Origin of the sequence: Helicobacter sp. MIT 03-1616 (assembly GCF_000765685.2) — a bacterium.
GTDB lineage: Bacteria > Campylobacterota > Campylobacteria > Campylobacterales > Helicobacteraceae > Helicobacter_C > Helicobacter_C typhlonius.
In genome coordinates this window covers 57,672-115,342 of sequence record NZ_JROY02000004.1, presented here as the reverse complement: position 1 = coordinate 115,342, position 57,671 = coordinate 57,672, and the positions used below count along the sequence as shown (strand labels likewise).

The following is a 57,671-nucleotide window of genomic DNA, read 5'->3' as shown; positions in this document are numbered from 1 at the left end:
GGGCATTTTGACTTGGGGCTTGACTTTTACGCGCCGCGCTATGTCGTGTTTAACTCCGCTCTTGCAGAATATGGACGCACAATCCTTATACGTGATGATGTACACATTAATAACACCACCCTTGATAGAATCCTCATCTCCACAGACTATACGCACAGGATTTGGTATGTTCCCACATTTGCCGGGGGCTTTGAAATAGGTCCATTTGTGAAGGCAAACTATCAAAGTGGATTCCAAAATAGACGACAAATTGTGAGGTTTAATACAGGAATGAAGCTCTTTGATGGCGTGTATTTGAAAGATTTACATATCAATGCTTTTAGCGAGAGAGACTTTGCTATAAGCACTGCGAGTGAGAATTACGGCTGGGAGGGTGGTATAACATTAGAGTATAAATTCAATACAAATTCAAAGTTTTACTACTTTACAAACCTGCGACATTATCTTTATAGCTCCGCGCCGGAGACCTACAATCCGCTCTATCAGCTCGAGGTAGAAATACGCCTTGATACCAATCTCTACAAAAAGCTATCAATCGCTCCATATGTGAAATACTACGCGCTACAGGGGCGACATATCAGGGAAAAAGGGAGTAATCTTTTTATAGGATTCTCACTCGCTTTTGGATATGTATTTTTAGACGCGACAAAAAAACAAAATTCTTATTCTAACTAATGAAACAGCACTTTAAACCCACCCTAAAGCCACTTTGATTGCGGACAAGTTGTGAATTTGTGATTTGGAATCTGCACAGATAGAATCCACACGATTTGTTAATCCAAACTCACCATATTCACAAGGCTCAATTCTATATTTTTGTCAATTATTCATAAACTTTGTGCGAGTTTGGATTGTTATGATAAGCGCATATTACTTTTAACCATGCTGTTTGCTCAAATATTTTAAACGATAACCTTTGATTTTTTCTCTTGCAAAATTTTGCATATCTGCCGCTGCATCAAATTCATCGATAATCTCCTCGCCCAAAAGCGTTTCAATCACATCTTCAAGTGTTACCACACCTACGAGTTGCCCATAAGTATCTTGCACGACAAAAAAACGTTCATTCTTGCGTCTAAAGAGATTAAGCAGATATAAAACCGATATATCAAATGGAATCGTATGCACCGGACGCATCAATTCAGAGATTTTTTTATCTTTTTCTTTTCTTATCCCTTCTTCTAAAATATCTGTCGCAGAGACAATACCGATAATATTATCGAGACTCTCCCCATAAATGGGAATAGTCGAGTGATGGTAGATCCCATCAAGCTCCAACGCATCGCCCACCTCAATATCGTTTTGCAAGGCAAAAACAACACTGCGAGGCGTGAGTATATCAAAGGCTTGATATTTTTTAAGCTCAAAGAGATTTTCAATAATCTTTTGCTCTTGCATACTGATTGAACCGCCCTTATAGCCTATCTGACTAGCGGCTAGAATCTCCTCGCGACTTATAGGATTGCTATTTTTCTTTGGCTTGACAAAGCGCGTAATAAACTTCGACACCCACACAAAAGGATAGGTGATTTTAAGTAGATAGTGAATACCTAGGGTAACAGTAGGTGCGAAGCTTTTCCAATAAGTCGCACCGAGCGTCTTGGGGAAAATCTCGCACGCATAAATCAGCACAATCGTAAGTAGCATTGCCCCATAGGTTTGCCACTCTAAACCAAAAATGCGTGCCACCTCAATACCTACACCAGTAGAAGTCGCAGTAACACCAAAAGTATTCAGCACCAAAATTGCACCCTCCGCGTCATCGATATTATTTTTCAAATATCTTAAATAACCGCCAATTTTTGGGTTTTTCTTTTCGTAGCTTTTCACAAATGATGGTGTGATAGATAAAAAAACAGATTCCATAATCGAGCAGACAAAACACACGACAATGGCGATTGTGCAGTATAAAATAAGCAATCCCATTGCTAATCCTTTTGTGCGAGGCTAAATTTTATATCTTTAGAATCTAGCTCTCTTTCTGTATTTTCCATTGCGCCTATATCATTAGTTTCTGTGTAATCCGCATCTTTAGTCATTATCTCAAAATTTTCAATGCTCGTTTCTACATTTTTAGAATCTAGCGGCACATTTTCTGCAACACCTTGTGTTTCACTTTGCTGCTCTGGCACATACACCACACCAAGGGTTGCACTTATCACATCATCGAGACTTACGATACCCACTAGATTCTTCTTCTTATCAATAACTACAAACAAATGTTCTTTTTTATTAATAAACAGCTTGAGTAAGTCAAACAGGGTAAGATTCATATCCACAAATGCAACCTCACTCGCAAAATGCTTAAGGGGTTTTTTCTTTTTTTTATCAAGCATTGCCTGTAAAATCTTTTTGCGATATATGAGGGAGCAGATATTGCCCTCTGCACCTCTATACAATGGAATCCTCGAGTATTTATGATCCCTTATAGCTTTATTTGCCTCTTTGATACTCATCTCCTCATTAAGCGCAAAAATGCGCTCTTTTGGCGTCATAATATCTTGCACACTGAGGGATTTTTGCTCAATGAGACTTTCTAGTATATCACCTTCAAGCTCATTTATCGAGCCACTCTTTTCCCCAAGCTCCATTACTGCTAAGACTTCATCGCGACTCATTTGATTTGTGGCGTTATTTCTAAAAAGGTGAGTGATAATGCGCGAGACATACACCAGTGGAAGGGTAATCATATACAGCACCATAATCGCATAAGATGCGGGAAGGATAAGACTTTTCCAATAAGTTGCACCAATCGTCTTAGGCACGATCTCGGAAATATACAGAATGCTAATAGTCATTACAAATGCAACCACGCCCTGCCAAGTCTCGCCAAAGATTTTTACTGCCTGTGCACCCACACCAGCCGCACCCACCGTGTTTGCAAAAAGATTTACAATAAGGATTGCGCCAATAGCGTTGTCTATATTTGCCTTGAGATAGCGCAGAATCCTGCCACCTTTTGGGTGAATCTTAGGATAACTCTCCATAAATGGCGGCGTAACTGAAAAAAGCACCGCCTCTAACACCGAACACACAAAAGAAATGCAAATAGCAAATAAAAAATAAGTGATAAGTAAACCCATAAAGTTTCTATATCCTGTTGTTAGAGTTGTAGAAAGCAAAATAAGTCGTGTATTATAGCATAATGTATAAAATATTTGCGGTTTTTCTTTGGTTTGTGTCGTGAATATGAGAAAAAATAATGCGTAAGTTTAAATTTTATTAAGAGGATAAAGACACTCTAAAAGAGTTTTTAATATTTTAAAGTATGTGTAGCGGGTGTTTAAAATATTTGAAATCAAAGTAAAATCTCTCACTTTAATTTCAAATGCGAAATGACTTTGATTTTATGCAAGGGGTTACCTTTGCACACTTTAAAAAATATCTTTTATCTATATTATCTGTGCGACCTCAAAACATTTCGTCTTTTTCAGCAAAAATCGTATTTGGTGTAATTTGAAAAACAATTATTGACAATTCAAACACTCTATATCTCTATTCATTACTTCTTCTGTCTCTGGACTTTGGGAACGTAAATAGTATGTGCTTTTTAGCCCGAGCTTCCACGCAAGCATATATACCTCGTGCAACATCTTACCACTTGCCTTATCAATGCGCACAAAGATATTTGTGCTTTGCCCCTGATCTATCCACTTTTGCCTTACCGCCGCAGCCTTGATGATAAGACTTTGGTCTAAATCATATGCTGATACATAATATTCCCAAGTGTTAAGATTCAAATGTGGCACAATAACCGGAATCTGCCCACTTAAGTTGTCTTCATACCATTTTTTACGATAAATAGGCTCGATAGTTTGTGTCGTGCCTACCAAAATACTAATCGAGCTTGTCGGAGCAATCGCCATCAAATAACCATTACGGATACCTTGTGTTTTTACCTTTGTCCGCAATGCCTCCCAATCGCACTGATCCTGTGTAAAGAGACTTTTATTAACAAGCTTAAGAGCTTCTTTGTTTGCAAGGTCAATAGGGAAAATCCCCTTACTCCAATTACTACCGCTAAAATAAGGATATACGCCCTTTTCTTTAGCAAGATTCGCACTTGCACTAATTGCATTAAAACTAATAAGCTCCATAATCTCATCGATTTTAGCCAAATGCTTCCCACTTCCCCACTCTATGCCCGCACGCGCTAGCATTTCTGCCTCACCCATCACACCAAGTCCTATGGCACGATTTTTTTGATTGGTAACTTTGACTTTGCGGTTAGGATAGAAATTCAAATCAATAACATTATCAAGCATTCTTATCGCTATGGGTAACACACGCTCAATATCCTCTTTTGTATTAATTTTGCTAAGATTCACACTTGCAAGATTACATACTGCTGTTTCGCCACTTTGAGCCACACGTGCGCTCATAAAGACTTTTTTACCATTTATAGAATCTACACTTGTAATCTTGTTTGCCTTTTTTCTCACGCCACTATCTATTGTAATCTCTTCATTTTCTTCAAATGTATTCTTTGAGCCATCTTCAAACTCCACCTCTATCACATAATGATTTGGGCTTGTGTTTTGGAAAATCTCCGTGCAGAGATTAGAGCTTCTAATAATCCCTGAATGTGCGTTTGGATTAGCACGATTTGCATTATCTTTAAAGCATAAAAATGGCAATCCAGATTCAAAATAATTCGTTAGAATCTTCTTCCATAACTCCTTCGCTAAAACGCGCGATTTCAGCAAGGATTCTGTATTTTCGTATTCAATATATTTTTTCTCAAATGCCTCGCCATACAACTCTGTGAGATCTGCACATTGATATGGGTCAAAAAGCGTCCAGTATTCATTCGCCTCTACACGCTTCATAAATAAATCACAAATCCACAAAGCAGGGAATAAATCGTGGGCACGTCTGCGCTCCTCTCCGCTATTTTTGCGTAGGTTGATAAAATCGTGTACATCATTATGCCAAATCTCTAGATACGTAGCTATCGCACCCTTTCTTGTGCCTAATTGATCCACAGCAATGGCAACATCATTGGCAATTTTAAGAAAAGGCACAACGCCACCAGCAGCATTTTTATGTCCATCGATAAAGCTTCCAAGCCCTCTTACACGACTAAAATCCCAGCCAATACCACCACCATATTTACTCAAAAGTGCCATTTCCTTATATGCGTCGAAAATACCCTCGATATTATCAGGTGTGCTACCTACAAAACAAGAACTTAGTTGATGTCGCGTAGTGCGAGCATTTGCGAGCGTAGGAGTAGCACAAATTACCTCAAATGAGGAAATCATATCATAAAACTTCACTGCCCATTCATCACGATTGTTTTCGTTCTGTGCCAAAAACATAGCAATAGCCATAAACATATGCTGGGGTAATTCAATAGGTTGATTATTGACATCTTTGAGTAAATATCTATCATAAAGTGTCTTTATACCCAAATAATTAAACTGCAAATCGCGCTCTGCCTTAATGTGAGAATCTAAAAAATCCAAATCATACTTTTCTTTTAACCCACGCACGAGCTTTCCCTCTTTCTCACCTAATGCAAAATACTCTTCGAGTTTCTTATACCCAGTCCAACCTGTTACCTTATGATAGAGATCATACAAAAACAAGCGCGCTGCTACAAAAGTCCAATTTGGCTTATCCACATCAATTTTATCCACAGCAGTCTTTATTAAAGCTTGCTGTATCTCTTCTGTTGTAATCCCATCTCTAAAATGAAGTTTCGCATCAAGCTCCAATTCACTTTGGCTTACACCCTCTAAGCCCTCTACTGCTGCAAATGTATGCTTTTGAATCTTTGTAATATCAAGTGGTTCAATGCGCCCATTTCTTTTAGTAACTTTAATTGTATCTAGCATATAAACTCTCCCTTATTTGTATTCCACCAACTCATCAAGCGAGATTCTAAAACGTGGCTGCTGCTCCTTGCCACGATAGCCAAAACACACGATGAGCGCGACTTGTTCTTTAAAAGGATCTAGCCCATAGAGTTCCTCTACCTTGCACTTTTCAAAGCCCTCAATATAGCAAGTATCAATCTTTAAATAACTCGCATAAGCCACCATATATGTCGCCATAATATAGGCTTGAAGCGCGCTCCAATGGGCGATTTTATCATCTACAAACCCACGCGCTTGCAAATGTCCGCCCAAACGATTGCAAAATACATCATAACCACTCAAATCCATTTTGCGCCGCAAAGTATTTTGCTTAGCATATTCGCTTGGTGGCACTAAATCGCTTTGCAAAGTCTTAAAAACTACCACTTCACTCGCACTTGTGATTTGCACCTGATTCCAGCACAATGGACGCAAAGCCGCCTTTGCCTCATCACTACGCAATACCAAAAGTCGTGTAGGCTCCATACCAAAGGAGCTTGGAGCAAGTCGCCCTACTTCTAAAATTTCCTCAAAAGTCTCTTTTGGAATCTTTTTGGTTTCATCAAAAAGCTTACAAGCGTGGCGAAAATGCACAGATTCTAAAAACTTATTCATAACTCCTCCTTATGATTAATGAAATAAAAAGGCTTTAGCCCTACTTACTCACCGCCTGTGGCTGCTACTTCGCCTTTGCCCTTTTTCTTTGGTTTGGCTCTAAAATCTTCTTTCTGATTCTAATATTTTGGGGCGTAACCTCCAAAATCTCATCATCTTCAAGCCACTCTAATGCGCGCTCTAGCGTTAATTCTCTTGGTGGCACAAGCTTAATCGCCTCATCAGCCCCGCTACTACGCATATTTGTCAAATGCTTTGCCTTAATAGGATTCACATCTAAATCATTATCCCTACTATGTTCGCCTATCACCATTCCCACATATACCTTTGTTTGTGGTGCGATAAACAACACGCCACGTTCTTGGATATTAAAGAGTGAAAATCCTGTCGCCTCGCCATTTTCCATAGAGATAAGTGCCCCATTTTTGCGCGATTCTACATTGCCGCTAAATGGGCGAAACTCCAAAAAGCTATGATTCATCACACCCTCGCCCTTTGTGTCAGTCAAAAACTCGCTACGATACCCAATAAGCCCACGAGCTGGAATCTCAAATTCTAATCTCGTGTAGCCATCGCTCATAGGATTCATCGCTTTCATTTCTGCCTTGCGTTTGCCTAGCTTCTCAATAATGCTTCCGCTAAAATCCTGCGGTGTATCAATGACTAAATGTTCAAATGGCTCACATTTCACGCCATCAATCTCTTTTACAATCACTTCGGGGCGAGAAATACTAAACTCAAAGCCCTCACGCCTTAGATTCTCTGCCAAAATAGTGATTTGCAGCTCCCCGCGTCCGCTTACTTTAAACTTACCCTCACCCATTTCCTCACAGCGCATTGCGATGTTGGTTTGCATTTCTTTTAAAAGCCTATCTTTAATTTTATTTGCCGTTACGTGTTTGCCCTCTAACCCCGCCAATGGGCTATCATTCACCGCAAAATACACGCTCATTGTCGGCTCTTCTAAGTGCATAGGATCAAGGGGCATAGGATTATTAGGACATACGATAGAATCCCCAACATCTACGGCATTAAAACCTGCAATCGCCACAATATCCCCCGCTTCAGCAGATTCTATCTCTGTGCGTGCTAGTCCCATAAAACCGATGAGTTTGCTAATGCGCCCTGTTTCCTTTTCGCCATCGCTTTTAGCAAGCATTACATTTTCGCCCTTTTTCACGCGTCCATTAAACACACGTGCGATACCAATTTTTCCCACATAATTATCATAATCGAGTGTGAAAACCTGCATTTGCAGCGGATTCTCACTTGAGCCACTTGGCAATGGCACATATTCTAAAATCGCCTCAAAAAGCGGTTCAAGGCTCTTTTTCTCATCATTTAAATCTTTTATCGCATAGCCATCACGAGCTGCTGCATAAATCACAGGAAAATCAAGCTGTTCATCACTCGCTTCCATTGATACAAACAAATCAAACACTTCATCTACCACCCTATCAGGCTCGGCAGCGGGTTTATCGATTTTATTCACCACCACAATGGGGCGGATTCCAAAGCCTAGAGCTTTTTTGACAACAAATTTTGTCTGCGGCATAACGCCCTCTTGCGCATCAACAAGCAATAACACGCCATCAACCATTTTAAGCACCCGCTCAACTTCCCCGCCAAAATCAGCGTGTCCGGGCGTGTCAATAATATTAATTTTCGTGCCTTTGTAGGTAATGGCAGTATTTTTTGAAAGGATTGTGATGCCTCTTTCTCGCTCCAAATCGTTACTATCCATTACGCGTTCATCAATTTGCTCTCTCTCGCCAAAAGTGCCAGATTGTGTCAAAAGTCCATCAACTAAAGTTGTTTTGCCGTGATCTACGTGGGCAATCACAGCAATGTTTCTAATATTTTGCATTGAATCTCTCTGCTTTCATAAAAGGATTTGTGGAATAAAAGCGCGAATAATATCTATTTTTTTTAAATCAATGTTTTAAAAGAATCTTACGCGAAACTTAATTTACATTTTGTGCAACACTAATGGCGCAAGATTTGCACACACTCCTTAATCGCGCCCACAAGATATTCTATATCAGCCACACTATGCGTATAGTGGAGACTTACGCGAAGCCACATCGGCTTCTTGCTCAAAGAGCCTTCAGGTATAAGATAATGCCCATAAGGACCAGCACAGCTACAACCCGCACGTGTTTGGATTCCATATTTTTTACTCAAAAGTGCACATAAATCAAGTGGAGAAATCGAGCCTACATTAAAGCTTACTATGCCTAATCGCTCGAGTGATAAATCCCCATAAATGCTTACCGCAGGTATTTTGGCTAGTTCATACAAAAACACTTCTTTAAGAATCCTCTCTCGCCTTTTAATGAAACTAAGCCCCGCTTCATTGCGTAATTGATATGCTAATGCCGCATAGAGTAGCCCGAGTATATGTGGCGTGCCTACCTCCTCACGCATCGCCACATCATCGATAAAAGAATGGGTAAAGTCGTTTGCATACTCAATCACACCCCCACCACAAAAGCTCGGTGGCAAGGTGCTATCAAGCAGACTTTTGCGTATAGCGAGTATTCCACAAGACCCCACACCGCCCAAAAGTTTATGAGGCGCGAGAAATACTACATCAAAGAGATGTGAATCTACATTCATATATGCTGATGAACTTGCCATATCAAGCGCGATAATCGCCCCATACTCACGCAGGAGTTTCACACAAGATTCTAAAGGTGTGAGAATCCCTGTAACATTGGAGGCAACACTCAAACTCGCAATAATCCTTTTACCCTTAAGATTCTGTAATATCCGCGCTAAATCACTCACATCAGGTAACCCTTGTTTATTAAAGGCGATTTTATGAATATGGCACAGCCCCTCTTTGTAGCTAATCTCATTAGAATGATGTTCAAATCCACTCATAATGATATGCGGGAGATTGATCGCATTCGTGCGTAAGTCATACTCTTTGAGCTCTGTGAGGAGCGGGAGTGCAGAGAATGTACGAGATTCTGTAACTTTTTTAGAATCTTGTCTATTTATAGATTCACAATCTCGCACATTAGAATCTACCTTATTTACCTTACTACGAGAGTTTTTAGCATTTTTAGAATCTATATTTTCACTCATAAGCAAAGGGTGCAGGCTTAAAAGGCTTTGAGGTGGCACATAAATCCCCATAATCTCTTGAAATTTTTTAATGCCAAAACTCGCCCCACTCCCTCCGCTAATAAGCACAAAATCATTCTCTAATGCCAAACTAGAGGCAATACGTTTCTTTGCCTCCTTACAGAGTGCGCTCATAAATGCCGCGTGAGAGGAGATATAAGAATGCGTATTTGCATAATAGGGTAAAATAGATTCTATACGCTTTTGAATCGCCTTATACGCAAGACCCGAAGCCGTAAAGTCAAAATAATATTGCTTTGGTGCGAGGATTGTATGTGCTCGGAGTGCGCTAAAGGCGTCATCGCTATGAAGCAATGGTGCAAAAAAACGTGCAATTTTTTTTTCATTGTTTGTTAGATTTTTAAGTGGGAGCATTCTTTTCCTCCTTGAAAATGTTGTTACTTTATGTATCGCTATGGCTTTATGCAAGCACAAAAAACACTGATTGGGCGCATTTTACGCATTTAATGCAAGAACTTCTGCTATCAAGCAAGATTCTAAAATCACATAAACACGCATTTTGTAAAGCTTCGTTGTAGTATTTTGGATAACTTTCACTTTACTTTCTTTGTTGTTTAGTATTTTTGTTATACAATTTAGTCAAACCATTATATAGGATTTTGGTTTCTATAACAAAATAAACGCAACTCATAAGGAGAGGACAATGAGCAAATACGAGCAATTCATCAAAGAATATGAAGCGCACAAGAGTGAGCGAGCCGCACAGGGCGTTCCACCATTAGCACTTGATGTAGCACAAACACAATGTGTAATTGATATGTGTAAAGATTCTAGCGTAAGTGCCAAAGACAAGGAATTTGCGAAAGAATTATTGGTGCATAGAGTGAATCCGGGCGTTGATGCGTCAGCTCAACTCAAGGCGGCATTTTTAGGAGAGATTCTCCTTAATAATAAACAGGATTGGGGATTTAGCCCAACTGAAGCGGTAAAGTATCTTGGCACAATGCTTGGCGGATACAATGTATCTCCGCTCATTCAAGGACTTTCCCTTAGTGATAGCGCACTCGCAAAAGAATGTGCGAATGCCCTTAAACACACACTTTTAATCTATGACAACTTTGAAAAAATTGCCGCGCTCAATACGCCACTTTCAAAAGAGATTATAGAATCTTGGGCAAATGCGGAGTGGTTTAAAAACAAAGAGGACTTAAGCGAAGTAATAAAGGTCTGCGTATTTAAGATTGATGGTGAAACAAATACCGATGATTTAAGCCCCGCAGGAGATGCTTTCACACGTAGTGATATTCCTCTTCACGCTAAAGCAATGCTAAAAAGCAGAATTGAAAATTTTGAATCTCGTATTGAATCTGCTAAGAAAAAAGCTGCAGAAAACAATGCTGTTGTGGCGTATGTAGGAGATGTTGTTGGAACAGGAAGTAGCCGAAAGTCTGCTTGTAACTCTATTTTGTGGCATTTTGGTAAGGAGATTCCATTTATCCCTAATAAGAAAAGTGGCGGTATTGTCATTGGTAGCGTGATTGCACCTATTTTCTTTAATACTTGTGAGGATAGCGGTGCGTTACCTATCGTAGCTGATGTGAGCGAACTCAAAGACGGCGATATTATCGAGGTCAATACAAGCAAAGGTGAGATTAGCAAGGGTGGCAAAGTCGTTGCTACATTTAATCTCAATCCCATCACACTCGCCGATGAAATTCGTGCAGGTGGTAGAATCCCACTCATTATTGGTAGAGGACTCACTGCAAAAGCACGAGAATACCTCAAACTCGGCAAGAGTGATGTATTTAAAGAGCCAAAACAACCGGCAAGTAGCCAAAAAGGTTATACCTTAGCGCAAAAAATGGTAGGAAAGGCTTGTGGCGTAGAGGGTGTGCGCCCGGGCAGCTATTGTGAGCCAAAAACTACAACCGTGGGTAGCCAAGATACCACAGGTGCGATGACAAGAGATGAGATTAAGGAACTTGCAGCATTGAGCTTTGGGGCGGATTTTGTTTTACAAAGCTTCTGCCATACAGCAGCATATCCAAAACCTGCTGATGTGAGCCTACACGCGACTTTGCCAAACTTCATATCTGATCGTGGCGGCGTGGCTTTGCGTCCAAAAGATGGTGTTATTCACTCGTGGCTTAATCGTATGTGTCTGCCTGACACGGTGGGGACAGGTGGAGATTCACATACGCGTTTCCCTATTGGTATTAGCTTCCCAGCAGGAAGTGGGCTTATCGCTTTTGCCGCTGTTACAGGCTCTATGCCGCTTGATATGCCAGAATCTGTGCTTGTGCGCTTTAAAGGCAAACTCAATCCGGGCATTACACTACGCGATTTAGTGAATGCAATTCCCTACTATGCGATTAAACAAGGGCTTCTCACCGTTGAAAAGAAGGGTAAAAAGAATATCTTTAGCGGTAGGATTTTAGAAATTGAGGGCTTAGGAGACTTAAAAGTAGAACAAGCCTTTGAACTTAGCGATGCGAGTGCAGAGCGAAGCGCAGCGGCGTGTAGTGTGCGTCTCAATAAAGAGCCAATTATTGAATACTTAAGCTCAAATATCAAGCTTATAGAATCTATGATTAAAAATGGCTACCAAAATGCTGCTACATTGCAAAGACGCGCAGACAAAATGAAAGAATGGATTAAGAATCCTGTGCTTTTAGAGCCAGATAGCGATGCGGAATATGCGGCTGTGATTGAAATTGACTTAGCAGAGATTAAAGAGCCAATCCTTGCTTGTCCAAACGACCCTGATGATGTAGCGACTTTGAGCGAGATTCACGCTAATGCCAAGCGTCCAAAAAATATCGATGAAGTCTTTATCGGTAGCTGTATGACAAACATCGGGCATTTTAGGGCATTTGGTGAAATCGTCAAAAACGAGGGACAAAGCAAAACACAAATTTGGATAGCTCCGCCTACTAAAATGGACGAAAAACAGCTTACAAAAGAGGGATATTTCTCACTCTTTGGTGCAGCAGGTGCGAGAATGGAAGCTCCGGGTTGCAGTCTCTGTATGGGAAATCAAGCACGGGTAAGAGATAATGCGGTGGTATTCTCTACCTCTACGAGAAACTTTGATAATCGTATGGGCAAAGGTGCGCAGGTATATCTAGGAAGTGCGGAGCTTGGCGGTGTATGTGCAATGCTAGGCAGAATCCCAACCGCAGAAGAATATCTTAAAATCGCTCCTCAAAAGATTGAATCCAAAAAGGATAATATCTACACTTATCTTAACTTTAATCTTATGGAAAATTTCACGCTTTAATCAAACAAAGCGTAGTGCTTAATTTAAACTCATCTAAGGCTTTACCTCAAAGCCTTAGATTCTTAAAATCCACTCTTGTAACTCCAAATAGAATCTACAAAGCTAAAAGCTTTTTGCAAGATTAAGAATCTTTTGAGCAAAAATCTGCAAGCGTGAATTTGTGGCTTTGCTACTGCACACAAACTACTTATCCTAATTTTTTATATCATTTTATGAGAATATCCTTTACCCCTTGCGATATTTTCGAAGCTTGCATATTTCACACTTCATTTATTTGTGTAAGGAAAAATGTATCTTTACTTAACAATATCTACATCTTTCAATTTTCCATAATAACAACATCTCCTCTTGCCCTCAAAAAAAAAGGGGGGGGGGGTAAGAGAATAGTAATACATCTATGAATAAAAAATAAACCTCTTTGTTTTTGCGAAATAAAAAAGTCAAAATGGTTTTACAAAAGAGGATTCTAAAAAATGATATAAAATCTTTCTTATAAACTTTAGAAGCATTGATTTAAAAAGTCTTGAATCTAGCAGTTTCCTCCCGTCTCATTACATCTTGGCTTAAAGGAGTTTTTAATCCACAAGAGTGTATTATCATAGGCTTTATAAGGATTTGTATAATCCCCTCATTTTGGAATGTTTTCTAAAAATACGTTTTGTGATTAAAGGAACACAATGGATAATACAATACAAATTGATGTGCGCGATTTGCCCTGCCCTGAACCTGTTGTAAAAGCAAAACAAGCCTTACTAGGTGTAAATGAATACGCCCTCAAACTCCACACTTATGAAATTATCGGCAACACCCCCTCTTCTAAGGAAAATCTCTCACGTTTTCTCAAAGCTGAAGGTTTCGAGTTTGATATAGGCTTTGGGCGAGATGGGCAGTTTATGATTGTCCTCAAAGGCAAGGCAGAAAAAGAGGCAAAGCAAGGCAAAGATAAAATCATTCCCAAAATGATGCTGTTTAAAAGCGACAAGGTGGGTGAGGGCGAATTAGGCGGTATGTTAGCAAATGGCTTTCTCAAATCTCTCCTCCACGCTGATGTGTTGCCACAAAAGATTCTATTTATCAATCGTGGCGTGCTCCTTACCACGGATAACAAAGAAGTCAATAATGATGAAATTGTCGAGGTGCTTAAAGAGCTTGAAAAACAAGGTGTGGAGATTTATTCTTGCGGTTCGTGCTTAAGCTATTTTGCCCTCACAGAGCGTCTCAAAGTCGGCGTGATAGGCAATGCGCTAGAGAGTATCCAAAATATGCTTACAAGCGATAGTCTCATTTCGCTTTAAGTTGAATGCTATAAGGCAAGATTCCAAATAGGATAACTAATGGCAGATTATGATTTGACGCAACATATTCAATGCGCTGGTTGAGCCGCTAAAGTGGGTCTGGCAGACTTATCACAAATCTCTAGCGGACTTAGCCAAAGCCCAAATCCTCTCTTACTCGCAGGATTTGATAGCAATGAAGACTGCGGGGCTATGCTCCTTTCCCCCACCGATGAGTATGCCCTACTCTCAAGCGTGGATTTTATCACGCCTGTGGTAGATGACCCCTACATATATGGACAAATTGCCGCTACAAATGCACTTAGTGATATTTTTGCTATGGGTGGTAGGGCGACAAGTGCGCTCAATCTGCTTATGTGGGATAGCACACATTTTGATAGCAAAATCGCAAATGAGATTCTAAAAGGTGGGCTCAACAAAATTACCGAATCTGGAGCATTGCTCCTTGGCGGACACACGATTAAGGATAATGAGCAAAAGTATGGCTTATCGGTTAATGGCATAGCACACAAAAATCATTTATGGCGCAATAATGCGGGGAAGATTGGCGATAAGCTTGTGCTGACAAAACCCATAGGTAGCGGAATACTCACCACCGCCATAAAGGCGCGTATGCTCCACAACCCACAGCAAGTTATAGAATCTATGCTAGCCCTCAATCTCTATGCGGCAAATATCGCTCAAAACTATGAGATTCACGCCTGCACCGATATTACAGGCTTTGGACTTATTGGACACGGGCTTGAAATGTGTGCGGAGACTACGATACAAAATGCACAGCCTGATAATCTAAACACAAATCCACAAAGCCCAAAAAGTCTTTTGTTCTACACGCAGCAGATTCCATTATTTACTGAATCTAAAGAACTCGCACAAATTGGCATCGTGCCGGGTGGCTCATATGAAAATAAAAAAGCCTTGCAGGATAAAGTCGCCTTGCATTGTGCGCTAGAAGATGATATTTTCTATTATGATGCGCAAACTTCTGGCGGTTTGCTCTTTGCCCTCCCTGCAAGAGATGCAGATCAATTTGTAGATGAACTGCGTAGAAATGGTATAGAATCTGCAATTATCATTGGCGAGATTATCCCAAGGAGCACAAAGGCTATTATACTAGGATAGTTTCAAGACTCTTTAAGAAAACTACTTTTGGCAAAAGACAATGAGATATAGCATAAGCCTAAGCCAACTTACCCTCCCCAAAGGAGGAATAAGCGAGAAAACACACGATGAGTAAAGCAAAAAATGAGGGTTGCCCTAGATAACTTGCATTAAGAGATTCTAAATCTTACCAAACAAAACAAAGGAGAGGCAAAGCCTCTCACATATACAATCGTGCATTAAGATTTCTTAAAGATGCAAAATACAAATTTTACGCGGTATGCAACTCAAACATTTCACAAATAAATTTAAAAAATATAACTTTTTGCCGATTTAGAAGCGAGATTTTTTTATTTAAAGGAGGCTTTTATGCAGTTTAATATGATTAACACCTTGGTGCGTAGATTCTATATTCTCAAGGAAGAGGGTTTTGTGCTTAATGAAAATTACAATGATGACTTGCAAAATATCCTTTCAAAAGAGGAACTTGCCATATTCTTAGCAATGTTTGAAAACGACAATGTGGACAAGGCAGTCGATAGTATCAAACGCTCCTACACCAGCGGTGCGGCAAACAAGCAATATGTGATTAATATCCTCTCCGAGCCAAAAATCACGCAAATCGCTATTACGCTCCTTAAAGATGCTAAGCCAGAAATGCTAGAAAAAGCAATTCGTGTGCGCAAGGATATAGATGCAGCCAGCGTGCAGTTTTTGGATATTATGAAAGGGCTTGAAGAAAAAATAATCACTTTCATCAACTCACGCGTGAGTAAGCTTCCAGCAAACACATCACCCGATGACTATCTCAAAACCCTAGCCACAAAAGAAATCAACATTAGCAATCTCGCACGATACTTTGGGGGAGATTTTGAAAAGGCATACCTTGATGACAGCGGTGCAGGTAAATCATATTATGAACTCCTCGCTTGCAGGGTGCTTGTGAAAAATAAATTGATGCGTGTCGAGGACGCGCAGTCGCTACTCCTAACCTTTATTTGGAATGCCATTCCAGCCTTTAGAACCAAAACACGCGTTACATCAGTTGGTAGCGTGAGATAAGTAGCCTTAGCAAAAATATAGAATCTACATTCATACAATCTCACAAAAATACCCACCCCAAACCTCGCCAAAAGCGAGGAGTTTAAGTGGTATTTAGACTTTACATCAAGACAATCTCGTGAGAAACTTCCACATATCTACAAAATCCCCACCTACCCAAAATGCTACATACAAAGTGCCTTATCACAAAAAAAATAGAATTCTATTAGTTTTGGAATATATATTGCTTACTCATCTGTGATAAATTGTAGATTTTACACGAAAGGATTCAATATGTTAAGGTCTTTGTGGTCAGGTGTTAGCGGTATGCAAGCACATCAAATTGCGCTTGATGTGGAGAGTAACAACATTGCCAATGTCAATACGGTGGGATTTAAATACTCGAGAGCTTCTTTTGTGGATATGCTTTCACAAATCAAACTCATCGCAACTTCTCCCTACAAAAATGGACTAGGAGGGCAAAATGACTTTTCAGTCGGTCTAGGTGTTGGGATTGATGCCACAACAAAAGTCTTTTCACAAGGTAATACACAAAATACCGATGTAAAAACAGATATCGCCATTGAAGGAGATGGTTTCTTTATTATCTCCCCAGATAGAGGGACTACGCACAACTACACGCGTAATGGTGAATTCCTCTTTGACGCAAATGGTAACCTCGTAACTACCGGTGGTTATGTTGTGCAAGGTTGGGTGCGCCCACCATTAGAGGCAGCAGAATCTGGATCAATGAGTGACTTTGATTTCTTTAGAGTGGATAACACAGGACCTGTGCGAAATATCCAAATCGACCCTGGTATGGTTATGCCTGCTCGTGCAACAAAAACTATTACCTTGCGCGCCAATCTCAACGCCGGACGCCATATCGACCAAATGCAAGATGTTGCTGCACTAGATTCTACTGCGCGCACTGCAGCTGATGGTGTAGCTCCTGTGTATGATTCTCGCGGTGTGCTTACGCAAGTAGGTGAGGATTTGGGTGTGCTATTCAACGATGACGGGGACGCATTCGCTCTCAATGAAAATCAAGGCATTTGGATGAGTTATAAAACCGCTATGATTCGCCACGAAACAGTTAATACAGATGAAGTAAGCACAATTGGTATTAATGGTGAAATTGTTAGTTTTGCAAATAACTCCGCAATTACCGGTGTTAGCTCAATTACTGCCGCACAAAATGCGATCAACTCTTTACGCGATAAAACAGGAGTAGGTGCATATGTCGATGCAGGACAACTAAGAATCGAAAACCGCAACCAAAAAGATGGTGGTGAAAAAGTGAAAAATGTCCGCGTTACCGCAGATGGCACAGGTGTATTTCAAAACTTCGTCAAAGGCGAAGAAGACATTACCGCCTTTAGATACCGCTATACAAAATCCGAAGATGCAGATTCTACCACAGGACAATTTAGGACTACCGAGGATTTGCGCGCACTGATTCAATATGACGCAAATATGATTAAGAATCCTGAAAAAACCTACTATGAAAGCACCGCGTCAGTAGCCGTAACACTCAATAAATGGGGTATGTTTGAAATCACAAATGGTGATGATTCGGACGATGAGCAACGCAACCTTAGCCTTTTTGTTACAAGCCACTTTAGCGACAGCGTAACAAACAATGTGCTATTCAAAGAAACGATGAAAGCCTTAAATACTGCCTCGCTCATTGAGGGCGGCTCTGGGGTAACCACAGGCAAGATTGTGAAAGCCACTCACGCCACAAGCGTGGATATCGTTGATAGCTTAGGTAGTAAGCACAATATTCGCTTTGAATTTTGGAAAACAGGCGATGCAGTATGGAGTTTTAGAGCGATCGTGCCTGAACCGGCGCAGTTTGTAGGTGGTGCAGCAACGAAACCAAATGTATTTGAAGGCGGAAGGGCGACTTTTAATAGTGATGGCTCCCTTTCAGGTATGAATCCACCAGTATTGCAATTTGACCCAAAAAATGGGAGCAAAGGTCCTCAAAGACTTGAACTCAAATTTGGTGCAAACGAAACATTTGGCGGATTAACAAGTGTGGATAAGATTTCAGAAACTTATTCAATCAACCAAAATGGCTATCAAGCCGGAGACTTAATGGATATTCGCTTTGACTCCAATGGCTCACTCCTTGGCGCATTTAGTAATGGACGCTCTATTGCTCTAGCACAAGTGGCTCTTGCAAATTTTGCGAACAACACAGGTCTTCAAGCCGAGGGCGGAAATGTCTATTCTCAAACCGGTAACTCCGGTGAGCCGATGATTGGTGCGGCAAATACAGGGCGAAGAGGCGGAGTATCGGGCAGTAAGCTAGAGATGAGTAATGTGGATTTAAGTCGCAGCTTAACGCAGCTTATTGTTGTGCAAAGAGGCTTTCAAGCCAACTCCAAAGCTGTAACGACATCAGACCAGATTCTTAACACTCTCCTAAATCTTAAACAATAATTGACTTTCTTTTGAGTAGGCTATTCCCAAGCTTACTCACTCTTTTTTGTAATTTTTAAGTCATTTTTATTATTTTAACTCCAAATCTTACTCTTTATTGATACTTGCGTTTTTTTTTTTTTTGATAACATTGCGACTTTAAATTTTAACTTATATCAATTTGGGAGAAATAGTGTGTATAAAAAATTATTGTTTTTAGGAATCTTACTTAACCCTTATGCTATATTTGCAGATGAGCAAAAGCTAAAGGGTTTGGTTATACTTGGTGGAGGAGTAAGAATCATAGAAAGTCATCTTTTTCCACAACCAAAAGATTATTTAGGAAGCCGCCAAGATAAACCAAATGTGTATTATCAGCCTATTCCTTTAATCGGGCTAGATGTAACTTACAATAGTGTTACCAAAGCAAAAGATAGTATTTTCCTAAAAGGCTTTAGCGGGAGAAATTTAGGAGGACTTAAACTCGGCTATGCCATAACTTATGGGAATCATAAAAGCGAGTTTGCCATTATTAGCTCCATATATGAGAGAGCGTATGCTAATCCCTATATTGAGGGCAATCGTAAAGAGAAGGCGTTAAATAAATATGGCTTTAATTTCACTCAAACCTATATGTTTTCACCTCTTCATAATTTTTTTATTAATTATATCTTTCAACATCACGATTATAAGGGTGAGAGCATACCTTACCCATCTCTTAGGCGCAATAAATCTATCCACGAGGGAGAAATTGGCTATCAATTTATGTTTCTTAAGATTGTGGGACATTATGATTATGGCGAGGCAAAGGGAGAAGCAGAAAGCTATCGTGCTTATGGCGGTAAAGCGAGCATTACAATACCTTTAATGAATACAAAGCTTATATTGAAACCGAGTGTTGGCTATTTTAAATACACTACCCAAGCAATAAATCCAATCTTTAATAAAATAAGAAGCGGAGTGGTTACACAATATAGTTTTTCTATGTATAAAACCCACTTCCTACACCCACACGTTTTGATTTTTGCAAGCTATAAAAAAGAAAAGCGTGGCAGCAATATCGCATTTTATAAAGAAGATTATCAATATATTATGAGTGGATTAGGCTATAGTTTTTAATTACAAATCTTACAAGCCCCCATCAATATCTATGATTGTTATAGAATCTTAAAAAACTTTCAGTCAAAGTATTAAGCAAGAGAGTTAGCAAAAATTTGTCATAATACTAAAAATCTTAAAGGAGTGGTGTTATGACTTCTCATTTTGAACGCATTATTGCTCAAAATAAGCTTAAAACTTATGCGGTTTTGGCTATATATATCATCATTTTTATACTTATTGGTTTGCTTGCAGATATTATCCGCATTGACGCCCCAAATCTTCAAGAGGGATTTGCTATGCTCCTTAGCCTATATGAATTTCCTCTTATTACTTTTGGTATGACACTCGTAGCCCTTTGTATAATTTTCTTTAGCATAGGACAATTTTCACGCATTATGCTAAGTGGCAATGAATATAAACGCATTAATCCTAATAATGTCCTCTCACGCAAAGAATCTCGTCTCTATGGAATCTTGCAAGATTTGCTTAAAAGCGCAAATTGTTCTTTTGAGCCTGCACTTTATATTATGGAAGCCCCTTATATGAATGCTTTTGCGAGTGGGTGGAATGAAAAAAATTCTATGATTGCTGTTACTTCAGCGTTGTTAGAGCGATTAGATGAGAGTGAGCTAAAAGCGGTAGTAGCGCACGAGTTAAGCCATATTCGGCACGGAGATGTGCGATTAACAATGTGCGTAGGGATTTTAAGCAACATTATGCTTTTAGGTGTGAATATTTTTGCCTTTTATTTTAGCTCTGCTCAATCTCAAGGAGCAAGGGCAGCACGAAGTATTTTGCTCATTTTACAATTTGTCCTCCCACTTCTTACACTTGTGCTAAGCCTTTTTATCTCTCGTAATCGTGAATATATGGCGGATTCTGGAGCAGCATATTTAATGAAAGAAAGTGAGCCAATGGTTCGGGCATTACAAAAAATTAGCCAAGATTATGCGCAAAATAATTATCAAGAGCCAAATCCCACACGAGCAAATGCCTATCTTTTCGGCATAGGTGAGATTCTAAGCACACATCCAAGCATACAAAATCGTATAAAAGCATTACTTGGGCAACATTTCTAGGACACACTATGACAAAGCACACAAAAAACCAATCCCTACCCTTACAATCTCCCCTTTTAAAGCAAAATACACAGCTTTTTTTTGAAACACTCTGCCAAAATGTTGGGGAGAATCCTAACCGAGATGGATTGCTCCGCACTCCCGAGCGTATAGCTCAAAGCTTCTCTACTATGCTAAATGGTTATAGTCAAAGTCCCAAAGAAGCACTCGGGAGTATTTTTGAAGAGAATGTATGTGATGAAATGATTGTGCTAAAAAAATTACATTTTTACTCTATGTGCGAGCATCATTTATTACCATTTTTCGGGCATATTTCTATTGGATATATCCCTGATAAAAAGCTTGTGGGTATTAGTGGCTTAGCGCGATTAGTGGAGGTTTTTGCGCATAGGCTACAGATTCAAGAAAATCTTACGACACAAATTGCTAATGCGCTTGATGAAGAGCTAAAACCCAAAGGAGCAATGATAGTCTGTGAGGCACGACATCTCTGCCTTGAGATGAGGAATAAGCAACCCCAATCGCCTGTTATTACCTCTACATTACGCGGACTTTTCAAAAAGGATTCACGCACACGCGCAGAATTTATGCAGCTCATACAACACTAGAGGCAAAATTTTTCGCTATTATGCTTCAAAATAGCCAATCTGCGCGTGTTTAACCCATAAAACCCCTTTACCATATTGACAAAAGCGCATTTTTTTGGCAATATGCCCCCGAGTCCCTACAAGCTCTGCTTTTAGTGGATAAAATTATGGAGGTCTTAAATGAAAAAAATTCTTGTAAGCTCTGCGCTTAGCGCACTTTTGGTTTTACCGGCGGCGGCTCTTCAGGTGTATGAAAATGATGGCACTTCACTTGATGTATATGGTTCTATCCGTGGTTATGTAGGTATGGGTGAAAATGCAGGCTACGCAGACAATCGTGGAAACTTCCTCTTTGGTGTGCAAGGAAACTCACACATTGGTTTCAATGTATCAGCGGATAAATTCAAAGCAAAAGTTGAGTTTGGTGCAAATGAGCCAGATGCTAGTGTGCCGACTCTTACTCCTCTCCGCTTCTTCTGGGGATCTTATAATACAGGTCTAGGAACTATCCTCGTGGGTAAGGCAAACACTCCTACAACTGATATTTTCTCAACAGGTGTGCTTAATACCGATACTGCGCTTAATGGCTTTGGTGGTCTAGGCACAAGCACAAGAAGATTGCAGCTTCAATACAATATCGCTGGACTAAGCCTAGCATTAATCTCTGACTATTTGGGAGAATCTATCGGTCTTAGTAATGGAAAAGATGATGGAACTGGTGCAAATACAACAATGCCTCGTATCGCATTGTCTTATACTCTCTATGGAGATGGTGGTAGCCCACTCTTTCAAGTAGCTGGAACATATAAGAGATTTAATTCAGGTGCTACTACTGGTTATAATACTAATGGAGGAGGAGGAGCAACAACACTACCCCTTGGAACTGAAAAAGATGCGTGGCATATCTCTGTTGGCACAAAGCCTACATTTGGTAATAACTTCGTTTCACTCTTTGCCCACTATGGTAAAAACCAACATTTCTATGGCGAAACAGGCACATTCTACAATGGTGGTAACTTCAACCATACAGGATTTTCAGTAACTTCTAATGGAGATATTAAACGTTCAGGTGTGAAAGCCGAGCTTGGTATAGGTCTCTCTAAAGATGCGACATTCACACTTGGAGCTGGGTATCAACAAACATTTGGCGATATCCAAGGATATTACAACTCTATTGGTGTCTTCGCACAAGTGCCTTATAAAGTAAGTGCAAACTTTGTATTAACTCCTGTAGTTGGCTGGTTCCAAACAGCAGGTAAAGATGGCGCAAAATTCGCGAATGTTATAGATAAAGTAACAAGTGCAGTAGGTGCTGTGCGCGTTATGTGGAATTTCTAATCCCACTCTTTAAGCATTTAGCCTAAAAATAGAATCCTCTTTTTATAAAGAGGATTCTAGCCCCCACATTTTTCAAACCTCTTTTTTAAACTTTACAACAAAATCCATTTAAAACTTTCCATTATAAGCAGGAATGCCAAAACTTCGATTATGATTTTATGCACTTTTGTGCTAGAATCCGCCTTTTAGCTTAACACTTTAAGGTATCCTATGCAAATGCAAATGCTGTATTCAAAGATTCACCGCGCTTGTGTAACAGACGCAAATCTTAACTATGTCGGCTCAATCACAATTGACAAGACTTTAGCAAAAAGCGCAAATCTCCTTGCGGGAATGAAGGTAGAGATTCTTAATATCAATAATGGCGAGAGATTTAGCACCTATGTGATTTATGGTGATAAAGAAGGCGAAATATGCCTCAATGGCGCGGCAGCGCGCAAGGTGCAAATAAATGATATAATCATCATTATAGCCTATGCCTCATATGACACACAGGAATTAGAAAATTATAAGCCTACAATCGTGCAAGTGGGGCAAAATAACGAGATTCTATCTATAACAAACGAGGTGTAAGATGTTTGACCAAAGCAAACTCGGGGAAATGCTCGGCTCTATGCAAAATACCCTAAAGGATCTAGAGGAGCAAAATAAGCAAACCACCCTCACTACAAAAAGTGGCGGTGGGCTGGTGCAAATCACTGCTAATGGCGCAGGGGAAATCATAGATATAAACATCGATGATAGTTTGTTAGAAGATAAAGAATCTTTGCAGATTCTGCTAATGAGTGCATTTAATGATTTATGCAAGAGCATAGAAAGCAATCGCCAATCAAGTGCCTTAAATATTCTTAATGGGCTAGGCGGAGGATTTAATATCTTTGGCGGGAAACCAAATGGCTAATAATATGCTACATTTTTACACAAATTTAAGGCTATGGATTCATAAAAAAGCCTTTTTTTTGCAATATAACAATGCCTTTATAATGTGGATTTACAGGATTGTATACATTCAATGCCCCAACACAAAGCAGATTCACAAAAAAAGACAGAATCTAGCACCTTTGTCTTTTCTCGCACTTATTATGCTTTTTATCACGCTTTGTGCCACAAGCTCGTTTAGCTATGATTATTCACATTGCAAGAGATATTTTAAAGCCGCTAGCACACCTGTGAATCAAAGCTATGCTATTAGCCTAAAAAACCCTAGAGGAGGGCAATATCATCTTATGTATGCGCCGAGTGCGCCAAGCGGAGTGAAGATTCTAAAAGCCGACCCATTCATCGGGCTTTACCTCATCTCCGCACCCAACACAAAGCAAAGCTATGAGCTACTCCCGCTTGATTCACGCACATTAAACGATAAAAATCTCGCCTTTATAAGCGCAGATAAAGCAAATGTAGGACATATCACAAAGCGACAAAATGGCTTTTTGGACTATGCAAGATTCTCATCTGCCACGCAAAGAAATGGAGTTTTAGGCAATATCTGCTATCAAATCTATGGCATAGGTGTAGGCAATGGGCAGTTTATAGAAAAAAAATATATCGATAGATTCTTATCGCAAAAAACGTCCTACTATGGTGATATAGGCATTCGCTTTAGCTCAAGCAAAGCCATTGTGGGCGCGATTGACCCATTTTCACAAAATGCTTTCTCTCCAAATGATGAGATTATCTCCATAAATGGAAGCAAGATTGCTAATGCAAACGAGGCGGAGTGGATTATAAGCAATCTCAAAAAAGATTCATTTGCAAAGGTGCTTATTAAACGCAATGGCAAAACTATGCAAATCAACGCTAAAGTGGGGCAAAGATATGGCGGTTTCTTGCTTGGGGAGACATTTTTAGAACGATTTGGCATACATATTGATGAAAATATGCTTATAAAATCCATTAATCCAAATCGAGCCGGGCGATTTGCACCATTACGCGTAGGGGATACAATCCTGTGGATTAATAAGCACCCAATCATCACAGAAAGCACAAATACTGCTCGTAAAAAATTTGATAGATTTAGGGATTTGCTCTCACAAACGCGTTTTGATGAGCGATTTGATGGAGAAATACAGCTTTTAATTATGCGTAATAATCTTGAGATTTTTATCAAGCTCTAAAACAAGGATAGCAAATGGCACAACATATCGCAGAGATTCTAAAAGATTTTGAATCTTTTCTTACCGCACAAGCCCCGCAAGTCCCGAGCTTTCATACGCATTATGAAAGCGCACTTTGGGAGATGATGAAAAATGGCGGTAAGAGATTCCGCCCTGCCCTGCTCTTTTGTATTGTCAATGCCCTTGCGCCACAGCTGATAAAAAATGCCTTTCTCCCCGCGCTTAGCATAGAGTGTATTCATACCTATTCGCTCATACACGATGACTTGCCTTGTATGGATAATGCTCCCTTGCGGCGCGGACACGTGACTTTGCATACAAAATATGATGAGACTTTAGCCCTGCTTATTGGAGATGGATTAAACACCTATGCGTTTTCGCTCCTCGCTCAAGCGCGACTTGATTCTAATGTAAAACTCGCGCTTATAGAATCTATCGCCACAAATGCCGGTATCGGTGGTATGGTGCTAGGGCAGGTGCTTGATTGTGAGTTTGAAAACACAAAGCTTTCGCTTGAACAATTAAAAATTATTCATCTTAACAAAACTGCAAAACTCATCGCCGCTTCCTTGCAATGCGGAGGCATTATCGCTTGTGCGAGTAGTGAGCTATGCGAGAAGCTTTATGTCTTTGGCTTGGAACTTGGCGTGTATTTTCAACTCCGTGATGATATTATCGATATGTGCTTAGACACGCAAGAGGCGGGAAAAACAACGCAAAATGATACGCATAAAAATAGCTATGTGAATCTGCTCGGTTTAGAGGGTGCAAAGGCGGAGTTTATGAGACAAAGAGCGCAACTCAAGGAGCAAATCGCGCTCTTTGGTGAATCTATTGCATATAACCTCACATCGCTTTTAGAGGATTATTTTAAGGAGATAGGATAAATGCAAAATCTTTTAGAGATGTATTTAGATTCTAAACACAACGCAAAAATTAAGGCAAAAGCGCAAAGGTTTAAAATATAAACACAAGGAGAGGTGATGAAAAGCATTCTATTAACCAATGATGACGGATTTGATTCAAGCGGACTACTCGCGCTTAAACACGCTTTGCGTAATATCGCGCAGATTATGGTAGTCGCTCCCTCACGCGAAAAATCCGCCTGCGGACACGGGATAACCCTCACGCGTCCGCTTAGTTTTGTGCGACTCGATGATGATTTTTATAAGCTTGAAGACGGCACACCAAGTGATTGCGTGTATCTCGCGCTTAATACATTATACGCAGAGGGCTTTAAGCCGGATTTGGTGATTTCTGGGATTAATTTAGGCTCGAATATGGGCGAGGATATTACCTATTCTGGCACGATTGCTGGAGCTATGGAGGCGTGTATCCAAGGCATTCCCTCTATTGCGATTTCACAGCTTATGACAGATGTCAATCGCACGAAGCATTTTGATTTTTCACTTGCAAAACATTGCATTGTGGATATAGTGAATATGATTTTTAACAAGGGCTTTCCTTTGGGAGAGCGCAAACTCCTTAATATCAATGTCCCACCTGTTTCAATCGATGAATGCAAGGGTTATAAAATTACACAAATGGGATATAGAATCTACGCAAATGATGCGCATTTGCACCGCAACCCGTGGGGCAGAGAATACTATTGGCTTGGGCTTCACCCACTGCAGTGGGAGGAGCGGAGCGATACGACTTATCCAAATGGCTCGGACTTCAAAGCTGTGAATGAAAAATACATCTCCATAACACCCATAAAGCTTGATATGACAAGCTATGAGGACAACGCGCGATTAGATGAATGGATAAAAAAATGAAATGCTATTTTTTGAATCTTGCGGATTTTGTGCGCTGCATTGCAAAGATTCATTATATGAGGATTTACCATACACAAATGTGCAACGCAAGGATTTGTAATGACTGAAATATGCGATAGATACACGCGCTCACGCATTATTTTTGGCAGTAAATTTGAAAAGATTCAAAACACAAAGGTTGTGGTTTTTGGCGTGGGCGGTGTGGGTGGCTTCGTGGTGGATTGCCTCTATCGTAGCGGAATAAAACATATTACGATTGTTGATAAAGATACTTTTGATATAACAAATCAAAACCGACAAATCGGCGCAGAGCATATCAATGAATCAAAAGTCGAGGTATTAGGCAAAATCTATGAGGGCATTACGCCTATACGAGCGAGTGTCAATGCGGATTTTTTAGATTCATTTGATGTAATGAGTTTTGATTATATTGTTGATGCCATTGATGACATTAATGCAAAGGTGGAGATTGCTAAAATCGCCCAGCATAAGCCTTTGGGGCATTATATCGTCTCCACAGGTAGCGCGAAAAAATTAAACCCTCTTAATATTCAAGTGGCAAATATTTGGAAAACTTATGGCGATAAATTTGCGCGTAAATTTAGAGAAAATCTCAAAAAGGCTCATATTAAAAAGCCTTTTAAGGCAGTATTTAGCCCAGAAGTGCCACAATGTAAAGATTTAGGGAGTTTTAGTGGCGTAACTGCGGCTTTTGGACTGACAATTGCAAGCGAAATTATACAAAATATACTCAAAGGAGAGAGCAATGCGAGATGATTACGAGGATTTTGAGGACGATTACACCCAAGATGATGATATGGATATAGACTACTTTGAAGATGAGGGTGATGATAGCTCGTATAGCAACTATGACGATGATGACTATCAAAGCCCAGATAGCGAATATGACGGAGACTATGATGAATGATAGAATCCTCAAAGTCGCGCTAGTGCAGCAATCCTACACAGGCGATAGGGAAAGTATGGTAGCAAAAACCGCCACAATGATAGCACAGGCAAAGCAGAGTGGCGCACAACTCGTGTGTTTGCAGGAGCTCCACACACGAGAATACTTTTGTCAAAGTGAGAATCCTACCTTTTTTGACTATGCGAGTGATTTTGAAAAAGATATTGATTTTTTTAGCGCGTTGGCAAAAAAGCATAATGTTGTGCTGCTTACCTCACTCTTTGAGCGGCGCACCGCAGGGCTATATCACAATACTGCGGTAGTTTTTGAAAAAAATGGCGAAATAGCCGGAAAATATCGCAAAATGCACATTCCTGACGACCCGCAATTTTATGAAAAATTCTACTTCACTCCCGGCGATTTGGGCTTTGACCCAATACAAACGAGTGTGGGGAAGCTCGGGGTTTTAGTCTGTTGGGACCAATGGTATCCCGAAGCTGCACGCATTATGGCTCTTAAAGGTGCGGATATGTTGATTTATCCCACAGCGATTGGGTGGTTTGATGAAGATTCACAAGAAGAGAGGGCGCGACAAAGGGAAGCGTGGATAGCGGTGCAGCGAGGACACAGCGTTGCTAATGGACTGCCGACAATGGCGATTAACCGCGTGGGCTTTGAAAAAGATAGCAGCGGTGTGGAGAGTGGCATACGCTTTTGGGGAAGCAGCTTTGCCTTTGGTGCGCAAGGTGAGCTTTTGGCAATGGCAGATAGTGAGTGTGAGGAGCTACTGCTTGTGGATATTGACTTAAGTAGAAGCGAGGAAGTGCGGCGAATGTGGCCCTTCTTGCGCGATAGGCGTATAGAATCTTACAAGTCCATTTTAAAAAGATTCTGTTTGTAGGATTAAGCTATAAATCTTACACAACAAATACTCTCGTGGTTCGAGAGTATTTCGCATTTGCTTACTTATCTTAAGTGCTTTTTGCATTTTTAAGTATTTTTAAGATTTTTGTATCTAGCTTTAGATATTACAACATCATCAAAATTTTGCTCTCTTGGCTTACTACTTGCAAATCTTTTCTGTTTTCAAACACACTTGATTGATTATTTTTAGGTAAAATGACGCGTTTCTTAAAGAAACGAATTTTTCTACAAAGGACAGACGATGAAAAAAGTTCTCGTTAGCTTGGCTCTTAGCGCAGGTCTAGCCACAGGTGCATTTGCCGCAGCAAATAGCAATACAGGTTGCGGTCTTGGTTCTCTCCTTATTGACAAACAAGGTCTTATTTGGAATTTATTTCAAATAACAACAAATAACTCAACAGGAACTCAAACTTTTGGTATTACTTCTGGAACATCAGGCTGTAAATCTGGCAAAATCGTAATGGATAGCCGCACACAAGAATTTGTAGCTGCAAATATGGATGCTCTTTCTCAAGAGATTGCTCAAGGCAGAGGTGAACACCTTGACACACTTGTAGAACTCCTTGATGTAAGCGACAAAGAAAGCTTTAAGGTAGCACTCCAAGAAAATTATCACAAACTCTACACAAGCAAAGACGCGCAAAGCGCAGATGTGCTTGATGGCGTAGCGAGTTTATAATCCCACGCGCAAAGCTCTTAGGAGCTTTGCCCCCTTTCTTTTATGTCTTTTAGCTCGACTTATTCCAAACTCTTTTTTATTATTGTTATGTGTGCATACCCTACTCTAGCACAAGAAATACAAACACTACAAGATTCACACATACCCCAAGTAAGCACAGATTCAGAATCTAAAAACGCACAAAATACCCAATTTACCGCAGATTCGCAAGAGAAACACACACAATTAGCCCAAGATACACATTCTCAAAGCTTACAAGCTCAAACTTCCCTAATCATTGATAGCCTTATCGCCAAAACCAAAGCTTTAAATATCGCAGATTCTAAAGAGTGGCGAGACTTGCTACATATTGATGGCAATAAAAGCGAAATTGTCTCGCCCTATTTTTTCCTCACACCACAATTTGGCGAATCTAAAAATATCGCACAAGATGAATTAGAATCTACTATCCGCGCATTCTATCAGCCAATCTCATCTATTGTCGTCCCCGAAGCAATTAGGCAAAAGCGTCTCAAACAAATCATCGAGTATGAGGAGAATGATATTAAGCTCCCCACACGCTCCATTGACGCGGAGGACTACCACGCGCTATGTCGCTTCCCCGCGCGATTTGCCTTTTTAGCCTCTAAGCTTGATTTTGCAGATTTACCCAAAGTGAATTGCGTGGATTATGAGGTTACGCGCAAATATATCGCGCCCTCAAAGGCAAGTATCGTATTCCCCTCCGCACATATCAACTCACCTGCTTCAATGTTTGGACATACATTTTTACTCCTCGATTCAAGTTTTAATTCGCGCCTACTCGCCTTTGCGATAAACTACCAAGCAGACGCCGACCAAAATAAAGAAAATCCCATTAAATTCGCTTTTAGTGGGCTCTTTGGATTTTATACTGGGAGTTACTCTATCCTACCCTACTATGATAAAATCAAAGAATACGCCAATGTAGAATCCCGTGATATGTGGGAATATGAGCTTAACCTAAGTAGTGAAGAAATCACACGGCTTTACAATCATATTTGGGAGTTAAGCGATGCATTTAGCTGGTATTATTTTTTCGACAAAAATTGCTCTTACAATATCCTATGGCTACTCGAAGTCGCACGCCCTAGCCTGCATTTGCGTGATACTTTTGTCTATCAAGTCAATCCGCCAGAAACTCTTTTTGCCCTTAAAAATGCAAATCTCATTACTAAGGCAGCCTATCGTCCAAGCAAACGCGCCAAACTCCTCGCCTATGAAAAAGTGATGAATCACTCACAAGTGAGTCTAAGCAAAGCCCTTGCAAAGGGCAAAAAAGTCCCAGAGGATATAACCCAAGATTCTCATCTTTCACTTAAGCAAAAGCAATACATTTTAGAATCCGCGCTTGAATTTAGCGAGTATAGATTCCTAAAGGGTAGGTTGGAAAAAGAATCTTACACGCAAATCGCGCATAATATTGCCTCCACGCGCTCCACACTTGGCGCAAATACACCGCCCTTTATCCCCCCCCCCTCAAATCCGCTTGAGGGCAATCAAAGCCTAAGAATCACGCCTATGGTTCTTACAAATGCGCAGGGAGCGCACCCCGCACTTGATTTTAGGATAACTTTTCACGATTTGACTGATAATGACAAGGGTTATCTTAAGGGAGCACAAATCGAGTTTATGCGTGTCTTAGGCTATTATGATACAAGCAAAACCGCCTCTAGCGCACCAACCCTCTATCAATTTAATATCCTCTCAATCGCCTCAATCGCACAAATGAGTAAGTTTTTTAAGCCCTTTTCTTATCGAATTGAAACAGGATTCAATCGCACATTTAATGATGATGCTTTGCACTACTTTGCGGCATTTGGCGGTGGCGCATCTGTCAATCTATGGAATCTCGGCTATGGATATTACCTCCTTGAACCAACATTTTTTGTCAATACCTCTAAACAAGCCGACTTTGCACTAAGTCAAGTCGTGGGACTCGTGTTGAGCGATAATAACCGCCTCAAAGCCACGCTTGAATATAAGTTTAAGGCATATGACACGCGACATTTTAGCCACCAGCTCGATAGTAGTATAAGTGTGAATCTCGTGCAAAATCTCGCGCTTCTAGCAAGTGTAAGGACACTAAAAAATGATACCGCGCAATATTTTAGACCTGCGTATATGTTTGGATTAAGAATGTATTTTTAGCTTTTGTTGTAAATAAAGTTTCTATATTTCATTTTTTTATTGGCATATTTGAGAGTTTTTGCAAATTTTTAGAATCCTTGTTTTTTATTTAGGAGGGAGGGGAGAAAAAATACACAAAATGTGTTTGTGGTTTGCCACCCCACACACAAAACTCCTATTGAAAGATTCTCAACAAGTTGTTAAATACAATACAAAGCATCTAAAAAGCCAAAATTCTAAGAATATTCTAAATCCTATCTCTTGCTATTATACATCTCGCAACCGGGTTGATAGCCCATATAACACGCCTGTACGTAAAATTCAAGTGCCACTTCTTTATTCCTTGCCACACCCTTGCCTTTTTCATACATCTCTCCTAGATTCATACACCCGGCGACACTTCCGCCCATACACGCGCGATGATACAAAGTGAGAGCATCTGTGTAGTTTTTACTCACAAATATTCCCTCCTCGCTTAACACCCCGAGATTATTACAGCCATCAGCCTCCGCACGCGAACAAGCCAAGCGGTAGAGTTGTACACTCACATCATAGCTTTGCTTCACGCCAAGTCCATTTTGATATAAAATCCCAAGATTGCTACACGCTTTAAGCACACCGCCATCACACGCCATTTTGTAGTAAATAGCCGCCTTAGAATACCACTGCACACCATTTTCACCTTTCATATACTCGTGCGCAGCCATATAGCAATCCCCGGGTATGCCCTCATAGCAACTAGAAAGATATGGCGCAAGTCTTTGACGCATTTCCATACTTTCATACTCATTCATATTTTCATCGGCTAAATATGCGCCAAAACCCATACTTAAGGCTACACAAAGTATTGCTAAGATTCTCATTTGCCACCCCCCTTAAGTTTGATATGCTTATACGCCTCGCAGCCCTCTTGCATACCAAAATCACAAGCCAAACCATAAAATTCCATTGCCCTGTGTATATTTTTTTTCATACCCTTGCCCTCATATAGCAAATCAGCGAGATTGAAACACGCTCTATCGTCCCTTGCTAAACACGCGTCTGCATAATACACCCCCGCCTGTTTATAGTCTGTTTTGACACCCAAGCCCTCTTCAAACATCACACCCAAGTTGTTACACGCCCTACCATAGCCGCTTTGACACGCATTTGTGTAGAGCTCAAGTGCTAAGGCATAATCCTGCCTCACACCCAAGCCAAAATGATGCAAGATTCCAAGTGAGCTACACGACATCATAAATCCCCCCTCACACGCCTTATTGTAGTAGCTCGCACTCATAGAGTAGTTTTGTGCGACACCGCTCCCTTGAAAATACAAAGTCCCAATAGCGTGGCACGCACCCATATTGCCATCATAACAAGCATTTTCATAAAGCCTTATGGCTTTGCTAAACTCACCATTTTGCCACGCGTTATATGCCTTCTCTAGTTCCTCTTGCGTATTTTGTGCGACATATGCATTTTGAAGTGTTTTCTGCATATTTTGCAATTCTTCTTGCGTATTTTGAGAGACTTCTACCATAGATTCTAAAGGATAAGAATCTGCCCTGCTCCCTTTCGCATTATTCGCACAACCCTGTGCTAAGCCAAATAACACAATCAATACAAGACTATGAATCTTCCTCATTGTCTAGCCTTTTTACAATATTTTATTAGATTTTGTATGCTAAAAGCATTCCTTTTTTACAATTTTTATCAATTTTCGCACAAGCTTTGCACTAAAAAAGCACAAAACTACACATTCTTGACAATATAATTTTATAAAATCCTTATATAATGTAATAAGGATTTTATAAAATTAAAAATATTTGTATGAATGTTTGCAAAAGTGCGAGATAAGCAAAATTTGCTTTTGTGATTAATTCATTAATATTATGCAAAAATGGCACGATTTTTTCTTACATTATTTTATATCAAAGAATGAGGAATATATATGCTAAAACATTTCACACTTCCACTAGGGTATGTGGTCTTATTTGTGAGCTACAGCTTTAGCTTAGAATTTGGCTCAATGGGGCAAGTATCTGCTGGTATGGGCGGAGCTGGGGTAGCACTTAAAGATTCTGCGTGGGGTTTATATTATAATCCCGCACTTTTAGGAGCCGACAGGCGCACAAAGGCTGGGTATAGTTTTGGCTTGCAATTCAAAGAGCAAAATCTCCTTCAAATGGCAGCAATTGATGTGGATAATCTTAACGACCTCCCAAATACGCTTAATAACCAACTTTTAAGCGGCACTGGCAAAAGCGTAACAATTGGCAACACAACCATTGATGGCGCACTAGGCGGCGCACTTGATGCACTTTTTCCAAAGCCCCAAACTCCCGGCACAATTGACGCAACCGATTTATCAAATCTCCTTCAAGAGCTTGACCCTACAACTACCGCTTGCAACTCTTTCACTACTTGTGCGCAAACTATTAGTGGTAATCTAAGCTTAGCAAATAAACTCAAAGACAGACTCACCGATGCAGCAAATAAAGGTGGTAGCCCTTTGATAGGAGATATTATCTCTGGTATTGATGCTAGTAATCTAGGTGATGTGTTAAATGGACTTGACCAAGCAGGCAGCACAGCAGATATTGCTGATAAAATTTTAGAAAATGCTGGTTCTCTCACGATTAAAAAAGGTGCAGATTCTGTTATAGATAAGCTTTTAAATGATTTTGGTGTTATTGATAGAGCAATGAAAAGCAATGATGTCGTGCTTAATACACAAAATGGTTTTGTCTTTCAGTTTGCTGGAGATAAAAAGCAAAGACGTATAGAGAGTGATATTGTAGGGAGTATCGATATACAAGAGGTAGATACAGGACGCGGAGCCGTAGGCATAGGGCTTTTTGCCTCTGCATTTTCTAACGCCTCTGTCGCACTTGATCCAAATAACAATCAGCTTATTTTTAACCTAGGTGGCAAATACTATACTGCAAGTGCGAATGGGGATAGTGTCTCCCTAACACACGACCCAAATAAAAATGACTTACAAGGTTCAGTTATGTATGACCAAGCACAGCATACACTTTATGCAAATGCCCTAGCTCTTATAGAAATTCCCGTAGGCTATGGACATACGCTTTTTACACCTCTAGGCGATGTAAATGTCGGTGTAGCGGTAAAATTTATGCAAACCATAGGTTATGGACAGAATCTTAAATTCAGCGTGGGGAGCTTCCCTGATGTATCTTTCAATAAAGATGATACAGATATGGCACAAACTTTTGCTTTTGACTTAGGTTTTCTCTATACGCCAAGAATGATGAAAAATTTTAATGTAGGGCTTGTTGTAAAAAATCTCAATGCACCTGTTATTAAACGCACAAATAATCTCGCAGATATTACGCTTAATCGCCAAGTGCGCGCAGGGATAAGTTATAATATGATGGATTTTCTTACCTTTGCCTTTGATGCGGACCTTGCGCCTAATGACACTCTCTCTCTCTCAAGCCCCAAAAGCCAATATATCGGCGGAGGAATAATGGCAAATTTCAAGACGATAGACTTTAGATTAGGAGCTATGCGAGATTTACGCTCAAATAGTGGTGAGGGCACAATACTTACTGGTGGTGTAAATCTCCTTGGATTCTTAGATATAGCACTTCAATATGGACTAGGACAAAACATTAATCTTTATGGCGTGAATGTATCAAACTATATGAGTGCGCGTGTAGGCGGGCAGTTTAGCTTTTAGAGATAAGTTAGCTTTTGGTAATGATGGTTTAAAAACTGAGAAATTTAGAAACTTAAAAATCCTTCATCTCAAGCAAACCTATAAACGCTTTAGAATCTTAAAAACTTATTTCTTTTTTTCGCGCAAAAAATAAAAGTGTTTATACCTCCCCATTCCTCTCAATCCCTTTCTCAAGAGGATAAAATCCACACGATTTAAGGCTTTTGTCAAATAAAGTAAAACTTGCACTTCTTAGATTGCGTGACTCGACACATATTTTATGCTTAAATTCTCCACCCCAAAGCCTAAATCATTTTAAACAATGCCCCAAAAGCCGATATTACCTTACTTATGGTATGATATACCATTTATTTTGCAAAAAGGAGTTGGATTATGATTTCTTTAAAAAGAGTGTTTTTGATGTTGGCAATAGCTGGTGGTATGGCTTTTGGCGCACCAGCTAAACCCACCACTACAAACAAAAACTCACTGCAAGATACACAAAAGAAGCTTTTGGGTAATTTTGCAAGTGGCTCAATCCTTAATGGTTCTAACAAAGCTGGAAATGTCGCACGTTGGTATCTTTTCAATGAAGGACACTTGGGATATTCATACAGCAAATTAGGCGATTTGAATCTACATTCTGCCGACCTTGGCTATTCTATCTATATAGCTTCTATCAAGGCTGCAAATGGCATACGCCCTTATTTAGGGACAGAAATAACGGTGCCTATCTATCTTAAATCAGTCGGCGAGTCAAATGCCTTTTATGCTGATGCTAATTTGCCTTTGCCCGGCGGCAGACAAGTTATGACAGACTTAGGATTCAATGGCTGGGGTGCGCAAGTGCCTGTGATTGTAGGTGTGCAAATGAATTCGTTCTACATTCAAGGTATGGTGGGATACTCATATCATAGCATTACAGATAATTTCTTTGTAAGCGATACACAAAACGATACTTCACTTAGCAATACATACCACGGCTTAGTCTATGGTGTAGGTGCTGGTTTTAAGTTTCAAAATGTGTTTAGCGTAGGTTTGCGCTACATAATGGGTGAGCTTACAAACTCTGACCGCGACCCCGGTGCAGTAATTCCCACTACTGTAGTTCGCACCAAAGACTTCAAAAACAATTATCAAAGATTCTCTGTCATCTTTGGTGTTGTATTCTAGCTTTCTCCCCTTTCTCTTCCACCTCCCGCACACGTGTGTGGGGAGAGTGGCATTTTTTTTGCTTCGCCCTTTGAAAAGGTAAAGGGTTTTTATGTCTCAAAAAAAAATTGATATTGCTACCGCCGTAGAAATGGCGTATAAGCTTTATCAACAAAAACAATATCATCAATGTGTGGATATTTGTATCCAAATCTTAGCTATCGACTACACGCGCGCGGATATATGGAATCTAGCTGGGATTGTTATGCTAGAGCTTAAAATATATAAAAGGGCAATTGAGTATTTTACTCAAGCTGCGAAGTGCAATCAAAGGGATTTAGACTATCAAATCAATCTTGCGGAGGCTTACCGCCGCAGTGGCAACCCTACACAATGTGTTGAAAAACTTGAGTGGCTACTCAATGCGGGAAATGTCTCTAATCCAAATTTGCATTTTAATCTTGCTAAAGCCTATGCGGATTTAGAGGATTCAGAAAAGTCCATTTATCACTACACAATCGCTATTAAGCTTGACCCAAATGATTTGGGTGCGATGTTTAATCTCGCAAACGCGCAAGTAAGCCTCAAACATTTTGGTGAAGCCATAGAGCTATACCTCCACGCACTCGGTAAGGGCTACCTTGATGCAGGTGTGAATCTCGCAAATACCTACATACACATAGGGCTGTTTAATGAAGCGGTGCAGGTGTATAGCGCGATTTATGAGTATTACAAAGACGAGGGTGATTTCTTGTTTAACTACGCAAATGCGCTTAATTACGCCAATACAAACGCACAACACGCACTTATGCTCTATCTACAAGCGAGCGCACTCAACCCCGCAAATGTGCATTATCGCACGAATTACGCGCATTTTTTACTTAAGAATCTGCATTTTGAAGAGGGATTTAGAATCTATGAGGAGCGCAAAAAGCTTCCAAATATGCTACCAGAGGGTATTACATCGTTTTGGGAATATAATGGCGAGAAAGCAGATTTCGCAGATAAATCTGTGCTTGTCTATCACGAGCAAGGCTTTGGTGATAGCATTATGTTTGCGCGGTTTTTGCCACTTCTCATACAATGCACAAAAAAAGTGCGTGTAATCGTGCAAGAAACGCTTGTGCCGCTTTTTTCAAAATTTGGAATCGAGTGTGTGGTACACAGGGACGAAGTGGGGGATTACGATGTAGCAATCTCGCTCCTCTCCCTGCCTCTCGCACTTGGTGTGCGAAGTGTGGAGGATTTACATATAACTCCATTTTTACTACAAAATACACAATCTCGCACCACAGAATTAAACAAAGGGCTGCAACACACGATAAAAATAGGCATTTGCTTTAGCACAGATTCACAATTTAGCGAGGCAAGTAGCAAAAGTATGCCTCTCAAACTGCTAATGGAAGCCTTGAGTGATGAATCTATCGCTCAGCACTTAGAGATTTATTCGCTCAATAAGGCGCAGTGTAAGGAAATAAGCGAGTATGCGATTGTGCAAAAAACAATGAATGACTTTGCAGAAACTTATGATATCATCAAGGATATGGATATGGTGATTAGCATTGATAGTGCTGTGGCGCACTTGAGCGCGAGTATGGGAAAGCATACGCTTGTGCTATTGCATAAGGGCTATGATTGGCGTTGGGGGAATGGTATTTCTACGCCGTGGTATGAATCCGCAGTATGTATCACGCAGAGTAAAATGGGTGAGTGGGGTGATGTCGCACATAATGTGAGTGCGTATGTAAAAGGATTTTTGGGCTAATTTTACAAACCTCAAGATTCTGTTTTTACAAATTTTAGAATCTATACTACAAAAAAGTTTTATATGTTTCTTTACTCCATAGAAATTTTTTGCAAAAAAATGTTTATCCCCTCCCCATTCCCTTTGAAAGAATACTTTAGCACATTTTTAAAGCATTACAGGGTAAATGATATCCACAAATGATACATAAAAAAGAGGAGGAGCGAGAGACAAATGCCTAAGCTAACTTTTAAGCTTCTCCATATTATAAAAAATAGGCTAAAAATTCTTAAAACTTACCAAGCAAAACATCTACTCAAATTTTAAATCTAAAGTTTGCAAACCCTAGATTCTAATACCCAATCACTTCCGCAGGGGAGCGATTTGTCGCGTGAAAAATAATGCTCTTATGAAGCCTCGCGTAATATTTCATAAGATTTTTTTGCACGATTGGTTCAATACTAGGCACAAACCACGCGTTATTGCTCGTCATAATCACATATTGCGGATTATCTGCGTAAAACCCCTTATTTGTGCCCTCATAACAAATAGCATTTTTGAATCTAACGCCTTTTATATCAAAATAGCCAAAATCACTTCCTGCGCTAAAGCCTCCGAGCCCCTCAAAAAACAGATTCGCAAGAGGAGTAAAAAACGAGGGGATATACTCTCCAAAAGGCACTAAAAGCACCTTATCATAAAAGCTCACCACACCATTTTCAAATTTAAAAGTACTATTAAAATATGAGGGGTCGCCCTCTGTATTCTCCTCATCACGCAATGCACCCACGATAATCACAATTTCATTACTTAAACCCAAAAGCTCATCGTAGGGCACAAATCCATTATAATTCCAATGCAAAGGCGCATAAAATGCGCTCTCTGGCAATACAACAACATCATATCCCTCATTTATGGCATTACGTACAGATTGTATATGTTCCGCAAAAATAGCTACAATCTCTTCACTGCGCGTTTTTAAATCCTGCGATACATTACTTTGTATAAGTTTAATTTTGAGCGGTATTTGGTTAGATTCAAAAGTTTGCGATGATGTATAGACTTGCAATTGATAAGGTATTTGGGGAGTTTCTTTCACAAAACTCTGCCAATCGATTGCAATAGCAAGGCATAAGATACTAAAAAGTCGCCACCACGATTGATATTTTACAAAAAACCACAAGCCAAGAATAATAAAAGCAAAACTAAGCTTATCTACCCCCATATAGCTATATGCAAACACGCTCTCAAGGACAATCCAATCAAATCCAAGAGGTGTAAGGTAGCTTAAGGATAGCAAAAATATAAAGCGTAAGATAAAACAATCACACCAAAGAATGATATAAAACACAAAGCCCACAAATAGTCCAATCAATATCACAACCACAGGGATAAGCACACCCATATCAAAGTAGCGCATTCCCAAGGTAATCCAATAAAACCATAAGATACCGATAAAAAATCCTACGCTAAATCTACGCTCTCTAGGGGTAAAAAGCACACTTGCAATACTAAATAAACCAAGCAAGGTGGCTAAAAATGGCGGTATATCTGCAACACCACAAATTTGCAAAAACCATTGCATATAAAAAGGCAAAACACAAATAAACGCAAACACAAAAGATATGCTAAGCCATATAAGTGTGGGTTTGTAAGTACTCGTATCACGCAAGGAGAATGCTCGATATGGGACATTAAGTATCCCATATTTTATAGAATCTAAAAAACCACCCTGACTAGATTTTTTTGTTTCAAAAGGTAACATACAAATATGCCTTAAAATATATCAAGAAAAACAGGGTTTTATTTAAAAGTAGTGCCACCATCAATTACAATCGTTTGACCTGTGAGCCACGCACTCTGTGTTTCATCACAGAGGAAAAATACCGCACCTGCAAGGTCTTCTGGTGTCCCCATACGATTAAGGGGAGATTCCTCCTCGACTTTAGCCTTGACCTGCGCGTAATCAGGGAATGCTCGAAGCGCGTCCGTATCGATAGGTCCACCGCTTACTGCATTTACTCTTATGCCCCAACCACCAAGCTCTGTGGCAGCGTATTTTACCATTGTTTCTACCGCATTTTTAGAATTGCCGTGTCCCGCATAATTTGGCATATACACAAGATTCCCTGTCGAGCTAAGAGAGACTATCGCTCCACCACCGACTTCTTTCATACGCTTCGCGGCTTCCTGTGCGCCCACCACAAAGGCAAGAACGGTTGCTGTGTAGATATTGTTTAGCCCTCTAGGCTTTAACCTCATAAATGGTGCAAAACCACCTGCCACGCTTTTGCCATAAATAATAGCATTAGACACAAAAAAATCAACTCGCGAGAAATCCTCGTCAATTTTCTTAAAAAGTTCGATGTATTGGTCTGTCTCGAGGACATTGAGCGGATAGAATCTCGCCTTTATGCCGTATTTGCTTTCCACATCTTGAGCAATTTTTGCCGCTTCCTCCTCGTTTTTATTGTAAGTGAAAGCGACATTCACACCATTTTTAGCAAATCTATACAAAATAGCCTTGCCAATTCCTCTCGTAGCACCGCTGATTACAAGCGTTTTGTCTTTCATAAAATCAGTAGTAGAAGTCTGTACATCTTTCATTTCTTCACCTCATATTGTTCTAAAATTGCTTGTATTTTAGCCATATTTTCCTTAGAAGGTGGCACGAGTGGTAGCCGATATTCTAAGTTTTGCAACAATCCTGCCAAAAACATCGCCGCCTTAATCGGTATGGGATTGCTCTCACAGAATAGAATCTTATTAAGCTCATAAAGCTTGGTATTAAGCTCATAGCTCTTTCTCATATCACCCTGCAGTGCATAATGTGTCAAATCGGCAATTTCTTGGGGCATTAAATTGCCTGTTACAGAAATAACACCCTTGCCATTATTGGCTAAAATGGGGAAATTAATTGCATCATCACCACTCAAAATGGCTATGCTCGGCACCTCTGCGCCAAGTGCCACCACTCTATCCATAAGCCCCGCGGCTTCTTTTATCGCATAAATATTCGGGCATTGCGTATGCAAGGCTTTTATCGTATCTATTTCTATACTTACACCGGTGCGCGAGGGGACATTGTAGAGCATCACAGGAATTTCTACAGCATTTGCCACCGCTTGATAATGCTCAAATAAGCCCTGTTGCGTGGGTTTGTTATAATAAGGAGTAACACATAAAAGCGCGTGTGCTCCACATTTTTGTGCAAAAAGCGCAAGTTCTTTTGCCTCTGCAGTGGAATTACTCCCTGCCCCTGCTAGAACCTTTACATCGCTACCCTTGCAGATTTGCACTGCAGATTCTATACATTCCATATGCTCTTTATGTGAGAGTGTGGCAGATTCACCGCTCGTTCCTACAGGCACACACGCGTCCATTCCATAAGCGATTTGTCGCTTGATTAGCCTCTCATAGCTTTCAAAATCAACCTTATTGTTTTTAAAAGGTGTGATAAGCGCACTCATTGCTCCAAAAACCATACCTATTTCTCCTTGTCGGTATCTTTTAAAATCACAACACTTAGCGAATCTTCCACAAAATATTTCTTTGCCACTTCCTGAATCTGCTCTATACTAAGAGCGTCAATATCTCGCTCATAAGAAAACAAAGGTGAGATGTCTCCACGCACTAGATAACTCCCAAAGAGTTCAGCTACCGATGATGAGCCCTCAAGACTATAAACAAAACTTGCCCTTGTATTGATTTTCACCTTATTAAGCTCCTCTTGAGAAATTTTACCAGCTTTAAGATTCTCCAAAATTTTGTAGATTTCTTCCTCAATTTTTTCTGCTCTCATACCCCGCTTTGCCGTGGCGATAATCAAAAACACGCCCTCATCTTTGAGCTCCATATTGTAGGCATAAATCCCCGCCGCAATTTGCTGTTTGTCGATGAGTTCGGTTTGAAATATGCTTGATTTACCCGCACTTAGAATCTCGCTTATCGCACTCAAAGCGACTTGGTCTTTACTCAAAAAATTAGGGATTTTATAGCCCATAGCAAGATATTCAAGCTGTGAATCTTTTTTTACAATAGCGCGTCTTATACCATCTTGCTTTGGTTCTTTTGCTACTACCTCTGGGATAGGCGTGCTATTTTTCAATGTGCCAAAATGCTTACTTGCGGAAGCAAAAACCTGATTTGGCTCGACATCACCACTCACAAGCACAATCGCATTTTGTGGCTGATAGTAGGTGTTATAAAAAGAGGTGATGTCCTCAATACGCCAACTTTGAATATCCTCCATAAACCCAATGGGCGTCCAATGGTAGGGGTGATAAGTGAATGCAGTGTTAAAAAAGCGAAAATACAAATACCCCATAGGTGAATTGTCAGTGCGCCACAATCGCTCCTCTGCCACAACATTGCGCTCCGGGAGAAACTCATCATTTTTAAGCAAGAGATTACTCATAAGCTCGGCAAAAAGCTCTAAAGACTTGTCAAGATTCCCTACACTTGATTTGATAAAATAACGTGTATAATCAAAGCTTGTAGAAGCGTTATTCACGCCACCAAAGCCCTTTACTATTTCATCAAACTCCCCAGCTTTAAGTTTCTTTGTAGATTTAAAGCTAAGATGTTCGAGCATATGGGCTATACCACTCTTTCCCATTACCTCGTTGCGACTACCAACCTTATAAAACACATTTGTTTCAATCACACCACTCTTGTTATGAAGCGGCACGACCACGACTTGCAAACCATTATCAAGCGTCTCTGTAAAATGCGTAGGCAATGCGCTTTGTGCGAGTGCTTGAGCGACTAATATATGAGAAACACTCATCAAAACTCCTAAAATAAACTTCACACACTACTCTTTTTGCGTATCTGTGCTATTTTCTTTAGAATCTACATTGTCCTTAACTGCTATCGCATCTACCGCATTAAAGTCTGCACCGACTAACTCTCTATTAGAATCTACATTTTCCACAGGTTTATTTTGTGGCTCTACAACCACATTTATAGGAGTGGTGCTTGAAACAGACTCTATATTTTTATCACTCGCTTTAGTTGCTATGGATAAAAGATTTGCATCTTTCTCGACAATCTTCCTAGGTCTGCCTACTTTGCGCGATTTCGCGGGAGTAGATTCTGAATCCTCTTTATTGACTCGAGGTCTGCCTACCTTCTTACGAGGGACGCTTTTTTCTTCCGTTTTAGCTTTTTTTTCTGTAGATGTTGTTGCTGTCTTCGCACTGCTATCCTTCTTTTTGCGCCCTCTGCGCCCTTTTGTCTGCACTTCCTGTTTATCTTGCGTAGAATCTCCACTCCTTAGCTTTGCAGATTCTATAGATGTAGAATCTGCCTCATCACTTGCCCTCTTCTTGCGTGTCTTAGGTTTATTTGCAATATCATATCCCACCGCCTCGCTGATGTTACTCAAACCATCTGCCCTTAAAAGCTGCAATAAGCCATTGTTGATATTTTTGCATAGCTTTGGACCCTGATAAACCAACGCAGTATAAACTTGCACAAGCGATGCGCCAAGCTTTATACGCGTATAAGCCTCCTCTGCGCTATCAATACCACCCACAGAGATAATAGCCACTTTGCCAAAAAATGCTTGACTAAGAATCTTTAGTACTTCTTTTGACTTTTCTTTCAAAGCAGCCCCACTTAAGCCACCACTTTGCTTTGCGCCCTCTATGAGAGTATAATCAATGGTCGTATTTGTAGCAATCACCCCGCTCACGCCACATTTGATAGCCATTTCTACCACTTTTAGCATTTCGTCTTTATTCATATCTGGGGATATTTTCACAAAAATCGGTTTTTGTATGTGGGAGCGTGCCATACTGAAAAGCTCTTGCACGAATTTCACATTTTGCAAATCACGTAAATGCGGTGTATTAGGCGAAGAGAGATTAAACACAAAGTAATCCCCCACTTCCATACAATCAAGCAATACATTCTCGTAATTCTTGAGCGAATCACTCTGCTCGATAATCTTATTTTTACCCACATTGATACCAATGGGTATGCTGTAAGGATAAAATTTTTTTAATCTATTCACAATTTTGAGTGAGCCCTCATTATTAAATCCCATTTCATTTTGCAAACTCCTCTCTTGCATATATCGAAAGAGGCGAGGCTTTAGATTCCCCTCTTGTGGTGCTTGAGTGATAGTGCCAATCTCTAAAAAACCAAACCCAAGCGCAGATAACCCCTTTACCATACTCGCATTCTTGTCAAATCCAGCTGCCAAGCCGATAGGATTATAGAATCTCATACCTGCCACTTCTGTATGCAAACTCTCATCAAAAACGCAATACCGCGACACTGCAAAATCCTGTATAAATGGTAAAGGCACGATATTTTTAAGCGTCCAACCCGCAAAATTATGCGCCTTTTCTGCATCAAGCTTAAAAAGATATGGGGATAACTTTTGATAAATTGACATAAAGCACCTCTGTAATTAAAATTTGGAGACAAAATAAAAGCATATTGTAGTAAAAAAAAATAAACTATTTGGTGGAGTGTAGGGGGGTCGAACCCCTGACCTCAACGCTGCCAGCGTTGCGCTCTCCCAACTGAGCTAACACCCCTAAAGTCTTAAAAAGCTTAGGATTTTGCCTTGTTATCGCTTAAAAGATTCTGATTTAGCTCATAATAATGCTTCAAATATACTTCGTGCATACTCTCTCGCAGCTTTTCATACCAATTTTCATCACTAAAATCTGGTGTGAAAGCCTCCATAAGCACCACTCTTGCAGTATTTGTCTGCACTGATATGGGTGAGCTATTATACAATTTGCGCGTGTCGATAAGCACTGCGGGCTGAATCCTAAGATTAAGCTTAGAAGCTAGAATCTTAGCCCCTGATTTGAAAGATAAAAACTCCTCATCTCCCTTACTCCTCGTGCCCTCGGGAAAAATGGCTATGGGGCGGTTTTGAGCAAGATGTCTTTTTGCTTCTTTAAGCAAATATACGATACTTTTTTTATCCTCTCTATCAATCAATATCATATCTGGAGCTTTGAGTGCATGTCCATAAACTGGAATCTCTCCTAGCTGTTTTTTCGCTACCCAACAAAGATTCGCAGGGTGATAGGATTCAAAATAAATAATGTCTGTAACACTTTGGTGATTTATTACAAAAAGCTGTGCGTCCTTGTCATACTCGCCGATACGCTCTACCTTTAAGCCATTCAGCGAAAAAAACCAGCGGCACTGCCTTCTTGCCTTTCTACCATTTTCCTTGTTACGCGTGAGGTAAATCTGCACAATAATAATAGGCAAATACAATGCAATTGAGAGTGTCGCCACTATGCCTCTAATTTTTGCTAACATATTCTTTCCTTATCCAACCAACTTTAGATTCTATCATTACCTTATAGTAGTCCTCATATTCCCCGATAATCGCCACGCGCGTAGGCACTTTGATAATCTCTGTAATCGTAGAATTATGTGTGGGGACAATACTCACACTCGCACCTACCTGTGCCACGCCCGAAGTCGCGCTAAAAAATACATTATACCCGAGTAGCAAAACAAGCACGAGCAATGCAAACGCACTTACTTTACGCAATTTTTTAAATACAACCCACACGAGTATCACAAAGACAATAAGCCCACCCACAAGCAGATTCTTAAACATCAAAATGGTGTTGCGTGGCTTGATGTCTCCGCCCTCTTCAATGGTGTTTTGCAAGATATTAATAGGCAGATTGATATTTACAAACTGATGTTGAGTGATATTAAAATAGTCAAAAGAAAGCTGCCTTATGGATTTATCAAGCACAACATAGTAGATTCCATAAGTTACACCATCAACAACTTTACTATCCTCTAAACCTTGCATTGGATATTGGGCGATTTTCATCGTGTTTAAAACCGCGCCTATGCTTTCAAACTGAAAAATCACTATATTGTTATTCTCATCATATTCTTTTGCACGATAATCTACCACTTCAAAAGAATCCGCAATTACAGAAATATAATTTGCATTGCTCGTTAGTTCTACAGCCCGCAAAGTCGCACCCGGTGCTATAAGCTCCTCTTCATAGTCAGCAGAAACCACCTTTATTTTCAAGGGTGGTATCGTTACATCTTTACCAACAATGTTATACACATAGGTGCTAGAAAGCATACCATTGGTGTCACTTTGCCAAGAAGCATTTTTATTTTTCAATACTACATTATTTTTTGTGCTCATATCAAGCACATCAGTGCTTACAAGCTTCGCGCCAGAAAGAAGCGTGAGAGTATATTTTACCTCAATATTTTGCCCTACATAGAGACTTGTATCTGTCTTAGGAAAGGAGACATTGACATAGGCTATTTTTGGAGTGATATTTTCATTTTCCCCAGTAGCAAAGGCAGAGCTAATACCAGTAAGTAAAATCAGTAAAGCACATACGATATTTTTAAGCGCTCCGCTTGTTTTGAACATCATTATCTCATTCCTCATCTTAGATTCTATAAACCTCGATTCTATCGCCAAGAATTTAATCAATTTTTTAGAATCCATTCTCTTACAATCCTTTATGTGAAATCTGCAATAGATTATCAAGCATTGCTATGCCATCACGACTTCCCAATATGTTTTCAATCGCCCTTTCAGGGTGGGGCATCAAGCCAAATACATTTTTCTTTTTATTACAGATTCCAGCAATATTTGCCACAGAGCCATTGGGATTATCCACATATTCAAGCAGAATCTGTTCATTTTTACGCAAGGATTCTAAATTCGCTTCATCAATGAAATAATTGCCATCGGCGTGGGCTATGGGCAAATTTATCTCTTGATTGAGGCTGTAAGAGCGCAAAAAAGCATTGTCCTTATTGACAATTTTTAGGGTTTGCATTTGTGAAATGAAGTGTAAATTTATATTACGTTTTAAAGCCCCAGGCAAGAGTCTAGCCTCGCATAGAATCTGAAAGCCATTGCAAATGCCAAGCACATAGCCACCATTCAAAGCAAATTCCTTGATGGCTTTCATAATGGGTGAAAACTGCGCTATCGCCCCACAGCGTAAATAATCCCCATAGCTAAAACCTCCTGCTATCACTACCAAATGTGAATCTTGTGGTAAGGTTTCATCTTTGTGCCACACGATATGGGTCTTTGCACCAAGCATATCAAAAGCATATTGCGTATCAAACTCACAATTCGTGCCAGGAAAGCGGATAATAGCCACATTCATTGCAAAATCTCAATACTATAATCTTCAATCACAACATTTGCGAGTAGATTCTCGCACATATCCTGCACGAGTGAATGTGCCTTGTCCTTATCACTCTCCTGCAAGTCCAAAATAATCTCTTTTGAAAGCTTCACATTTTGCAAACTATCAAACCCGTGCGCACTTAGCGCGTGAAAAATAGCTTTCGCTTGAGGGTCAAGCACCCCCTCTTTCAAACAAACAAGCACTTTTACTTTCATTATTTGCCCTCTACATTAATTTATCACTTTTATGTTACGCCATTATGTCAAAATACGGCGCAAAACCTCTTCATACGCGACTTTCACATTACCCAAATCTTGTCTAAATCTATCTTTATCAAGCTTTTCATTCGTACTTTTATCCCAGAACCTACAACTATCAGGACTAATCTCATCGGCAAGAATAATATTCCCCTCATTATCACGTCCAAATTCAAGCTTGAAATCCACGAGTTTCAAATCCCTCTTATCAAAAAATGCCTTTAACACATCATTAACTTTACGCGCCTGCTCTCTTAAGATATGAATCTCACCCCGCTCTTTGATTAAGCCCAAAATCTCACAATGCTCATCGTTAATAAGCGGATCACCTAGTGCATCATCTTTGTAGTAAAACTCCACAAGTGGATAAGGAAGCACATTCCCCTCTTTTATACCTAAGCGCTTTGTGAGTGAACCAGTGGCAATATTGCGCGTAACCACTTCTATGGGGATAATACTTACCCTCTTGCATAACATTTTGTTATCGTCTGTTTGTTTTATGAAATGTGTTTTTATACCCTCTTTTTCCAAAAGCGTAAAAAGCAAAGTGCTAATGCGACAATTTAACGCACCCTTGCCAGATTCAGAACCTTTTTTCTCTGCATTAAAAGCAGTCAAGTCGTCTTTAAACTCCGCAAGTAGCACATTTTTATCATCTGTTTCAAAAAGTTTTTTACCCTTGCCTTCATAGAGCATATTTGTCTTTGCCATTATTTCCCCTTGTTGGTTAGTTTTGTAACGCCTATCACATCCCACGCCTTAAGTACATCAATCGCACTTTTAAGCTGAATGTCTTGATAAATCGCACTTTCACTTAGGACTTTTTTATCTTCATTGTCAGTTTTTGTCTTTGTATTTTGTTGATTGACTTTCTCAAGTTCCCCCTGCAGATGTCTCTTTAAATCAGATTCTTTAATATTGAAGTTATTTTCATTCTCCGGCGCAGCACCCGGATACACAATAATATCCGGTGTAACGCCCACAGCTTGAATCGTCCTGCCACTAGGAAGATAATATTTTGCCGTTGTGAGCTTCAAGCCCTCATTTTGGTCTATTTGCATAATGGTCTGCACACTGCCTTTGCCAAAAGTTTGTTCTCCGACAAGCACGGCACGTTTATGATCCTGCAAAGCACCAGCTACAATTTCACTCGCACTCGCGCTTCCACCATTTATCAGCACCACCACAGGCACATCAGCATAAGGCGCACTTTTAGCCTTGTATTCGATATTTTCACCCTTTGTGCGCCCCCTCTGCGTAACAATCACGCCACTTTTGATAAAAAGCCTACTCAAATCCACAGCCTGATCCAGCACACCCCCAGGATTATTACGCAAGTCAAGCACAATACCGCCAATTTTACCTATTTGTTTGAGTTCACTTGTAGCATTGCGCGTTACATTTTTATCAAACGAGGACACGCGCACATAAGCGTAATCACTCCCCTCAATTTTGCGCACCTTCACAGAATCTATTTTGATAATATCACGCACGATGGCAAAAACAAGCGGTTTAGACTCGCCTTTGCGCACGATAGTAAGCTCTACCTTTGTGCGAGGCGCACCGCGCATAAGATTCACAGCATCATCAATACTCATATCAATAGTGCTTTTATCATTTACCTTAATAATCACATCGCCGCTTTTAAGCCCCGCTTTATCGCCGGGCGTACCATCAACAGGAGCGATAATCGTCAAAGCCCCATCCTTAAGCCCAACGGTAATACCAATCCCACCAAACTCACCATCAGTATTCGCACGCAAATCATCAAATTTTTTCTTATTAAGGTAGGTAGAATGTGCATCAAGATTGCTTAAAAGCCCATCAATTGCCTTATTCGCGATCTCATCAAAGCTTAGCTCATCGACATAATTTTCCTCCACAATAGCCATAATACGACGCAGTTTTTTGAAAGATTCTAATTTATTTTCTTGTGAATTTGGCTTAACTTTTTGTGTCTCATTAGCCACCAGCCCCACAAACAGCGCAGAACTTACCAACAATGAAATGATAATGCCCGATAAAACAACGCGCGATTTATTCATCATTATATTACCCTTGAAAATGTGATAAAAATTTAAAAGGCACCATTTTATCTCAAAAAAACTATATATTTTTTTAATTATGTAATTTTATTGTGAATGAAGTTTTTAGAATCTGCATAAATTACACAGCTAATATCATAATGAAATTCTTATAGAATACTAACACGAGCAGATTCTAAAGATTGTATTAGAATCTTTAGGTTATAATGCGCTCTTTTCTAAAAAAAAGCAAGATTTTATAGAAGGAATACTATGGGAAGAGCATTTGAATACCGCCGCGCCGCGAAAGAAAAGCGTTGGGACAAGATGAGTAAGGTTTTTCCAAAACTCGCAAAAGCAATCACTTACGCTGCTAAGGAGAGCGGTATTGACCCCACGATGAATGCAAAACTCCGCACCGCTATTGCAAACGCTAAGGCACAAAATATGCCAAAGGATAATATCGATGCCGCCATTAAGCGCGCAAGTGGCAAAGACGGCACTTTTAGTGAAATTACCTATGAGGGCAAGGCTGCTTATGGCGTGCTAATTTTTATCGAATGCACGACCGATAATCCCACGCGCACGATAGCAAACATCAAAAGTTATTTCAATAAAACCCCAAATGCAAATATCCTTACTAATGGTTCGGTGGATTTTATGTTTGCGCGCAAGAGTGTATTTGAATTTCGCACACAAGAAAATATTGCTGATTTAGAGCTCGCACTGATTGATTATGGATTAGAGGAGCTAGAGAGTGTAGAGGACGAAGAAGGGGTGTATTATATCGCCTATGGTGATTATAAGGACTTTGGCACCTTAAATGAGGGTTTTGAATCTTTAAAAATTCCTCTGCTTAAGGCGAGTTTGCAGAGGATTCCCACCTCTCCCATCACGCTTGATGAGATGCAAATGCAGGAGATTGAAAAGCTCTTAGATAGGATTGAGGAAGATGATGATGTGCAGGCGGTTTATACAAACATCCAATAAATAAAAAAATAAAGTAAAAAAGTAACCCGATGTTATGCTTTTGTAAAATATTTTTTTACCAAATAAGCTTTTTATTAGAATCTACACATTACAATCGCACTATCAAATGATGTATAAGGAATAAAATGAGCCATTCTACCTTTGAGCACCCATATTTTGGTGTTTTTATACTCTTTGTGCTAACCTGCATCGCTTTCACGCTCACGCTTCGTTTGCAACGCATTATCTCGCGCAAACTTGCTAAAAAAGAAAGAGAAAAACTCAAAGTCTCTACCTATGAGTGCGGACCAACTCCAGCAAAACAGCAAAACAGAATCTCCACGCATTTTTTTATCTTCGCCCTGCTTTTTGTGCTTTTTGATATTGAAGTGATTTTTATGATTCCGTGGGCTATTGATTTTAAGATTTTTGCATATATGGGGCTTGGCAACTTCGTATTTTTTGAAATGCTAAGTTTTATTGCGCTTTTAGTGATAGGATTCATTTATGCGTGGAAAAAAGGAGCGTTATCGTGGCAAAACATCAAGTAAATTATACACAAAGTGCAGGATTACCTATTGCGCTAAGTAGCGTAGATAAGTTCTTAAATTGGGGGCGCAGCAATTCATTATGGGGCTTAACCTATGGCTTGGCTTGTTGCGCAATTGAAATGATGGCAACAGGTGGGAGTCGCTTTGATCTTGATAGATTCGGTTCTATCTTTCGTGCCTCGCCTCGACAAGCGGATTTAATGATAATCTCTGGCACTCTTACTAAAAAACACGCTGAATTTGCCCGCAGACTTTATGACCAAATGCCTGAACCAAAATGGGTAATCTCTATGGGAAGTTGCGCTAATACCGGTGGAATGTTTAATACCTACTCCACCGTGCAAGGCGTGGATAGAATCATACCAGTGGATATTTATTTGCCCGGCTGCGCTCCTCGCCCGGAAACTTTGCAATATGCGATTATGGCTTTACAGCAAAAGATTCGCAAAAATAAAGCCATTCCACAAAAAGTACCAAAGCGACTTGTATAGCAAGGAGACAAAATGATACGACAAAATCCTCCTAAAGCCAACGCACAAAAAAGCGTGTATTATACGCACCGCTTTGATGTTACCCCTACATCACCAAGAATCCCGCTTGAGGGATTTGACAATGAGCTAAAAGCTATCAGCACACCCATTACAGAGAGCTACATAGAAAATGGCTTTGCAACACTTTGGGTGGAATCTACACAACTTCTCGCACTCATTGCCGAGCTTCACGCATTGGGTTATACCGCACTTACAGAGATGAGCGCGATTGATAAGATAGAGGAAAGCAATGAATTTGAATTATTCTACCTCCTTTTGAATCTCCAAGATACGAGCTCAAAACGTCTAAAAATCAAAACAAAAATCAAAAAAGGGCAAAATATCGCATCGGTTGCTTCACTCTTTAAAAGTGCAAATTGGAGTGAGCGTGAGTGCTACGATATGTTTGGCATTATCTTTGAAGGACATCCCTGCCTACAAAGACTGCTTATGCCACACGATTGGGTGGGGCATCCACTCCTTAAATCCTATCCTTTGCAAGGCGATGAATACGCACAATGGTATGAAATAGATAGAATCTTTGGTAAGGAATATCGCGAGATTATCGGCGCGGAGCAACGAGACAGCGCGAGAATTGATAGGCAAAATAGCAAAGACTTTGCAGAAATTGATTTTAATCTCACTTTTCAAGAGGAAAAAACGCCCCCACTCATCAAATCCCTCAAGACAAACACAAAATTAAAGGCGCGAAGATGAAGCAGAACTACACGAAATTAAAGCCGAATTTTGAAAATATCTTTTTTGAACAAGAGAATGATAAAATGGTGCTTAATTTTGGACCACAGCACCCCTCTGCACACGGACAATTACGCCTCATTTTAGAACTAGAACACGAAAAAATCATAAAAGCCACGCCTGATATTGGCTACTTGCACCGCGGTGTAGAAAAAATGGCTGAAAATATGATTTATAATGAATTTATGCCAACTACCGATAGACTTGATTATATCGCTGCTACGAGCAATAATTACGCTTTTGCTGCAGCGGTAGAAAAGCTCATCGGCGTAGAAGTGCCACTTCGGGCGCAAGTTATCCGCACAATGCTTTTAGAAATTAATCGCATTATCTCTCATATTTTCTTCCTTGGCATACACGGAATGGATGTTGGGGCTTTGTCTATTTTTTTATATTGCTTTATCGAGCGCGAGTATGGCTTGGATTTAATGGAGGATTATTGCGGGGCAAGACTTACGCACAATGCTATTCGTATCGGTGGCGTGCCACTTGATTTGCCCCATAATTTTATAGAGAGTGTAGAAAAATGGACACAGAGTGTGCTTAAAACACTTGATTTAGTGCGTGGATTACTCGATAAAAATAGAATCTGGCGCATTCGCCTTGAAAATGTGGGTGTGATTTCACAAGATTTTGTCAAGCAATGGAGTTTAAGTGGTATTATGGCGCGCGGAAGCGGTATCAAATGGGATATTCGCAAACACAATCCTTATGAGCTCTACTCACAGCTTGATTTTGAAGTGCCTGTAGCAAATGAGGGTGATTGCTACGCGAGGTATCAGCTCTATATTGAGGAAGTGTATCAATCGCTAAAGATTCTAAAGCAGCTCGTTGCTCTCTACCCTAGCACGAGTCCGGAAACTATGGCAAAAGATGCGCGCTACATCTCCGCACCCAAAGAGGATATTATGACGCAAAACTACTCACTAATGCAGCATTTCGTGCTTGTTACGCAGGGTATGCGCCCACCTGTGGGCGAAGTGTATGTACCTACTGAATCTCCCAAAGGTGAGTTGGGTTTCTTTATCCATTCTCAAGGCAGTCCCTCTCCTCATCGCCTCAAAATTAGAACCCCGAGCTTTTACCACACTGGTGCATTACAAGAGCTTTTAGTGGGACATTATCTCGCTGATGTGCCGACTATTCTTGGCTCGACAAATGTCGTTTTTGGCGAAGTCGATAGATAAAGGGGATTCTAATGAAACGATATGATTTGCGACATTTATCAAATGACTTTGAAAATCGCTTAAACGAGCTGTGTGATAGCCTAGAGAGTGGTGAGGTGGGGATTTTTCTTTTCGAGGTAAGAGATTTTGCAAATGTGCAAAAAGCTACTGATTGTATCCTTAATCGTGGTGATGAGTTGCTCAATAGCCTACGTTTTAACGAGGTGGATTGGAGTATCGTAGTAAGGAGGCAAAAGTGATACAATCCTTTGCTACACATATTTTTCAAACTTCACAAAAGCCTATAAAAAAGGATTTTGCAGACTATGATACAATCCTTAGCTTTGGTTACTTTTGGCACACCCTTCCTGCGGATAAGCAACTTTTTGTCCTACATCCGCTTTTTATCAATGAGAGTAAAGCTATAAAATCTTTGCGCTATGAAGTTGGCACGGAATTTGGCGTAATGTGGCTTCTTGCCCACACGCTTTTACATCTGCTTGAAGGCGAAGATTCTAAAACAAATGAGCTTCAAACATCGCTAGAGCAAGTAGATATGGGTTATCTATCTTCTGAAACCAATCTCGCTGAAGAGGAACTAGAGTTTATCACACAACACACACAAGTTTCAAAAAAAACCCTTGCACTCGTGCTTGGCACTGAACTAGCCTTTCACCCAAATGCAAGGGATATTGCCTTGATATGTGGCATACTCGGTAAGAGCAGGCATATTGATATTATTATGCCAGAGATTTTAGATTCTCATATAGATTTTAAAAACACCTCAAATAGCACAGATTCCAAAGCACAGAATACTTTGCAAATATGTGAGGATTTGCCTGAATCCAATGGAAATTTTATATATGTTTTGCCCTATTCAAATAGCGCAGTTAGCAAAGATTCTATAAATACACTTACACTTCCGCCACTCTTTGCCCCCGCGCTCAAGCTCAAATCCAAGCAGCACATTACCCTTAGCTTTGAATCTAACCGCATTGATGCCGTGTGTGAGTGTGATAACACCAAAAAAGGCACGATTGCTATGCTTTATACTTCCACGCTAAACAACATAGGCTATCCTTATAAAAAAGTCGAGGTGATACTATGAATAAAATTACTATCACAATCAATGGACGCACACTCTCGTGCAATGAGGGCGAGAGTATCCTGCAAATCGCGCGTAGAGAGGGCATAGAAATCCCCACTATTTGCTATCTCTCCGGCTGCTCGCCCACTATGGCTTGTAAGCTCTGTATGGTGGATATTGATGGCAAACGCAATTATTCTTGCAACAGCAAGGCAAAAGAAGGTATGAATATCCTCACGCACACAGAGGAAATTAATAAAGAGCGCAACGCTATTATGCAAAGCTATGATGTGAATCACCCCTTGCAATGTGGTGTTTGCGACAAAAGCGGGGAATGCGAGCTACAAAACTACACGCTTAAAATGAAAGTAGAATCACAAAACTATCACATCAAAGAAAACCATAAAGCACATAAGTCGTGGGCAAAGGCAGTCTATGACCCAAATCTTTGCATTATGTGTGAGCGTTGCGCGACCACCTGCAAGGATAATCTAGGTGAGGCAAATCTCAAGGCTCAAAAAGCTGATTTAAACGCGGTCGATAGCGCATTGTGGAAAGATTCAATGCCAAAAGATGCACTAAGCGTGTGGTCGCGTAAGCAAAAGGCACTCATTGATTTCGTGGGCGATACACCTTGTTTTGACTGTGGTGAGTGTATTAGCGTGTGTCCTGTGGGGGCTTTAAGCACAAATGACTTTAAATATAAGGCGAATGCGTGGGAGCTCAAAAAGATAGAATCTACTTGTATCCACTGCCCTATGGGCTGTAAGGTTATCTATGAGGTGCGCCATAATGATACACTCGGCACACCGCATATTTATCGTGTAAAAAATGATTTTTACTTTAACCCTATTTGCGGTGCGGGGCGATATGGCTATGATGTGAGCTCAAGTGTGAATCCAAGTCAAAATCTCCAAGCTGCGATTGATGCGTTCAAAAAAGCCACAAGCATTAATGTGGGCAATCAAACAACCAATGAAGAAGCGTTTGTACTTAATCACATCGCCAAGATTCACAACTGCACCTTACATAATGAGGAAGCGCTACATTTCAAGCACTTTATCAACGCATTTCTTACCCACGTGCAAAAAGCCACGCTCAACAATCTGTCACATTTTAAGGAAGCCCAAAATGTGGTGATTATCGGTAGTGCGATAAACTATGAAGTGCCTACTTTGCGTTATATGTTGAATAACAAATTAAGGATTTCTAAAGGTTCGCAAGCGGTGTATATGCACCCATTAAGTGATAGCCTCATACAAAATCTAAGCAAGAATCTTAGTAGCATAAATTACCACCCAAACGCTCTTAATGTGGCTGTGGGGAGCTTAGCCCTTGCTTACTTGCTTACAAATCCAGATAAAGATTCGCAAACACAAACGCTTGAGGAGATAATAAAGCCAATCCTTGAAAGCAAGTGCATTACGCAAACACCGGTGCAAAAAGAGGTGAAAAAGACAATCACAACAACAAACGAGGTGGGAGAGGAGATAAGCACAGAAACCACAGAAATTGTTGAGGAGATGAAAGAGGAAGTTACCTATAAAGCTTTGAGTGATGCAAATATCAGCAGCGAACATTTAGCCGCCTTAAGTTTGGTATGCCAAAATCAGCCTGTAGTGGCGATTGGTGCAGATGTGTATGCGGATTCACAAGCGCAAGTTTTAGCCAAAATACTCGGTATTTTAGAATCTAAAGGCTTTATCAAGGTGCTTCTTGTGCCACCATTTGCAAATGCGCTAGGACTAGCGATGATTTGCAACCTAAGCCCTAAGAAACAAAAAAGCGAAAATAGCTTTAGTGTCGGTTATCGCACCAGTGGCGATTTTGTGTGTGAATCTAATTTTATCAACACAGATTCTCAATCTAGCAAAAGCTCCACATCTTGCGTAGATTCTAACATAAGCGAATCTAGCCCCAAAGAATACGCACACACGGAGGATTTTACGCAAAAAATTGCGCCAGATTTTATCCTCCCAGCAATTAATCAATTAGAGGGCACTTACACAAGCATAGATTCTAGAATCTTACCTCTTAAACCTGCCCTACCTTTCAAGGGATATGATTTGAGCGATATTGCTAAAGCGTTTGATATGAAAGGCGATTATTTGATTGATTACACGAGCCTTATTTGTGGCTGTGAATTTGATGATTTTGATAATAGATTCCTAAATGATGGCACAGATATGCGAGGCTATCGCTTTAAGTCCTTATCTATCACGCCACTTATGGGTGAAGAATCTAAAGCACTTATCTTGCCAGATATCAAATCCTACAACGCGTATGCACTCAATTCTCCCTCGCAGTTTAATGCTTACACAGCACACAGCGTGCATTTACAAAATAAAGTCGGCATTTATGTAAGTGCAGTATTTTTAGAGGAGCTTGGGCTCAAAGAGGGCGAGTGTGTTTGCCTCACAGATTCTGTAAATGAAGTGCGCGGGGTGGTGTTTGTCGATTATCGTCTCAACACATCTTGCTTCCTTGTTAGCCCATTACTTCGTGGCGCAGAGCAGATTTTTGCCTCGCATTCTTGGGCGAATTTACATATTACACATAAGGATTAAAAATGAGTGATTTGACAGGTGGCATTATTGAGACAATCTTAAAAATTATCGTTGTCCTGCTTATTTTCTCTGCACTCGCAGGGTTTGGCACATATTTAGAGCGTAAGATACTGGGATTTTTTCAAAGACGCATAGGACCAAACTATGTGGGACCCTATGGTTTATTGCAAGTGCTTGCTGATGGCATCAAACTCTTTACCAAAGAGGATATTATCCCCCAAAATGCCATTAAACCTATTTTTATCCTTGCGCCATCACTCGCTGCAATTACCGCATTTGTCGCTATGGCACCTATACCCTTTTTCCCTCAATTTGAGCTTTTTGGACACACGATTACACCTATTATTTCTGATATCAATGTGGGGATTCTGTTTATCTTAGCTGTGAGCTCCTGTGGTATCTATGCACCACTCCTTGCCGGACTAAGCTCGGGGAATAAATGGTCGCTCATCGGTGGTGCAAGGGCAGCTCTACAATTTTTAAGCTTTGAAGTGATTACTTTTCTTTCTCTCCTCGCGCCACTTATGCTCGTTGGCTCGTTATCGCTCATAGATATAAACGCCTATCAGCAAGGCAATATGCTTGATTGGCTCATTTTTAAACAACCTCTCGCTTTCGTGCTTTTCATTATTGCCGCCTATGTAGAGCTTAACC

At 40.2% G+C, this 57,671-nt stretch carries 50 protein-coding genes, 1 tRNA gene and 1 pseudogene (2 of these 52 cut by a window edge); 32 read left to right on the top strand and 20 right to left on the bottom strand.

The features are described from left to right. A protein-coding gene (locus LS67_RS04115; protein ID WP_052082144.1) for a hypothetical protein crosses the window boundary here: on the top strand, nucleotides 1-675 show its 3' portion. It extends 210 nt beyond the left edge of the window; 675 of the gene's 885 nt are visible here — the last part of the coding sequence; its start codon lies off the left edge, out of view; its stop codon occupies nucleotides 673-675. Nucleotides 676-876: 201 nt separating this feature from the next. Here the strand turns inward: LS67_RS04115 and LS67_RS04110 are convergent, their stop codons facing one another. The 6 genes from LS67_RS04110 to LS67_RS04085 form a co-directional block, all read right to left on the bottom strand. Further along, a complete protein-coding gene (locus tag LS67_RS04110; RefSeq protein ID WP_034325809.1) occupies nucleotides 877-1,926 on the bottom strand; it encodes a CNNM domain-containing protein in 1,050 nt (349 codons plus the stop codon). A 2-nt stretch (nucleotides 1,927-1,928) separates the two neighbouring features. Continuing rightward, on the bottom strand, nucleotides 1,929-3,083 hold the full coding sequence (locus LS67_RS04105; RefSeq protein WP_052099817.1) for a CNNM domain-containing protein: 1,155 nt from the start codon (nucleotides 3,081-3,083) through the stop codon (nucleotides 1,929-1,931). Between the two features lie 384 nt (nucleotides 3,084-3,467). Continuing rightward, nucleotides 3,468-5,840 carry a ribonucleoside-diphosphate reductase subunit alpha gene (locus tag LS67_RS04100; protein ID WP_034325811.1) on the bottom strand — a complete coding sequence of 791 codons (2,373 nt, stop codon included), beginning with the start codon at nucleotides 5,838-5,840 and terminating at the stop codon, nucleotides 3,468-3,470. A 12-nt stretch (nucleotides 5,841-5,852) separates the two neighbouring features. Next, nucleotides 5,853-6,476 carry an NAD(P)H-dependent oxidoreductase gene (locus tag LS67_RS04095; RefSeq protein ID WP_034325813.1) on the bottom strand — a complete coding sequence of 208 codons (624 nt, stop codon included), beginning with the start codon at nucleotides 6,474-6,476 and terminating at the stop codon, nucleotides 5,853-5,855. A gap of 64 nt (nucleotides 6,477-6,540) precedes the next feature. Beyond that, nucleotides 6,541-8,343, bottom strand: coding sequence for a translational GTPase TypA (gene typA / locus LS67_RS04090; protein WP_034325814.1), 1,803 nt, complete (start codon nucleotides 8,341-8,343; stop codon nucleotides 6,541-6,543). A 119-nt stretch (nucleotides 8,344-8,462) separates the two neighbouring features. Further along, complete coding sequence (locus LS67_RS04085; protein WP_034325815.1) at nucleotides 8,463-9,983, bottom strand: aminotransferase class V-fold PLP-dependent enzyme; 1,521 nt, start codon at nucleotides 9,981-9,983, stop codon at nucleotides 8,463-8,465. Nucleotides 9,984-10,272: 289 nt separating this feature from the next. Here LS67_RS04085 and acnB point away from each other — a divergent pair, with 289 nt between their 5' ends. From acnB to LS67_RS03995, 19 genes are all read left to right on the top strand, one after another. Next, complete coding sequence (gene acnB / locus LS67_RS04080; RefSeq protein WP_034325817.1) at nucleotides 10,273-12,849, top strand: bifunctional aconitate hydratase 2/2-methylisocitrate dehydratase; 2,577 nt, start codon at nucleotides 10,273-10,275, stop codon at nucleotides 12,847-12,849. A 677-nt stretch (nucleotides 12,850-13,526) separates the two neighbouring features. Then, complete coding sequence (gene yedF, locus LS67_RS04075; protein WP_034328373.1) at nucleotides 13,527-14,144, top strand: sulfurtransferase-like selenium metabolism protein YedF; 618 nt, start codon at nucleotides 13,527-13,529, stop codon at nucleotides 14,142-14,144. A 93-nt stretch (nucleotides 14,145-14,237) separates the two neighbouring features. Further along, nucleotides 14,238-15,266, top strand: coding sequence for a selenide, water dikinase SelD (gene selD / locus LS67_RS04070; protein WP_034328374.1), 1,029 nt, complete (start codon nucleotides 14,238-14,240; stop codon nucleotides 15,264-15,266). A 348-nt stretch (nucleotides 15,267-15,614) separates the two neighbouring features. Beyond that, a complete protein-coding gene (locus tag LS67_RS04065; protein WP_034328375.1) occupies nucleotides 15,615-16,307 on the top strand; it encodes a hypothetical protein in 693 nt (230 codons plus the stop codon). 273 nt (nucleotides 16,308-16,580) lie between these two features. Next, entirely contained in the window at nucleotides 16,581-18,737 is a 2,157-nt protein-coding gene (gene flgE, locus LS67_RS04060) for a flagellar hook protein FlgE (protein ID WP_034328376.1), read from the top strand. Nucleotides 18,738-18,911: 174 nt separating this feature from the next. After that, the gene (locus LS67_RS04055) at nucleotides 18,912-19,835 is read left to right on the top strand and encodes a DUF2860 family protein (protein ID WP_161594472.1); all 924 of its coding nucleotides are present in this window, start codon (nucleotides 18,912-18,914) and stop codon (nucleotides 19,833-19,835) included. A 131-nt stretch (nucleotides 19,836-19,966) separates the two neighbouring features. Beyond that, on the top strand, nucleotides 19,967-20,896 hold the full coding sequence (gene htpX, locus LS67_RS04050; RefSeq protein WP_034328071.1) for a zinc metalloprotease HtpX: 930 nt from the start codon (nucleotides 19,967-19,969) through the stop codon (nucleotides 20,894-20,896). An 8-nt stretch (nucleotides 20,897-20,904) separates the two neighbouring features. Continuing rightward, on the top strand, nucleotides 20,905-21,504 hold the full coding sequence (gene folE / locus LS67_RS04045) for a GTP cyclohydrolase I FolE (protein WP_034328069.1): 600 nt from the start codon (nucleotides 20,905-20,907) through the stop codon (nucleotides 21,502-21,504). Between the two features lie 159 nt (nucleotides 21,505-21,663). Further along, on the top strand, nucleotides 21,664-22,821 hold the full coding sequence (locus LS67_RS04040; RefSeq protein WP_034328067.1) for a hypothetical protein: 1,158 nt from the start codon (nucleotides 21,664-21,666) through the stop codon (nucleotides 22,819-22,821). A gap of 210 nt (nucleotides 22,822-23,031) precedes the next feature. After that, nucleotides 23,032-23,394 (top strand): aspartate 1-decarboxylase, encoded by a 363-nt coding sequence (panD, locus tag LS67_RS04035; protein ID WP_034328065.1) that lies wholly within the window; start codon nucleotides 23,032-23,034, stop codon nucleotides 23,392-23,394. 1 nt (nucleotide 23,395) lies between these two features. After that, complete coding sequence (locus LS67_RS04030) at nucleotides 23,396-23,722, top strand: YbaB/EbfC family nucleoid-associated protein (protein WP_034328063.1); 327 nt, start codon at nucleotides 23,396-23,398, stop codon at nucleotides 23,720-23,722. Beyond that, nucleotides 23,715-24,935, top strand: coding sequence for a DUF7488 domain-containing protein (locus LS67_RS04025; RefSeq protein ID WP_236096340.1), 1,221 nt, complete (start codon nucleotides 23,715-23,717; stop codon nucleotides 24,933-24,935). Before LS67_RS04030 ends, LS67_RS04025 begins: the two co-directional genes overlap by 8 nt. Nucleotides 24,936-24,949: 14 nt before the next feature. Further along, a complete protein-coding gene (locus LS67_RS04020) occupies nucleotides 24,950-25,822 on the top strand; it encodes a polyprenyl synthetase family protein (RefSeq protein WP_034328061.1) in 873 nt (290 codons plus the stop codon). A 96-nt stretch (nucleotides 25,823-25,918) separates the two neighbouring features. Beyond that, on the top strand, nucleotides 25,919-26,713 hold the full coding sequence (gene surE / locus LS67_RS04015) for a 5'/3'-nucleotidase SurE (RefSeq protein WP_034328060.1): 795 nt from the start codon (nucleotides 25,919-25,921) through the stop codon (nucleotides 26,711-26,713). A 99-nt stretch (nucleotides 26,714-26,812) separates the two neighbouring features. Continuing rightward, nucleotides 26,813-27,490 (top strand): ThiF family adenylyltransferase, encoded by a 678-nt coding sequence (locus tag LS67_RS04010; protein ID WP_034328058.1) that lies wholly within the window; start codon nucleotides 26,813-26,815, stop codon nucleotides 27,488-27,490. Continuing rightward, complete coding sequence (locus LS67_RS09755; protein ID WP_162845534.1) at nucleotides 27,480-27,641, top strand: hypothetical protein; 162 nt, start codon at nucleotides 27,480-27,482, stop codon at nucleotides 27,639-27,641. Before LS67_RS04010 ends, LS67_RS09755 begins: the two co-directional genes overlap by 11 nt. Beyond that, entirely contained in the window at nucleotides 27,634-28,521 is an 888-nt protein-coding gene (locus LS67_RS04005) for a carbon-nitrogen hydrolase (RefSeq protein ID WP_407081055.1), read from the top strand. Before LS67_RS09755 ends, LS67_RS04005 begins: the two co-directional genes overlap by 8 nt. A gap of 264 nt (nucleotides 28,522-28,785) precedes the next feature. Continuing rightward, the gene (locus tag LS67_RS04000; protein ID WP_034328054.1) at nucleotides 28,786-29,223 is read left to right on the top strand and encodes a DUF3015 family protein; all 438 of its coding nucleotides are present in this window, start codon (nucleotides 28,786-28,788) and stop codon (nucleotides 29,221-29,223) included. Nucleotides 29,224-29,310: 87 nt separating this feature from the next. Continuing rightward, entirely contained in the window at nucleotides 29,311-31,392 is a 2,082-nt protein-coding gene (locus tag LS67_RS03995) for an Lnb N-terminal periplasmic domain-containing protein (RefSeq protein WP_081953941.1), read from the top strand. A gap of 233 nt (nucleotides 31,393-31,625) precedes the next feature. Here the strand turns inward: LS67_RS03995 and LS67_RS03990 are convergent, their stop codons facing one another. Continuing rightward, entirely contained in the window at nucleotides 31,626-32,234 is a 609-nt protein-coding gene (locus LS67_RS03990) for a tetratricopeptide repeat protein (protein ID WP_034328053.1), read from the bottom strand. Continuing rightward, nucleotides 32,231-32,998 carry a tetratricopeptide repeat protein gene (locus tag LS67_RS03985; protein ID WP_138109601.1) on the bottom strand — a complete coding sequence of 256 codons (768 nt, stop codon included), beginning with the start codon at nucleotides 32,996-32,998 and terminating at the stop codon, nucleotides 32,231-32,233. The genes LS67_RS03990 and LS67_RS03985 overlap by 4 nt, the downstream gene beginning before the upstream one ends. A 306-nt stretch (nucleotides 32,999-33,304) precedes the next feature. Here LS67_RS03985 and traF point away from each other — a divergent pair, with 306 nt between their 5' ends. From traF to LS67_RS03970, 3 genes are all read left to right on the top strand, one after another. Further along, nucleotides 33,305-35,059, top strand: a complete 1,755-nt coding sequence (traF, locus tag LS67_RS03980; RefSeq protein ID WP_052099828.1) for a conjugal transfer protein TraF — start codon at nucleotides 33,305-33,307, stop codon at nucleotides 35,057-35,059. Nucleotides 35,060-35,431: 372 nt separating this feature from the next. Then, nucleotides 35,432-36,211 carry a hypothetical protein gene (locus LS67_RS03975; RefSeq protein WP_034326102.1) on the top strand — a complete coding sequence of 260 codons (780 nt, stop codon included), beginning with the start codon at nucleotides 35,432-35,434 and terminating at the stop codon, nucleotides 36,209-36,211. Between the two features lie 91 nt (nucleotides 36,212-36,302). After that, a complete protein-coding gene (locus tag LS67_RS03970; RefSeq protein ID WP_034326104.1) occupies nucleotides 36,303-37,955 on the top strand; it encodes a tetratricopeptide repeat protein in 1,653 nt (550 codons plus the stop codon). A gap of 331 nt (nucleotides 37,956-38,286) precedes the next feature. Here the strand turns inward: LS67_RS03970 and lnt are convergent, their stop codons facing one another. From lnt to LS67_RS03910, 12 genes and pseudogenes are all read right to left on the bottom strand, one after another. Next, the gene (gene lnt, locus LS67_RS03965; RefSeq protein ID WP_201274016.1) at nucleotides 38,287-39,699 is read right to left on the bottom strand and encodes an apolipoprotein N-acyltransferase; all 1,413 of its coding nucleotides are present in this window, start codon (nucleotides 39,697-39,699) and stop codon (nucleotides 38,287-38,289) included. A gap of 38 nt (nucleotides 39,700-39,737) precedes the next feature. Then, nucleotides 39,738-40,541 (bottom strand): enoyl-ACP reductase, encoded by an 804-nt coding sequence (locus LS67_RS03960; RefSeq protein ID WP_052082058.1) that lies wholly within the window; start codon nucleotides 40,539-40,541, stop codon nucleotides 39,738-39,740. Next, nucleotides 40,538-41,419, bottom strand: coding sequence for a 4-hydroxy-tetrahydrodipicolinate synthase (gene dapA / locus LS67_RS03955; RefSeq protein WP_034326105.1), 882 nt, complete (start codon nucleotides 41,417-41,419; stop codon nucleotides 40,538-40,540). Before dapA ends, LS67_RS03960 begins: the two co-directional genes overlap by 4 nt. Nucleotides 41,420-41,421: 2 nt before the next feature. After that, nucleotides 41,422-42,723, bottom strand: a complete 1,302-nt coding sequence (locus LS67_RS03950) for a M16 family metallopeptidase (RefSeq protein ID WP_034326106.1) — start codon at nucleotides 42,721-42,723, stop codon at nucleotides 41,422-41,424. Nucleotides 42,724-43,287: 564 nt separating this feature from the next. After that, nucleotides 43,288-44,340, bottom strand: a pseudogene (locus LS67_RS03945) (quinone-dependent dihydroorotate dehydrogenase); the annotation flags it as partial. A gap of 69 nt (nucleotides 44,341-44,409) precedes the next feature. Next, nucleotides 44,410-44,485 (bottom strand) — tRNA-Ala (locus tag LS67_RS03940). A gap of 16 nt (nucleotides 44,486-44,501) precedes the next feature. Then, complete coding sequence (locus LS67_RS03935; RefSeq protein ID WP_034326108.1) at nucleotides 44,502-45,230, bottom strand: lysophospholipid acyltransferase family protein; 729 nt, start codon at nucleotides 45,228-45,230, stop codon at nucleotides 44,502-44,504. Continuing rightward, nucleotides 45,214-46,410 (bottom strand): hypothetical protein, encoded by a 1,197-nt coding sequence (locus LS67_RS03930; protein WP_236096339.1) that lies wholly within the window; start codon nucleotides 46,408-46,410, stop codon nucleotides 45,214-45,216. The genes LS67_RS03935 and LS67_RS03930 overlap by 17 nt, the downstream gene beginning before the upstream one ends. A 4-nt stretch (nucleotides 46,411-46,414) precedes the next feature. After that, nucleotides 46,415-47,086: a phosphoribosylformylglycinamidine synthase subunit PurQ gene (gene purQ / locus LS67_RS03925; RefSeq protein ID WP_034326109.1), complete on the bottom strand. Its 672-nt coding sequence runs from the start codon at nucleotides 47,084-47,086 to the stop codon at nucleotides 46,415-46,417. Next, nucleotides 47,083-47,325 carry a phosphoribosylformylglycinamidine synthase subunit PurS gene (gene purS / locus LS67_RS03920; RefSeq protein WP_034326110.1) on the bottom strand — a complete coding sequence of 81 codons (243 nt, stop codon included), beginning with the start codon at nucleotides 47,323-47,325 and terminating at the stop codon, nucleotides 47,083-47,085. The genes purQ and purS overlap by 4 nt, the downstream gene beginning before the upstream one ends. A 42-nt stretch (nucleotides 47,326-47,367) precedes the next feature. After that, nucleotides 47,368-48,078, bottom strand: coding sequence for a phosphoribosylaminoimidazolesuccinocarboxamide synthase (gene purC, locus LS67_RS03915; protein WP_034326112.1), 711 nt, complete (start codon nucleotides 48,076-48,078; stop codon nucleotides 47,368-47,370). Next, nucleotides 48,078-49,415: a S41 family peptidase gene (locus LS67_RS03910; protein WP_034326113.1), complete on the bottom strand. Its 1,338-nt coding sequence runs from the start codon at nucleotides 49,413-49,415 to the stop codon at nucleotides 48,078-48,080. Before LS67_RS03910 ends, purC begins: the two co-directional genes overlap by 1 nt. Nucleotides 49,416-49,664: 249 nt before the next feature. Here LS67_RS03910 and LS67_RS03905 point away from each other — a divergent pair, with 249 nt between their 5' ends. The 9 genes from LS67_RS03905 to nuoH form a co-directional block, all read left to right on the top strand. Next, nucleotides 49,665-50,381 carry a YebC/PmpR family DNA-binding transcriptional regulator gene (locus tag LS67_RS03905; RefSeq protein WP_034326115.1) on the top strand — a complete coding sequence of 239 codons (717 nt, stop codon included), beginning with the start codon at nucleotides 49,665-49,667 and terminating at the stop codon, nucleotides 50,379-50,381. Between the two features lie 125 nt (nucleotides 50,382-50,506). Further along, entirely contained in the window at nucleotides 50,507-50,911 is a 405-nt protein-coding gene (locus LS67_RS03900; RefSeq protein ID WP_034326116.1) for an NAD(P)H-quinone oxidoreductase subunit 3, read from the top strand. Continuing rightward, nucleotides 50,893-51,402, top strand: coding sequence for a NuoB/complex I 20 kDa subunit family protein (locus LS67_RS03895; RefSeq protein WP_034326117.1), 510 nt, complete (start codon nucleotides 50,893-50,895; stop codon nucleotides 51,400-51,402). The genes LS67_RS03900 and LS67_RS03895 overlap by 19 nt, the downstream gene beginning before the upstream one ends. 12 nt (nucleotides 51,403-51,414) lie before the next feature. After that, a complete protein-coding gene (locus LS67_RS03890) occupies nucleotides 51,415-52,158 on the top strand; it encodes an NADH-quinone oxidoreductase subunit C (RefSeq protein ID WP_034326119.1) in 744 nt (247 codons plus the stop codon). After that, nucleotides 52,155-53,384: an NADH dehydrogenase (quinone) subunit D gene (gene nuoD, locus LS67_RS03885; RefSeq protein WP_034326120.1), complete on the top strand. Its 1,230-nt coding sequence runs from the start codon at nucleotides 52,155-52,157 to the stop codon at nucleotides 53,382-53,384. Before LS67_RS03890 ends, nuoD begins: the two co-directional genes overlap by 4 nt. 11 nt (nucleotides 53,385-53,395) lie before the next feature. Next, nucleotides 53,396-53,623 carry an NADH-ubiquinone oxidoreductase subunit E family protein gene (locus LS67_RS03880; RefSeq protein ID WP_034326122.1) on the top strand — a complete coding sequence of 76 codons (228 nt, stop codon included), beginning with the start codon at nucleotides 53,396-53,398 and terminating at the stop codon, nucleotides 53,621-53,623. Then, nucleotides 53,620-54,471 carry a hypothetical protein gene (locus LS67_RS03875; protein ID WP_052099829.1) on the top strand — a complete coding sequence of 284 codons (852 nt, stop codon included), beginning with the start codon at nucleotides 53,620-53,622 and terminating at the stop codon, nucleotides 54,469-54,471. The genes LS67_RS03880 and LS67_RS03875 overlap by 4 nt, the downstream gene beginning before the upstream one ends. After that, entirely contained in the window at nucleotides 54,468-57,017 is a 2,550-nt protein-coding gene (locus LS67_RS03870) for an NADH-quinone oxidoreductase subunit G (protein ID WP_034326123.1), read from the top strand. Before LS67_RS03875 ends, LS67_RS03870 begins: the two co-directional genes overlap by 4 nt. An 11-nt stretch (nucleotides 57,018-57,028) precedes the next feature. Then, on the top strand, nucleotides 57,029-57,671 hold the 5' portion of the coding sequence (gene nuoH / locus LS67_RS03865) for an NADH-quinone oxidoreductase subunit NuoH (protein ID WP_034326174.1). 347 nt of this gene lie beyond the right edge of the window; the window shows 643 of its 990 coding nt (coding positions 1-643); its start codon is at nucleotides 57,029-57,031; its stop codon lies off the right edge, out of view.

Excerpts from the sequence above, each read along its gene's own strand:
- LS67_RS04110 (WP_034325809.1), bottom strand. The coding sequence starts at position 1,926 with ATGGGATTGCTTATTTTATACTGCACAATCGCCATTGTCGTGTGTTTT.
- LS67_RS04105 (WP_052099817.1), bottom strand. The coding sequence starts at position 3,083 with ATGGGTTTACTTATCACTTATTTTTTATTTGCTATTTGCATTTCTTTT.
- LS67_RS04100 (WP_034325811.1), bottom strand. The coding sequence starts at position 5,840 with ATGCTAGATACAATTAAAGTTACTAAAAGAAATGGGCGCATTGAACCA.
- LS67_RS04095 (WP_034325813.1), bottom strand. The coding sequence starts at position 6,476 with ATGAATAAGTTTTTAGAATCTGTGCATTTTCGCCACGCTTGTAAGCTT.
- typA (WP_034325814.1), bottom strand. The coding sequence starts at position 8,343 with ATGCAAAATATTAGAAACATTGCTGTGATTGCCCACGTAGATCACGGC.
- LS67_RS04085 (WP_034325815.1), bottom strand. The coding sequence starts at position 9,983 with ATGCTCCCACTTAAAAATCTAACAAACAATGAAAAAAAAATTGCACGT.
- acnB (WP_034325817.1), top strand. The coding sequence starts at position 10,273 with ATGAGCAAATACGAGCAATTCATCAAAGAATATGAAGCGCACAAGAGT.
- yedF (WP_034328373.1), top strand. The coding sequence starts at position 13,527 with ATGGATAATACAATACAAATTGATGTGCGCGATTTGCCCTGCCCTGAA.
- LS67_RS04065 (WP_034328375.1), top strand. The coding sequence starts at position 15,615 with ATGCAGTTTAATATGATTAACACCTTGGTGCGTAGATTCTATATTCTC.
- flgE (WP_034328376.1), top strand. The coding sequence starts at position 16,581 with ATGTTAAGGTCTTTGTGGTCAGGTGTTAGCGGTATGCAAGCACATCAA.
- htpX (WP_034328071.1), top strand. The coding sequence starts at position 19,967 with ATGACTTCTCATTTTGAACGCATTATTGCTCAAAATAAGCTTAAAACT.
- folE (WP_034328069.1), top strand. The coding sequence starts at position 20,905 with ATGACAAAGCACACAAAAAACCAATCCCTACCCTTACAATCTCCCCTT.
- LS67_RS04040 (WP_034328067.1), top strand. The coding sequence starts at position 21,664 with ATGAAAAAAATTCTTGTAAGCTCTGCGCTTAGCGCACTTTTGGTTTTA.
- panD (WP_034328065.1), top strand. The coding sequence starts at position 23,032 with ATGCAAATGCAAATGCTGTATTCAAAGATTCACCGCGCTTGTGTAACA.
- LS67_RS04030 (WP_034328063.1), top strand. The coding sequence starts at position 23,396 with ATGTTTGACCAAAGCAAACTCGGGGAAATGCTCGGCTCTATGCAAAAT.
- LS67_RS04025 (WP_236096340.1), top strand. The coding sequence starts at position 23,715 with ATGGCTAATAATATGCTACATTTTTACACAAATTTAAGGCTATGGATT.
- LS67_RS04020 (WP_034328061.1), top strand. The coding sequence starts at position 24,950 with ATGGCACAACATATCGCAGAGATTCTAAAAGATTTTGAATCTTTTCTT.
- surE (WP_034328060.1), top strand. The coding sequence starts at position 25,919 with ATGAAAAGCATTCTATTAACCAATGATGACGGATTTGATTCAAGCGGA.
- LS67_RS04010 (WP_034328058.1), top strand. The coding sequence starts at position 26,813 with ATGACTGAAATATGCGATAGATACACGCGCTCACGCATTATTTTTGGC.
- LS67_RS09755 (WP_162845534.1), top strand. The coding sequence starts at position 27,480 with ATGCGAGATGATTACGAGGATTTTGAGGACGATTACACCCAAGATGAT.
- LS67_RS04005 (WP_407081055.1), top strand. The coding sequence starts at position 27,634 with ATGAATGATAGAATCCTCAAAGTCGCGCTAGTGCAGCAATCCTACACA.
- LS67_RS04000 (WP_034328054.1), top strand. The coding sequence starts at position 28,786 with ATGAAAAAAGTTCTCGTTAGCTTGGCTCTTAGCGCAGGTCTAGCCACA.
- LS67_RS03995 (WP_081953941.1), top strand. The coding sequence starts at position 29,311 with ATGTGTGCATACCCTACTCTAGCACAAGAAATACAAACACTACAAGAT.
- LS67_RS03990 (WP_034328053.1), bottom strand. The coding sequence starts at position 32,234 with ATGAGAATCTTAGCAATACTTTGTGTAGCCTTAAGTATGGGTTTTGGC.
- LS67_RS03985 (WP_138109601.1), bottom strand. The coding sequence starts at position 32,998 with ATGAGGAAGATTCATAGTCTTGTATTGATTGTGTTATTTGGCTTAGCA.
- traF (WP_052099828.1), top strand. The coding sequence starts at position 33,305 with ATGCTAAAACATTTCACACTTCCACTAGGGTATGTGGTCTTATTTGTG.
- LS67_RS03975 (WP_034326102.1), top strand. The coding sequence starts at position 35,432 with ATGATTTCTTTAAAAAGAGTGTTTTTGATGTTGGCAATAGCTGGTGGT.
- LS67_RS03970 (WP_034326104.1), top strand. The coding sequence starts at position 36,303 with ATGTCTCAAAAAAAAATTGATATTGCTACCGCCGTAGAAATGGCGTAT.
- lnt (WP_201274016.1), bottom strand. The coding sequence starts at position 39,699 with ATGTTACCTTTTGAAACAAAAAAATCTAGTCAGGGTGGTTTTTTAGAT.
- LS67_RS03960 (WP_052082058.1), bottom strand. The coding sequence starts at position 40,541 with ATGAAAGATGTACAGACTTCTACTACTGATTTTATGAAAGACAAAACG.
- dapA (WP_034326105.1), bottom strand. The coding sequence starts at position 41,419 with ATGGTTTTTGGAGCAATGAGTGCGCTTATCACACCTTTTAAAAACAAT.
- LS67_RS03950 (WP_034326106.1), bottom strand. The coding sequence starts at position 42,723 with ATGAGTGTTTCTCATATATTAGTCGCTCAAGCACTCGCACAAAGCGCA.
- LS67_RS03935 (WP_034326108.1), bottom strand. The coding sequence starts at position 45,230 with ATGTTAGCAAAAATTAGAGGCATAGTGGCGACACTCTCAATTGCATTG.
- LS67_RS03930 (WP_236096339.1), bottom strand. The coding sequence starts at position 46,410 with ATGGATTCTAAAAAATTGATTAAATTCTTGGCGATAGAATCGAGGTTT.
- purQ (WP_034326109.1), bottom strand. The coding sequence starts at position 47,086 with ATGAATGTGGCTATTATCCGCTTTCCTGGCACGAATTGTGAGTTTGAT.
- purS (WP_034326110.1), bottom strand. The coding sequence starts at position 47,325 with ATGAAAGTAAAAGTGCTTGTTTGTTTGAAAGAGGGGGTGCTTGACCCT.
- purC (WP_034326112.1), bottom strand. The coding sequence starts at position 48,078 with ATGGCAAAGACAAATATGCTCTATGAAGGCAAGGGTAAAAAACTTTTT.
- LS67_RS03910 (WP_034326113.1), bottom strand. The coding sequence starts at position 49,415 with ATGATGAATAAATCGCGCGTTGTTTTATCGGGCATTATCATTTCATTG.
- LS67_RS03905 (WP_034326115.1), top strand. The coding sequence starts at position 49,665 with ATGGGAAGAGCATTTGAATACCGCCGCGCCGCGAAAGAAAAGCGTTGG.
- LS67_RS03900 (WP_034326116.1), top strand. The coding sequence starts at position 50,507 with ATGAGCCATTCTACCTTTGAGCACCCATATTTTGGTGTTTTTATACTC.
- LS67_RS03890 (WP_034326119.1), top strand. The coding sequence starts at position 51,415 with ATGATACGACAAAATCCTCCTAAAGCCAACGCACAAAAAAGCGTGTAT.
- nuoD (WP_034326120.1), top strand. The coding sequence starts at position 52,155 with ATGAAGCAGAACTACACGAAATTAAAGCCGAATTTTGAAAATATCTTT.
- LS67_RS03880 (WP_034326122.1), top strand. The coding sequence starts at position 53,396 with ATGAAACGATATGATTTGCGACATTTATCAAATGACTTTGAAAATCGC.
- LS67_RS03870 (WP_034326123.1), top strand. The coding sequence starts at position 54,468 with ATGAATAAAATTACTATCACAATCAATGGACGCACACTCTCGTGCAAT.